The 55,376-nt window shown below is 61.2% G+C and carries 55 protein-coding genes (1 of these 55 cut by a window edge); 34 read left to right on the forward strand and 21 right to left on the reverse strand.

Annotation, left to right across the window (positions count from 1 at the left end):
- Positions 1 to 13: 13 nt before the first annotated feature.
- Positions 14 to 2,065, forward strand: a complete 2,052-nt coding sequence (locus BLO97_RS20625) for a M3 family metallopeptidase (protein WP_092347715.1) — start codon at positions 14 to 16, stop codon at positions 2,063 to 2,065.
- On the opposite strand, the gene BLO97_RS20630 is transcribed toward BLO97_RS20625, so the two are convergent.
- The gene (locus tag BLO97_RS20630; protein ID WP_092347718.1) at positions 2,007 to 2,687 is read right to left on the reverse strand and encodes a phosphatase domain-containing protein; all 681 of its coding nucleotides are present in this window, start codon (positions 2,685 to 2,687) and stop codon (positions 2,007 to 2,009) included. The two genes, BLO97_RS20625 and BLO97_RS20630, sit on opposite strands and share 59 nt — an antisense overlap.
- A 186-nt stretch (positions 2,688 to 2,873) precedes the next feature.
- On the opposite strand from BLO97_RS20630, the gene BLO97_RS20635 reads away from it, so the two are divergent.
- The 3 genes from BLO97_RS20635 to BLO97_RS20645 all read left to right on the forward strand — a co-directional run bounded on the left by BLO97_RS20635 (position 2,874) and on the right by BLO97_RS20645 (position 6,472).
- Positions 2,874 to 3,932 (forward strand): PA0069 family radical SAM protein, encoded by a 1,059-nt coding sequence (locus tag BLO97_RS20635; protein ID WP_063323563.1) that lies wholly within the window; start codon positions 2,874 to 2,876, stop codon positions 3,930 to 3,932.
- 193 nt (positions 3,933 to 4,125) lie between these two features.
- Positions 4,126 to 4,857: a carbonic anhydrase gene (locus BLO97_RS20640; RefSeq protein ID WP_063323564.1), complete on the forward strand. Its 732-nt coding sequence runs from the start codon at positions 4,126 to 4,128 to the stop codon at positions 4,855 to 4,857.
- Between the two features lie 88 nt (positions 4,858 to 4,945).
- Positions 4,946 to 6,472, forward strand: coding sequence for a SulP family inorganic anion transporter (locus BLO97_RS20645; protein WP_063323565.1), 1,527 nt, complete (start codon positions 4,946 to 4,948; stop codon positions 6,470 to 6,472).
- A 162-nt stretch (positions 6,473 to 6,634) separates the two neighbouring features.
- On the opposite strand, the gene BLO97_RS20650 is transcribed toward BLO97_RS20645, so the two are convergent.
- Entirely contained in the window at positions 6,635 to 7,285 is a 651-nt protein-coding gene (locus BLO97_RS20650; RefSeq protein ID WP_063323566.1) for a hypothetical protein, read from the reverse strand.
- 372 nt (positions 7,286 to 7,657) lie between these two features.
- Here BLO97_RS20650 and coxB point away from each other — a divergent pair, with 372 nt between their 5' ends.
- From coxB to BLO97_RS20670, 4 genes are all read left to right on the forward strand, one after another.
- Entirely contained in the window at positions 7,658 to 8,785 is a 1,128-nt protein-coding gene (coxB, locus tag BLO97_RS20655; RefSeq protein WP_053126998.1) for a cytochrome c oxidase subunit II, read from the forward strand.
- Positions 8,786 to 8,867: 82 nt separating this feature from the next.
- A complete protein-coding gene (gene ctaD, locus BLO97_RS20660; RefSeq protein WP_063323567.1) occupies positions 8,868 to 10,460 on the forward strand; it encodes a cytochrome c oxidase subunit I in 1,593 nt (530 codons plus the stop codon).
- 122 nt (positions 10,461 to 10,582) lie between these two features.
- Positions 10,583 to 11,134, forward strand: coding sequence for a cytochrome c oxidase assembly protein (locus BLO97_RS20665; RefSeq protein ID WP_092220964.1), 552 nt, complete (start codon positions 10,583 to 10,585; stop codon positions 11,132 to 11,134).
- Positions 11,135 to 11,158: 24 nt separating this feature from the next.
- Positions 11,159 to 12,046 carry a cytochrome c oxidase subunit 3 gene (locus tag BLO97_RS20670; RefSeq protein ID WP_063323569.1) on the forward strand — a complete coding sequence of 296 codons (888 nt, stop codon included), beginning with the start codon at positions 11,159 to 11,161 and terminating at the stop codon, positions 12,044 to 12,046.
- Positions 12,047 to 12,054: 8 nt separating this feature from the next.
- Here BLO97_RS20670 and BLO97_RS20675 read toward each other — a convergent pair whose 3' ends face one another.
- Complete coding sequence (locus BLO97_RS20675) at positions 12,055 to 12,258, reverse strand: twin transmembrane helix small protein (protein WP_014335867.1); 204 nt, start codon at positions 12,256 to 12,258, stop codon at positions 12,055 to 12,057.
- Between the two features lie 70 nt (positions 12,259 to 12,328).
- Here BLO97_RS20675 and BLO97_RS20680 point away from each other — a divergent pair, with 70 nt between their 5' ends.
- From BLO97_RS20680 to BLO97_RS20710, 7 genes are all read left to right on the forward strand, one after another.
- The gene (locus BLO97_RS20680; RefSeq protein ID WP_092148777.1) at positions 12,329 to 13,066 is read left to right on the forward strand and encodes an SURF1 family protein; all 738 of its coding nucleotides are present in this window, start codon (positions 12,329 to 12,331) and stop codon (positions 13,064 to 13,066) included.
- Positions 13,032 to 13,625, forward strand: a complete 594-nt coding sequence (locus BLO97_RS20685; protein ID WP_063325192.1) for a hypothetical protein — start codon at positions 13,032 to 13,034, stop codon at positions 13,623 to 13,625. Before BLO97_RS20680 ends, BLO97_RS20685 begins: the two co-directional genes overlap by 35 nt.
- A gap of 10 nt (positions 13,626 to 13,635) precedes the next feature.
- Positions 13,636 to 14,715: a COX15/CtaA family protein gene (locus tag BLO97_RS20690; protein WP_092347721.1), complete on the forward strand. Its 1,080-nt coding sequence runs from the start codon at positions 13,636 to 13,638 to the stop codon at positions 14,713 to 14,715.
- On the forward strand, positions 14,703 to 15,602 hold the full coding sequence (gene cyoE, locus BLO97_RS20695; RefSeq protein WP_063323572.1) for a heme o synthase: 900 nt from the start codon (positions 14,703 to 14,705) through the stop codon (positions 15,600 to 15,602). The genes BLO97_RS20690 and cyoE overlap by 13 nt, the downstream gene beginning before the upstream one ends.
- Positions 15,599 to 16,234: an SCO family protein gene (locus BLO97_RS20700; protein ID WP_063323573.1), complete on the forward strand. Its 636-nt coding sequence runs from the start codon at positions 15,599 to 15,601 to the stop codon at positions 16,232 to 16,234. The genes cyoE and BLO97_RS20700 overlap by 4 nt, the downstream gene beginning before the upstream one ends.
- 625 nt (positions 16,235 to 16,859) lie before the next feature.
- The gene (locus BLO97_RS20705; protein ID WP_092347724.1) at positions 16,860 to 17,222 is read left to right on the forward strand and encodes a DUF6124 family protein; all 363 of its coding nucleotides are present in this window, start codon (positions 16,860 to 16,862) and stop codon (positions 17,220 to 17,222) included.
- A 187-nt stretch (positions 17,223 to 17,409) separates the two neighbouring features.
- Positions 17,410 to 17,958, forward strand: coding sequence for a GNAT family N-acetyltransferase (locus tag BLO97_RS20710; protein ID WP_256572157.1), 549 nt, complete (start codon positions 17,410 to 17,412; stop codon positions 17,956 to 17,958).
- A gap of 141 nt (positions 17,959 to 18,099) precedes the next feature.
- Here BLO97_RS20710 and BLO97_RS20715 read toward each other — a convergent pair whose 3' ends face one another.
- The 3 genes from BLO97_RS20715 to BLO97_RS20725 form a co-directional block, all read right to left on the reverse strand.
- Positions 18,100 to 18,750: a DUF2459 domain-containing protein gene (locus tag BLO97_RS20715; RefSeq protein WP_092347727.1), complete on the reverse strand. Its 651-nt coding sequence runs from the start codon at positions 18,748 to 18,750 to the stop codon at positions 18,100 to 18,102.
- A 152-nt stretch (positions 18,751 to 18,902) separates the two neighbouring features.
- Complete coding sequence (locus tag BLO97_RS20720) at positions 18,903 to 19,475, reverse strand: hypothetical protein (protein WP_092347730.1); 573 nt, start codon at positions 19,473 to 19,475, stop codon at positions 18,903 to 18,905.
- Positions 19,476 to 19,837: 362 nt separating this feature from the next.
- The gene (locus BLO97_RS20725; RefSeq protein WP_092347733.1) at positions 19,838 to 20,677 is read right to left on the reverse strand and encodes an SDR family oxidoreductase; all 840 of its coding nucleotides are present in this window, start codon (positions 20,675 to 20,677) and stop codon (positions 19,838 to 19,840) included.
- An 86-nt stretch (positions 20,678 to 20,763) separates the two neighbouring features.
- Here BLO97_RS20725 and BLO97_RS20730 point away from each other — a divergent pair, with 86 nt between their 5' ends.
- The 3 genes from BLO97_RS20730 to BLO97_RS20740 all read left to right on the forward strand — a co-directional run bounded on the left by BLO97_RS20730 (position 20,764) and on the right by BLO97_RS20740 (position 23,148).
- On the forward strand, positions 20,764 to 21,174 hold the full coding sequence (locus tag BLO97_RS20730; RefSeq protein WP_256572158.1) for a winged helix-turn-helix transcriptional regulator: 411 nt from the start codon (positions 20,764 to 20,766) through the stop codon (positions 21,172 to 21,174).
- Positions 21,175 to 21,533: 359 nt separating this feature from the next.
- Positions 21,534 to 22,682: a helix-turn-helix domain-containing protein gene (locus BLO97_RS20735; protein WP_092148807.1), complete on the forward strand. Its 1,149-nt coding sequence runs from the start codon at positions 21,534 to 21,536 to the stop codon at positions 22,680 to 22,682.
- Positions 22,669 to 23,148 (forward strand): DUF4411 family protein, encoded by a 480-nt coding sequence (locus tag BLO97_RS20740; protein ID WP_092347735.1) that lies wholly within the window; start codon positions 22,669 to 22,671, stop codon positions 23,146 to 23,148. The genes BLO97_RS20735 and BLO97_RS20740 overlap by 14 nt, the downstream gene beginning before the upstream one ends.
- Positions 23,149 to 23,362: 214 nt before the next feature.
- Here BLO97_RS20740 and BLO97_RS20745 read toward each other — a convergent pair whose 3' ends face one another.
- Positions 23,363 to 24,163, reverse strand: a complete 801-nt coding sequence (locus BLO97_RS20745) for an alpha/beta fold hydrolase (protein WP_092347796.1) — start codon at positions 24,161 to 24,163, stop codon at positions 23,363 to 23,365.
- 148 nt (positions 24,164 to 24,311) lie between these two features.
- Positions 24,312 to 24,959 (reverse strand): ferric reductase-like transmembrane domain-containing protein, encoded by a 648-nt coding sequence (locus BLO97_RS20750; protein WP_092347738.1) that lies wholly within the window; start codon positions 24,957 to 24,959, stop codon positions 24,312 to 24,314.
- 424 nt (positions 24,960 to 25,383) lie between these two features.
- Between BLO97_RS20750 and BLO97_RS20755 the strand changes: the two genes are divergently transcribed.
- Complete coding sequence (locus BLO97_RS20755; protein WP_092221005.1) at positions 25,384 to 26,079, forward strand: DUF1963 domain-containing protein; 696 nt, start codon at positions 25,384 to 25,386, stop codon at positions 26,077 to 26,079.
- Positions 26,080 to 26,134: 55 nt separating this feature from the next.
- Here BLO97_RS20755 and BLO97_RS20760 read toward each other — a convergent pair whose 3' ends face one another.
- The 8 genes from BLO97_RS20760 to def form a co-directional block, all read right to left on the reverse strand.
- A complete protein-coding gene (locus BLO97_RS20760) occupies positions 26,135 to 26,428 on the reverse strand; it encodes an antibiotic biosynthesis monooxygenase family protein (protein ID WP_092148825.1) in 294 nt (97 codons plus the stop codon).
- Positions 26,429 to 26,459: 31 nt separating this feature from the next.
- Positions 26,460 to 27,434, reverse strand: a complete 975-nt coding sequence (locus BLO97_RS20765) for a zinc-dependent alcohol dehydrogenase family protein (RefSeq protein WP_092347741.1) — start codon at positions 27,432 to 27,434, stop codon at positions 26,460 to 26,462.
- A gap of 64 nt (positions 27,435 to 27,498) precedes the next feature.
- Complete coding sequence (locus BLO97_RS20770; protein WP_003177098.1) at positions 27,499 to 27,801, reverse strand: ArsR/SmtB family transcription factor; 303 nt, start codon at positions 27,799 to 27,801, stop codon at positions 27,499 to 27,501.
- Between the two features lie 216 nt (positions 27,802 to 28,017).
- Positions 28,018 to 28,329, reverse strand: a complete 312-nt coding sequence (locus BLO97_RS20775) for a tetratricopeptide repeat protein (protein ID WP_092148831.1) — start codon at positions 28,327 to 28,329, stop codon at positions 28,018 to 28,020.
- Between the two features lie 127 nt (positions 28,330 to 28,456).
- Positions 28,457 to 29,830 (reverse strand): Trk system potassium transporter TrkA, encoded by a 1,374-nt coding sequence (gene trkA, locus BLO97_RS20780; protein WP_063323586.1) that lies wholly within the window; start codon positions 29,828 to 29,830, stop codon positions 28,457 to 28,459.
- 24 nt (positions 29,831 to 29,854) lie between these two features.
- Positions 29,855 to 31,165 carry a 16S rRNA (cytosine(967)-C(5))-methyltransferase RsmB gene (gene rsmB, locus BLO97_RS20785; protein WP_092347744.1) on the reverse strand — a complete coding sequence of 437 codons (1,311 nt, stop codon included), beginning with the start codon at positions 31,163 to 31,165 and terminating at the stop codon, positions 29,855 to 29,857.
- Positions 31,162 to 32,121, reverse strand: a complete 960-nt coding sequence (fmt, locus tag BLO97_RS20790; protein WP_092347747.1) for a methionyl-tRNA formyltransferase — start codon at positions 32,119 to 32,121, stop codon at positions 31,162 to 31,164. Before fmt ends, rsmB begins: the two co-directional genes overlap by 4 nt.
- 70 nt (positions 32,122 to 32,191) lie before the next feature.
- Positions 32,192 to 32,698, reverse strand: coding sequence for a peptide deformylase (def, locus tag BLO97_RS20795; protein ID WP_003196300.1), 507 nt, complete (start codon positions 32,696 to 32,698; stop codon positions 32,192 to 32,194).
- Positions 32,699 to 32,867: 169 nt separating this feature from the next.
- Here def and BLO97_RS20800 point away from each other — a divergent pair, with 169 nt between their 5' ends.
- The 3 genes from BLO97_RS20800 (at position 32,868) to BLO97_RS20810 (ending at position 35,687) form a co-directional block, all read left to right on the forward strand.
- The gene (locus BLO97_RS20800; protein WP_092347750.1) at positions 32,868 to 33,893 is read left to right on the forward strand and encodes a LysM peptidoglycan-binding domain-containing protein; all 1,026 of its coding nucleotides are present in this window, start codon (positions 32,868 to 32,870) and stop codon (positions 33,891 to 33,893) included.
- Between the two features lie 80 nt (positions 33,894 to 33,973).
- Positions 33,974 to 35,068, forward strand: a complete 1,095-nt coding sequence (dprA, locus tag BLO97_RS20805; RefSeq protein ID WP_092347753.1) for a DNA-processing protein DprA — start codon at positions 33,974 to 33,976, stop codon at positions 35,066 to 35,068.
- 61 nt (positions 35,069 to 35,129) lie between these two features.
- A complete protein-coding gene (locus tag BLO97_RS20810; RefSeq protein WP_014335849.1) occupies positions 35,130 to 35,687 on the forward strand; it encodes an L-threonylcarbamoyladenylate synthase type 1 TsaC in 558 nt (185 codons plus the stop codon).
- Positions 35,688 to 35,876: 189 nt separating this feature from the next.
- On the opposite strand, the gene BLO97_RS20815 is transcribed toward BLO97_RS20810, so the two are convergent.
- Positions 35,877 to 36,854: an NADPH:quinone reductase gene (locus BLO97_RS20815; RefSeq protein ID WP_063323591.1), complete on the reverse strand. Its 978-nt coding sequence runs from the start codon at positions 36,852 to 36,854 to the stop codon at positions 35,877 to 35,879.
- Between the two features lie 329 nt (positions 36,855 to 37,183).
- Between BLO97_RS20815 and hemF the strand changes: the two genes are divergently transcribed.
- Both hemF and aroE read left to right on the forward strand, forming a co-directional pair.
- A complete protein-coding gene (hemF, locus tag BLO97_RS20820; protein ID WP_063323592.1) occupies positions 37,184 to 38,098 on the forward strand; it encodes an oxygen-dependent coproporphyrinogen oxidase in 915 nt (304 codons plus the stop codon).
- A gap of 13 nt (positions 38,099 to 38,111) precedes the next feature.
- A complete protein-coding gene (gene aroE, locus BLO97_RS20825) occupies positions 38,112 to 38,933 on the forward strand; it encodes a shikimate dehydrogenase (protein WP_092148848.1) in 822 nt (273 codons plus the stop codon).
- Between the two features lie 115 nt (positions 38,934 to 39,048).
- Here the strand turns inward: aroE and BLO97_RS20830 are convergent, their stop codons facing one another.
- From BLO97_RS20830 to betC, 3 genes are all read right to left on the reverse strand, one after another.
- Entirely contained in the window at positions 39,049 to 40,617 is a 1,569-nt protein-coding gene (locus BLO97_RS20830; RefSeq protein ID WP_092221019.1) for a SulP family inorganic anion transporter, read from the reverse strand.
- 307 nt (positions 40,618 to 40,924) lie between these two features.
- Entirely contained in the window at positions 40,925 to 41,845 is a 921-nt protein-coding gene (choX, locus tag BLO97_RS20835; RefSeq protein ID WP_092347755.1) for a choline ABC transporter substrate-binding protein, read from the reverse strand.
- 15 nt (positions 41,846 to 41,860) lie between these two features.
- The gene (gene betC, locus BLO97_RS20840) at positions 41,861 to 43,375 is read right to left on the reverse strand and encodes a choline-sulfatase (protein ID WP_092221022.1); all 1,515 of its coding nucleotides are present in this window, start codon (positions 43,373 to 43,375) and stop codon (positions 41,861 to 41,863) included.
- Positions 43,376 to 43,489: 114 nt separating this feature from the next.
- Here betC and BLO97_RS20845 point away from each other — a divergent pair, with 114 nt between their 5' ends.
- Positions 43,490 to 44,440, forward strand: coding sequence for a choline sulfate utilization transcriptional regulator (locus tag BLO97_RS20845; RefSeq protein ID WP_092148862.1), 951 nt, complete (start codon positions 43,490 to 43,492; stop codon positions 44,438 to 44,440).
- Between the two features lie 84 nt (positions 44,441 to 44,524).
- Here the strand turns inward: BLO97_RS20845 and BLO97_RS20850 are convergent, their stop codons facing one another.
- The gene (locus BLO97_RS20850; protein WP_063323598.1) at positions 44,525 to 45,184 is read right to left on the reverse strand and encodes an NAD(P)-dependent oxidoreductase; all 660 of its coding nucleotides are present in this window, start codon (positions 45,182 to 45,184) and stop codon (positions 44,525 to 44,527) included.
- Positions 45,185 to 45,269: 85 nt separating this feature from the next.
- Between BLO97_RS20850 and BLO97_RS20855 the strand changes: the two genes are divergently transcribed.
- The 9 genes from BLO97_RS20855 to BLO97_RS20895 all read left to right on the forward strand — a co-directional run.
- The gene (locus BLO97_RS20855) at positions 45,270 to 45,608 is read left to right on the forward strand and encodes a DOPA 4,5-dioxygenase family protein (RefSeq protein WP_092221028.1); all 339 of its coding nucleotides are present in this window, start codon (positions 45,270 to 45,272) and stop codon (positions 45,606 to 45,608) included.
- Positions 45,609 to 46,057: 449 nt separating this feature from the next.
- Complete coding sequence (locus BLO97_RS20860) at positions 46,058 to 47,365, forward strand: CitMHS family transporter (protein ID WP_092148871.1); 1,308 nt, start codon at positions 46,058 to 46,060, stop codon at positions 47,363 to 47,365.
- A 59-nt stretch (positions 47,366 to 47,424) separates the two neighbouring features.
- Positions 47,425 to 48,192 (forward strand): TerC family protein, encoded by a 768-nt coding sequence (locus BLO97_RS20865; protein ID WP_092221031.1) that lies wholly within the window; start codon positions 47,425 to 47,427, stop codon positions 48,190 to 48,192.
- A gap of 268 nt (positions 48,193 to 48,460) precedes the next feature.
- Positions 48,461 to 50,119 (forward strand): Na/Pi cotransporter family protein, encoded by a 1,659-nt coding sequence (locus BLO97_RS20870; RefSeq protein WP_092347758.1) that lies wholly within the window; start codon positions 48,461 to 48,463, stop codon positions 50,117 to 50,119.
- Between the two features lie 186 nt (positions 50,120 to 50,305).
- Positions 50,306 to 51,697: a M16 family metallopeptidase gene (locus BLO97_RS20875; RefSeq protein WP_092148880.1), complete on the forward strand. Its 1,392-nt coding sequence runs from the start codon at positions 50,306 to 50,308 to the stop codon at positions 51,695 to 51,697.
- A 272-nt stretch (positions 51,698 to 51,969) separates the two neighbouring features.
- Positions 51,970 to 52,995 (forward strand): DUF5924 family protein, encoded by a 1,026-nt coding sequence (locus BLO97_RS20880; RefSeq protein WP_092347761.1) that lies wholly within the window; start codon positions 51,970 to 51,972, stop codon positions 52,993 to 52,995.
- 52 nt (positions 52,996 to 53,047) lie between these two features.
- Positions 53,048 to 54,196 (forward strand): ABC transporter permease, encoded by a 1,149-nt coding sequence (locus tag BLO97_RS20885; protein ID WP_092347764.1) that lies wholly within the window; start codon positions 53,048 to 53,050, stop codon positions 54,194 to 54,196.
- Positions 54,193 to 54,996: an ABC transporter ATP-binding protein gene (locus BLO97_RS20890; protein ID WP_092148889.1), complete on the forward strand. Its 804-nt coding sequence runs from the start codon at positions 54,193 to 54,195 to the stop codon at positions 54,994 to 54,996. The genes BLO97_RS20885 and BLO97_RS20890 overlap by 4 nt, the downstream gene beginning before the upstream one ends.
- A 1-nt stretch (position 54,997) precedes the next feature.
- Positions 54,998 to 55,376 carry the 5' portion of an MlaD family protein gene (locus tag BLO97_RS20895; protein WP_092347767.1) on the forward strand. The gene runs 560 nt beyond the window's last position, so the window shows 379 of its 939 coding nt (coding positions 1-379); it begins with the start codon at positions 54,998 to 55,000; its stop codon lies off the right edge, out of view.

A 55,376-nucleotide genomic window follows, 5' to 3' on the forward strand; every position in this document is an offset into this window, starting at 1 on the left:
CAGGAAGGCTTCCATGCCCCACGCTGACAACCCGCTGTTGCAGGCCTACGACCTGCCCCCTTTCGACCGAATCAAAGCCAGGCATTTCTCACCGGTCCTTGACCGGATCCTGGCCGAGAGCCGTGCCCAGGTCGCCCATATCATCAAGACCCAGGCAGCGTTTCCCACCTGGGATGACCTGGTGCTGGCCATGGATGAAATCCACACGCGATTGGAAGGTTTCGACGCCTTGCTGGACCTGCTGGCCTCGGCCCGGAGCGGGGACGCGTGGGCGCAGGCTTCACTGGACTGCACGGAGCGGCTGCATGATTTCCAGCGCTGGCTGAGGCAGCATCCAGAACTGTTCCAACTTTATCAGCGCCTGGCAGACAGCCAGATCGCCCAGCATTTCGAACCGGCGCGCACACGCGTCTTGGAAAAAATCCTCCGACAATTTCGCCAGAACGGTCTGGCGCGCACGTCGCGACCCGACCTGGACGCCTTGAAGCGCCGCATCAAAGGGGCTCAACAACTGTTTCTGGAGAACCTGCACAAGGCCAATAACGCCTGGAGCAAAACCTTCGACGATGAAAGCGAGTTGAGCGGCCTGCCGTCGGCCTTCAAGCAGCAGATGGCCCGCCAGGCACGCGAGGCCGGGCACACCGGATGGCGGCTGGCCCTCAGCGATGAGTCATTTGGCATCGTCACGAGCTACGCCGACAATCGCCTTTTGCGCCAAGCACTGTACGTGGCCTACAGCACCCGCGCATCGGACCAGGGGCCCCACGCCGGCCAGTTCGATAACGGCAAGGTTCTCCAGCAATTGCTCGATGATCGACACCAGTACGCGACAGCACTCGGCTACGCGAATTTCGCCCAAATGGCGCTCGAGCCAGAACAAGCCGAATCGGCCGAGCAGGTCACGACATTCTTGCGCGGGCAACTCGCCCTGCACCAAAGCGCTTTTGCCAAAGACACCGAACAGCTCAAGGCCTTTGCCCGCCTGCAGGGTTTCAGCGAGCTGCAACCTTGGGACTATCCGTACCTGACGGAAAAGCTTCGCCAGCAGGCGGCGGGAACCTCCCGACATGCGCTCAGTGCCTGGTTTCCCTTGGCGTCGACATTTGCACAACTGCTGCTGATCGCAACGGAGCTGTTCGGGGTGGATTTCATCGAACGTCAGGACGTTGCCACCTGGCATCCGGAGGTGCGGCTTTTCGAAGTTCGCGAGTGGGATCAGCTCATCGGCTACCTGTATTTCGATCCGTTCGACGACGCGAACCGCAACGGCTACCCCAATACCACCACCCTGCGAAACCGCTCCATCACCGCCGAAGGCCGGCCTCGGCACCCTGTCGCAATCCTGCATGGCTGGCTGCCGCGCGGCTCGGGTGCCCAGCCAGCCGTGCTCGACCACCTGCAGTTGCGCATTCTGTTTCATGAGTTCGGCCATTGCCTGCATCATCTGCTGACCCGGGCCGAGTACCGCGAGATTTCGGGCATCAGCGATCTATCCCGCGATACGTCCGAGTTTGCCGGCATGCTGTTGGAACAATGGTGCTTCTCCAAGCCATGCCTGGTCCGCGTGTCGAAGCACTACCAAACCGGTGCGGCGATGCCGGAGAAGGTCGCCGATCAACTGCTGACCTTCGCCAATACTCAGGCCAGTTGGGAAACTGCCTTGCTGTTGCGCAATGCGTTATTCGATATGGAGCTGCATCGGACCCACGGCGACGGGCGTAGCGTCCAGCAGGTGTTCGACCAGGTCAACGCGCACACGGGGCATTTGCCCTCGTTCGCGAACGAACGCTGGCCCAATGGCCTGGACTATATGGTGACCGGTTATGCGGCGAGGATTTACGCCTATGCCTGGTCGAAGGAATGGGCCCTCAGCGTGTTCGAGCGGTTCAAGCGCGAAGGCCTGTTCAACCCGGCGACAGGCCGGGCGCTGCGCGAAACCGTGTTTGGTCCGGGCGACTCGCGGCCACTGTCCGAATCCATCGCCGCCTTTATCGGCCCATCGCCGATCAATGCTCCGGCTGCAAAACCTGAGGATCGAGGTGTCGCGCCGTCGTCGTTGAATTGACCCAGCTTTCCAGGGAGCACAGGGCAAACACGCTGGTGCTGCAGTCGCCGTTCGCCAATGCCGTGCGAAGTTTTTCCACATCGGCCTGCATCATGTAGCGAACGCCATCCTTGAAGTGATGGCTGTCACCGAAGCCGCCCTCCGTCATTTCGTTCAGGGCATCTTCCTTGCTCCAGCCCTGAACGACCACCCGGTACATGGCGGCCACCAGCCCGGTGCGATCCGAGCCGTGCTTGCAGTGCATCAGCACCGGCCCCTTGGCCTCGGCAGCCTGGACGGCGCGCAGGGCCCGGAGAATGTCACTGTCGTCGACATGGTTGGTGCGATAGGGCAACTGCACTTGCTCGATGCCGGGGGTGGACAGCCAGCGCTTATCCGACTCCGGCAGGAAGGTAATGACCGTGCCGATCCTGAGTTTGCCCAGCAGGGGCAAAGCCCCGCCGTCCGGCAAGGAACTGCGGTAGAGCGTAGGGGACATCTGGTAAAGATTGTAGTCCTTTTCCACTGGCCGGGCCCATTCAGCAGGCCTCGTCCCGGCGGCATCATCCGCCTGGACCGGGGATTCGGCGAGTCCGACGAGCAAGGCCAGGCAGAGCAGTGAACGGGTACATAACTTGAACATGCAGGAGCGACCAGGAGCGAAAAAGTACGAGACGGCCAGTTTCGGCTCGCTCCGGTTAAAACCCCGTAAGGAGGATGTCAAAGTGTTGTGAATTGCGCACCGGGTGCCCATCGGGCTGCTGAATGGCACTGGCCTAAATGGAAGGCAGCGAATACTGTATGCGCATACAGCTATAGGAGTATCGCCATGTCAGCCTCTCTGCCGCCGCGCGGTCGCGGCACCGCTGCCAACCCGCACAATCGCTTTGCCCCGAGCCGCTCGGTGACCGAGGACGACGGCTGGTATCAGGAAGTCCCGCCGACCCAGGGCACCGAAGTGCGCATCGAAATGGCCAAGACCATCATTACCCGCAATACCTCGTCCGATATCCCCTTCGACCGCTCGATCAACCCGTACCGAGGCTGCGAACACGGCTGCATCTACTGCTATGCGCGGCCCAGCCATGCCTATTGGGACATGTCGCCGGGGCTGGATTTCGAAACGAAGCTGATCGCCAAGAGCAATGCCGCCGATGTGCTTGAAGAGCAATTGTCCCGGCGCGGCTATCAATGCGCACCGATCGCGCTGGGATCCAACACCGATCCCTATCAGCCTATCGAGCGTGAACAACGGATCACCCGCCGGATTCTCGAGGTGCTGCTGCGCTATCGGCATCCGGTGACCATCGTCACCAAGGGTTCGCTGATCCTGCGCGACCTGGACCTGCTGACCGAGCTGGCGCAACAACGCCTGGTGCACGTGATGATCAGCCTCACCACCCTGGACGATGAGCTCAAGCGTATTCTCGAACCCCGCGCGGCAGCGCCCAAGGCGCGGCTGCGTGCGATCAAGGTCATGCGCGAGGCGGGCATTGCCGTGGGGGTGCTGTGTGCACCGATGATCCCGATGATCAATGACAGCGAGATCGAGAGCCTGCTGACCGAAGCCCACGCCGCCGGCGCGCAGAATGCCGCCTACGTCATGCTGCGCCTGCCGCTGGAAGTCGCGCCGCTGTTCGAGGATTGGTTGCAGGCGCACTACCCGCAGCGCGCCGCCCATGTGTTGAGCCTGGTCCGCCAGAGCCGCGGCGGCGAGTTGTATGACAGCCGCTTCGGTGCGCGGATGCGCGGTGAAGGCCCGTTCGCCGACCTGCTGGCCCAGCGTTTCGTCAAGGCACTCAAGCGCTTGGGGCTGGAGCGCCGTGACGGATACAATCTGGATTGCGATGCCTTCTGTCCGCCGGGCCGACAGATGTCTTTGATTTGATTAAAGTTGACCTTGGAACGGCTGCTGGACATGAACTGCGCCAGTGTTTCGCCACCCCTGTAATCGTTGTCCTAGAGCCTTCGATTTCAGTTTGAGTTAAGTTTCGGCCGCTACCTTGTTCTTCGAGTGACTGACGGGTCGAACATGTCGACCTGGATGTTTTAGCCACTGGTTCCGTCAAAGAGGATGAATCATGAGTGACAAGGATAAACAGCCGTTGGCTGCGTCGGCTTCAGCCCAACCCGAGGCGGAAACCGCCGATGCAGCGCTGCAGCATATTGTTGACGGCTTTTTGCATTTCCATCACGAGATCTTTCCGCAACAGGAAGAGCTCTTCAAGAAACTCGCCACCGCCCAGAAACCCCGGGCAATGTTCATCACCTGCGCCGACTCGCGCATCGTGCCCGAGTTGATCACCCATAGCTCCCCCGGCGACCTGTTCGTGACCCGTAACGTCGGCAACGTCGTTCCACCTTATGGGCAAATGAACGGCGGCGTCTCCACCGCCATCGAATACGCCGTACTGGCCCTCGGCGTGCAGCACATCATTGTCTGCGGCCATTCCGATTGCGGCGCCATGCGTGCCGTGCTCAACCCGGACACCCTGGAAAAAATGCCCACGGTCAAGGCCTGGCTGCGCCACGCCGAAGTGGCCAAGACCATGGTCCACGACAACTGTCCGTGTGGCGACGAAAAACAGACCATGCCGATCCTCACCGAAGAGAACGTGATCGCACAGTTGCAGCATTTGCGAACGCATCCCTCGGTCGCATCGCGCATGGCCAATGGTCAGCTGTTCATCCATGGCTGGGTGTACAACATCGAGACCAGCGAGATCAAAGCCTATGACGCGGACCAGGGACGTTTCCTGCCGCTCGATGGCAGCCATCCGATACCGGTGGCGACGCCCAAAGCGCGCTTCTAACCACTCCTAAACTTGTGTGGTTCAAGCCTTGCCGCCATTTGCGCGGTAGGGCCTTGCCATGCCTGAAGAAAACTTCGGGAGAGTCGCCATGCGTGCTCAATTAAAAGCTGTTCTGCCACGGGAGCTATTGGCTTCGGTGGTGGTGTTTCTGGTGGCGCTGCCCTTGTGCATGGGCATTGCCATCGCGTCCGGCCTGCCACCGGCCAAAGGCCTGATCACCGGCATCATCGGTGGCCTGGTGGTGGGTTTCCTGGCAGGTTCCAAGCTGCAAGTCAGTGGCCCGGCCGCCGGGTTGGCGGTGTTGGTCTTCGAATTGGTGCGCCAGCATGGCGTGGCAATGCTCGGGCCGATCCTGTTGCTGGCCGGTCTGTTGCAATTGTTGGCCGGGCGCTTTCGCCTCGGCTGCTGGTTCCGGGTCACCGCGCCTGCGGTGGTGTACGGGATGCTGGCGGGTATCGGCGTGCTGATCGTATTGTCCCAGGTCCATGTGATGCTCGACGCCGCGCCCAAGCCGTCAGGGCTGGATAACCTCGCGGCGTTCCCGGCGGCGGTGGCCCAGGCCTTGCCGTCCTTCGGCTGGCAGGCCGGCTTGCTTGGTTTGTCGACGATTGCGGTGATGTGGTTGTGGGAGAAGTTTCGCCCTCACAGCCTGCGCTTCATTCCCGGCGCCTTGCTTGGGGTGGGCCTGGCGACCATCGCCAGCCTGCTGCTAGCCTTGCAGGTCAAACGGGTGGAAGTCCCGGAGAACCTCGCCGAAGCCATTGATTGGCTGCGCCCGGCGGACCTGCTGAACCTGGCCGACCCGACGCTGCTGATAGCCGCCTTCGCTGTCGCCTTCATTGCCAGCGCCGAAACCCTGCTGTCGGCAGCCGCCGTGGACCGTATGCACAGCGGTGACCGTGCGGACTTCGACCGCGAACTGTCGGCCCAAGGTATCGGCAACATGCTCTGCGGCCTGCTCGGCGCCCTGCCGATGACCGGGGTTATCGTGCGCAGCTCGGCCAACGTCCAAGCTGGGGCCACCACGAGGATGTCGACGATTTTCCACGGCCTGTGGTTGCTGCTGTTCGTGTTGTTGCTATCCAGCGTGCTGCAAAGCATTCCGGTGGCGAGCCTGGCGGGCGTGCTGGTGTACACCGGTTTCAAACTGGTGGACCTCAAGGCGTTTCGCGGCCTGGGCCGTTATGGCCGGATGCCGATGTTCGTTTACGCCGCGACGGCGTTGGCGATCATCTTCACCGACCTGCTGACCGGTGTGCTGATCGGCTTCGGCCTGACCCTGGCGAAACTGGCCTGGAAAGCCTCACGGCTGAAAATCAGCCTGATCGACCTGCCCCAGGAAGGCGAAATGGAACTGCGACTGGTCGGAGCGGCGACCTTCCTCAAGGTGCCGGCGCTGACCCAGGTGCTGGGCAGCATACCGACAGGCGCGACCGTGCATGTGCCGCTCAATAACCTGAGCTACATCGATCACTCGTGCCTGGAGCTACTGGAAGAATGGGGCCGGGCGAATGCCAGCAAGGGTTCGAAGCTGCTGATCGAATCCCGCGGGCTCAAGCGCAGGTTGGAGGGGCGGTTGCGCACGACCGTGGGGGTTGGCGCGGCTTCTGCCTGACGCTCCCACAGGCAACCGCTCACTCAAGGTTTGCTTGATTCATTGTGGCGAGGGAGCTTGCTCCCGCTGGACTGCGCAGCAGGCCCATTTTCGTGAGTGCTTCGCACTCAAGCGGGAGCAAGCTCCCTCGCCACGGGGGCCGCTATTTTCTTGAGTGGCCCATCAAGCCGCCGGCTGATCCAGCTCCAGCCCAACACCCAGACGACGGGACATGCACGGCCAGCGCTTCCAGGCCGCGCCGGTTTGCGGGCTGCTGAGCTTCTCGCGGTAGGTTTCTACCGACTCCAATGCAAACGTCTCGTCGTTGAGCATCTCATCGAACGTGTGATGGACCACTTCATCGAGTTGGTTGGCAAATGCCTCACCGATCAACTGGTGAGCGATCAGATTGGCGACCGTCATGTCCAAGGGGATCAATGGCTGGCCGAAATGCTTGATGTACAGGTCGTTGACCTCTTCGACGAACCGATGTGCCAGGTAGGCTTCGTCCAGAAGGCTGTCGAGCCCGACATGCCCGGCCATGATGGTCGGCGGCTGGAGGAAGTACTGTTCGGCAATCTTCAATACCGGTTTGATCTGCGACTCGATACCCGCCTCCCTGGCGACGTCATTGGCTGCATCCAGCAGGTCGGGTACTTCCTCAATGTAAGCGGCGACAAAACGCGCCAGGACGTCGTTGGCGTCCGCGTCCGGCAATTGAATGGCTCGGTGCAGGTTCGGCAGTTGGGCCGTCAACTGACGAGTCAACTGGCCGGTTTCGGCCTCGTGTTGTTGGGCTTTTTGGATCTGCTCGCGCAATGCGGCGGTGTTCATGACAACTCCAGGAAACAAAGGCAATGAAATAGGGAAGACATAACTTAGCTGGCGCAAAAACACTCCTAAGACCTATTTTTCATAACTGTCGCTTCCTTGCTACGTCGCAGTTATATCGATTTGCCATCACTCAGGTCGCATCCTTCTCCATTCGTGGGCTCTAGCGCAAGCCCCGGCTGTTTCAAACGATTTACGCCATCGCGTTGCGAGGTTGCAGGTGCTGTCTATACTCGGTTTGGAATGGAGTTAGCTGATGACACCCGATTGCATGTGCAGCAAGGCGCGGCGAGTCAATTAAGCAGTCTGAATAGCCGATCCCTTGCCGCAGGCTTTACGCCTACGGGATAACAAGAACGATAAGGGGAACCCGCAATGACGCGACATCCACACGTATGGATGGGCCTCCTGTTGTGGTCGATTTTCAGCCAGGCGCAAGCGGCCTGGACTGTGAATATGGCGCCTGGAGCGACACAGATCAGCAACGCAGTGTTCGACCTGCACATGACCATTTTCTGGATCTGTGTGGTCATCGGCATCATCGTCTTCGGCGCCATGTTCTGGTCGATGATGATGCACCGCCGCTCAACCGGCCAAAATGCCGCGCATTTCCACGAAAACACCCGCGTCGAAATCCTCTGGACAATCGTACCCTTCGTGATCCTGGTGCTGATGGCGATTCCTGCCACCGCCACCCTGATCAAGATGTACGACTCCAGCGAGTCGGACATCGATATCCAGGTCACCGGCTATCAATGGAAATGGCACTACAAGTACCTGGGCCAGGACGTCGAGTTCTTCAGCAACCTGGCCACCCCCGCCGAACAGATCCATAACCAGAGCGCCAAGGGCGAGCACTACCTGTTGGAGGTCGACAAGCCGCTGGTGCTGCCGGTCGATGCCAAGGTGCGCTTTCTGGTGACCTCCGCCGACGTGATCCACTCCTGGTGGGTGCCGGCCTTCGCGGTCAAGCGCGATGCGATCCCCGGGTTCGTCAACGAAGCCTGGACCCGCGTCGACAAGCCCGGCCTGTACCGTGGCCAATGCGCCGAGCTGTGCGGCAAGGACCACGGCTTCATGCCGATCGTGGTGGAGGTCAAGAGCAAGCCCGACTATGAGAAATGGCTGGGTGAGCGCAAGGCCGAAGCCGCGCAGCTTAAAGAATTGACCAGTAAGGAATGGACGCGCGAAGAACTCGTTGAGCGCGGCGACAAGGTCTACCACACCACCTGCGTGGCCTGTCACCAGGCCGAAGGCCAGGGCCTGCCGCCAATGTTCCCAGCACTCAAGGGCTCGAAAATCGCCACCGGGCCGATCAAGGATCACCTGAACATTGTCTTCCACGGCAAACCCGGCACCTCCATGGCCGCGTTCGGCAAACAGTTGTCGGAAGTCGATATCGCCGCGGTCGTGACCTATGAACGCAACGCCTGGGGCAACAACAAGGGCGACATGGTGACGCCCAAAGAAGTGCTGGAACTCAAACAGGCAGAAAGCCAATGAGCCGGCCTGACGTGTGTTCCCGCAACCGGTCGGGGCTCATTGCCCCGCGCCGTCCAGCCCACTCGTTCGAAGGAGACAGGACATGAGTGCTGTGATCGATGACCACGGTCATGCCGGCGCCGACCACGCCCACGGCCCCGCCAAGGGCCTGATGCGCTGGGTGCTGACCACCAACCACAAGGATATCGGCACGCTGTACCTGTGGTTCGCCTTCTCGATGTTCCTGCTGGGCGGCTCGTTCGCCATGGTGATCCGCGCCGAGTTGTTCCAGCCCGGCCTGCAGATCGTGCAGCCGGAATTCTTCAACCAGATGACCACCATGCACGGCCTGGTGATGGTCTTCGGTGCGGTGATGCCGGCGTTCGTCGGCCTTGCCAACTGGATGATCCCGCTGATGATCGGCGCGCCGGACATGGCCCTGCCACGGATGAACAACTTCAGCTTCTGGCTGTTGCCGGCGGCGTTCCTGATGCTGGTGTCGACGCTGTTCACCCCGGGGGGCGGGCCGAACTTCGGCTGGACCTTCTATGCGCCGCTGTCCACTACCTATGCGCCGGAAAGCGTAACGTTCTTCATCTTTGCCATCCACCTGATGGGCATCAGCTCGATCATGGGCGCGATCAACGTGATCGCCACCATCCTCAACCTGCGTGCCCCCGGCATGACCCTGATGAAGATGCCGCTGTTCGTCTGGACCTGGCTGATCACCGCGTTCCTGCTGATCGCGGTGATGCCGGTGCTGGCCGGCTGCGTGACGATGATGCTGATGGACATCCACTTCGGCACCAGCTTCTTCAGTGCCGCCGGTGGCGGTGACCCGGTGCTGTTCCAGCATGTGTTCTGGTTCTTCGGCCACCCCGAGGTATACATCATGATCCTGCCGGCCTTCGGCGCCGTCAGCTCGATCATTCCGGCCTTCTCGCGCAAACCGTTGTTCGGCTACACCTCGATGGTCTATGCCACGGCCGCCATCGCGTTCCTGTCGTTCATCGTCTGGGCGCACCACATGTTCGTGGTCGGCATTCCGCTGGTGGGCGAGCTGTTCTTCATGTACGCGACCCTGCTGATCGCCGTGCCCACCGGGGTGAAGGTGTTCAATTGGGCCAGCACCATGTGGCAAGGCTCTCTGACCTTCGAGACGCCGATGCTGTTTGCCGTCGCGTTCGTGATCCTGTTCTCCATCGGTGGTTTCTCCGGGCTGATGCTGGCCATCGCCCCGGCAGACTTCCAGTACCAGGACACCTACTTCGTGGTCGCGCACTTCCACTACGTGCTGGTGCCCGGCGCCATCTTCGGGATTTTCGCCTCGGCCTACTATTGGCTACCGAAATGGACCGGCCATATGTACGACGAAACCCTCGGCAAGCTGCACTTCTGGCTGTCGTTCATCGGCATGAACCTGGCGTTCTTCCCGATGCACTTCGTCGGCCTGGCGGGCATGCCCCGGCGGATTCCTGACTACAACCTGCAGTTCGCCGACTTCAACATGGTCTCGTCCATCGGCGCCTTCATGTTCGGCACCACGCAGATCTTCTTCCTGTTCATCGTGATCAAGACCATCCGTGGCGGCGAGCCGGCACCGGCCAAGCCGTGGGATGGGGCCGAAGGGCTGGAGTGGAGCGTGCCGTCGCCGGCGCCGTATCACACCTTTACCACGCCGCCGGAAGTGAAATGAGATGACTCATGGAAGCCCTGTGGGAGCGAGCTTGCTCGCGATGGCGGTCTGCCTGGCACACCGCGTCGCCTGCATCGCGAGCAAGCTCGCTCCCACAGGAATACGGGTGAGGGTTGAGGATCATGGCTGATTCGATTTCGATGAAGAAACTGGTCACTCGTCTGTTGCTGGTGGTGGTGGCCATGTTCGTCTTCGGGTTTGCCCTGGTGCCGATCTACGACGTGATGTGCAAGGCGTTCGGCATCAACGGCAAGACCGCCGGGCAATACGAAGGCGAGCAGACCGTCGATGAGTCACGCCAGGTTCGCGTGCAGTTCCTGTCGACCAATTCGGTGGACATGCCCTGGAACTTCTACCCCAAGGGCGATCAGTTGGTGGTCCAGCCGGGGGCGGTGAACGAAATGGTGTTCGTCGCCCACAACCCCACCGACCGGCCGATGAGCGCCCAGGCGGTGCCGAGCATCGCGCCGAGCAACGCGGCGGCGTATTTCCACAAGACCGAGTGTTTTTGTTTTACCCAGCAAGTGCTGCAACCCGGCGAACGCATCGAAATGCCCATGCGCTTCATCGTCGACCGGGACATGCCCAAGGAAGTGAAGCACCTGACGCTGTCCTACACGCTGTTCGATATCACCGCTCGTCATCCACCGGTGGCTGTAAACACTGACCGATAGCGTGCCCGATAAGGAGAACAATAAATGGCAACTCACGAACACTATTACGTTCCGGCCCAGAGCAAATGGCCGATCATCGCCACGGTCGGGATGTTCGTCACGGTGTATGGCCTGGCCACCTGGTTCAACGACCTGAAGGCGGCCCGGCCGGACTCCCACGGGCCGCTGATCTTTTTCGTCGGTGGCCTGCTGCTGGCCTACATGCTGTTCGGCTGGTTCGGCGCGGTGATCAAGGAAAGCCGCGCCGGGCTCTACAGCGCGCAGCTCGACCGCTCGTTCCGCTGGGGCATGAGCTGGTTCATCTTTTCCGAAGTGATGTTCTTCATCGCGTTCTTCGGCGCCCTGTTCTATGTGCGCATGATCTCCGCGCCCGGCCTGGCGGGTGAAGGCACCAAGGGCCTGTCACACATGCTCTGGCCGAGCTTCGAGTTCGCCTGGCCGCTGCTCAACAACCCCGATCCGAAACTCTTCCCGGCGCCCAAGGACGTCATCAGCCCCTGGGGCTTGCCGCTGCTCAACACGGTGCTGCTGGTCAGCTCCAGCGTCACCGTCACCATCGCCCACCATGCCTTGAAAAAAGGCCATCGTGGCGCGCTGAAACTCTGGCTGGCGATCACCGTGCTGCTGGGTTGCGCCTTCCTGGGCTTCCAGGCCGAGGAATACATCCACGCTTATAAAGAGCTGGGCCTGACCCTGGGTTCCGGCGTCTACGGCGCGACCTTCTTCATGCTCACCGGTTTCCACGGCGCCCACGTCACCATCGGCACGATCATCCTGTTCGTCATGCTGATGCGCATCATGCGCGGGCACTTCGACAATGAGCACCAGTTCGGCTTCGAGGCGGCGAGCTGGTATTGGCACTTCGTCGATGTGGTGTGGATCGGCTTGTTCGTCTTCGTCTACGTGCTCTGAAACCAACGTTACCAGGGTGCGTGGGAGACCAACTGGCCGCTGAAAAAGCCCCAGGCGATCAAGCCGACGGTGGCGGCGGCCAGGCTGACCCGAATCGCCAGGGCGATGACCAGGCGATTGGAACTGCTGTCGTCCTTGACCAGAAAAAACAGACCACTGAACAGGCTGGCAATCGTGGCAATCAGCATCAGGACGATGGCTGCTTTTAGCATTAGGGACACTCCGGGGGGACGCGATGTACGTGAGTATAGCTATCCCGTTCGACGGCTTTCGGACGGCACCATGAAAGGCTTCCGGCCGGGCATCGTGCCGTCTTTGGTGGTGGCCGTGCTGGTGCCGGTGATGGTGTGCCTGGGGTTCTGGCAATTGAGCCGGGGCGAACAGAAGCGTGTGCTCATGGACACTTACGCCGAGCGCCGCGTGGCGCCGCCGATGGACAGCACCGAGCTGGCGCACACCACCGACCCGGCCTTTCGAGCGGTCATACTGCAGGGCCAGTTCGACGCCGAGCACAGCATCCTGCTGGATAACCGCCAACACGACGGCAAGGTCGGCGTGGAGTTGCTGCAACCGTTCCTCGACCACCGGACCGGGCTCTGGCTGCTGGTCAATCGCGGTTGGCTGCCCTGGCCGGACCGGCGTACCCCGCCGGTCTTCGACACGCCAGAACAATCCGTCAGCCTCCAGGCCTGGGTCTATGTCGCACCGGGCGCGACGTTCCAGCTTCACCCCGACCCGACGGGCGCCCCCTGGCCGCGCCTGGTCACCGCCATCGAGCCGGACAAGCTCTGGGCCGACCTGGGCCGCAACGGCTTCGCCTATGAAATGCGCCAACAAAACGGCCCCGGCGCCTACCGGACCGATTGGCCGGTGGTGGCCATGGGCCCGGAAAAACACCTCGGTTATGCCGTGCAGTGGTTCGCCATGGCGGCGGCGCTGTTCGGCCTTTTTCTTTATCTCGGATGGCACAACGCAGGGAGACACCATGGGAAGCACCATGAATCCAACCAACACGTCTGAGGCGCCCGCGGCACACAACCGTCGCAAGGGCCGCGTGCAATTGCTGCTGATCGTGCTCGGGGTGATCGGCCCGATGATCCTGGCCACCGGCATGTACAAGTTCCAGTTCTGGGTGCCCGACAGCCGCAGCTACCACGGCGAACTGATCGGCACCGGCCAGACCCGCGCCGAGATCGGGGTACAGGCCGATGAGCAACGCTGGCAGATTTTGGTCACGGCGCCACAGGAATGCTCGGTGGATTGCCGGCAACTGGTGTACCTGGCCCGACAAGTCCAGATCGGCCTGGGTCGCGAAGCCTCTCGCGCCAGCCATGCCCTGGCGGTGGCGCAACCGTTGGACGCCGAGTACGACGCCCAACTGCAGCGCGAGTACCCGCAATTGCAACGCTACCCACTGGACCTGCCGGCCTATCAGAAAGGCGCCCAGGGCTCCGGTGGCGCCCAACTGTGGATCATCGACCCCCACAGCAACCTGGTGCTGCGCTACGACGCCCGGGTCAAGGGCAAGGACCTGCTCAACGACCTGCGCCATTTGCTGAAACTGTCGAACATCGGATGAGGGCATCGACATGGCCAAACCTGGATTTCGCCTCGCGCTGTTTGCCACGCTGCTGGCATTGATCGTCGTCCTGCTGGGCGCCTACACCCGGCTGACCCACGCCGGCCTCGGTTGCCCCGACTGGCCCGGTTGCTACGGGTTCATCAGCGTGCCCAAGAGCGAAGCCCAACTGGCCCATGCCGAGTTGCACTTTCCCGACACCCCGGTGGAAGCCCACAAGGGTTGGAACGAGATGGTCCATCGCTACTTCGCCGGGGGCCTGGGCTTGATGATCGTAGCGTTGGCGGCACGGTCCTGGATGAACCGCCACCGTCCGGGCCAGCCATTGAAGTTGCCACTGTTCCTGCTGGCCGTGGTCTTTGCGCAAGCGGCGTTCGGCATGTGGACCGTGACCCTGAAACTCTGGCCACAAGTGGTCACCGGGCATTTGCTGGGCGGCTTCGCGACGTTGAGCCTGCTGTTTCTGCTGACCTTGAGATTGTCCGGCGTGCTGCCGGCGCTGACCGTGCCCAAACGCCTGCAACACTGGGCCACCGCCGGGCTGCTGCTGGTGATCGGCCAGATCGCCCTCGGCGGCTGGGTCAGCTCCAACTACGCCGCCGTGGCCTGCATCGATTTCCCCACCTGCCACGGCCAATGGCTGCCACCGGCCGATTTTGCCAACGGCTTTCACCTGACCCAGCACATCGGCCCGAACTACCTGGGCGGGCAACTGGACAGCGACGCCCGCACCGCCATCCACCTGACCCACCGCATCGGCGCCTTGCTGGTGACCGTGGTGCTGCTGGGGCTGGCCTGGCAATTGAAAACCGTCGGCATGACCCGACTGGCCGGCCTGGTGTTGATCGCACTGGCGGCGCAAATCACCCTGGGCATCAGCAACGTGCTGTTCCATCTGCCGCTGCCGGTGGCCGTGGCCCACAACGCCGGGGGCGCCGCGCTGCTGCTGACCCTGGTGCTGGTCAATTATCACGCCCGCACCAGCCTGGTCCGGGTCAAGCATCAAGTCCCGCTGCGCTGGCGGTTCAACCCGCATAAACACGGCGCCAGCCCCATAACTATAAAAGGAGAGATGCCATGGCAACCTTGACCGGTGAACGCCACAGCCAAGCGATCTGGCGCGATTACCTGGAGCTGACCAAGCCCAAAGTGGTGGTGCTGATGCTGATCACCTCGCTGGTGGGCATGTTCCTCGCCACCCGCGCCGGCGTGCCGTGGACGGTGCTGGTATTCGGCAACCTGGGCATCGCCCTGTGTGCCGGCGGCGCGGCGGCGGTCAACCATGTAGTGGACCGGCGCATCGACGCGGTGATGGCCCGCACCCATAAACGCCCCTTGGCCGAAGGGCGGATTTCCCCAGCCGCCGCCCTGACCTTCGCCCTGGCCCTGGCCGTGATCGGCCAGGCCTTGCTGCTGGCCTTCACCAACCCGCTGACCGCCTGGCTGACCCTCGCCTCACTGCTCGGTTATGCGGTGGTCTACACCGGCTTCCTCAAACGCGCAACGCCGCAGAACATCGTCATCGGCGGCCTCGCCGGCGCAGCGCCACCGCTGCTGGGTTGGGTGGCGGCCACCGGGCATGTCAGCGCCGAACCGCTGCTGCTGGTGCTGATCATCTTCGCCTGGACCCCACCGCACTTCTGGGCCCTGGCGATCCACCGCAAAGAGGAATACGCCAAGGCCGACATCCCCATGCTGCCAGTGACCCACGGCGAGCACTACACCAAGGTCCATATCCTGCTGTACACCCTGGTGCTGCTGGCGGTGAGCCTGATGCCGTTCGTGATCCAGATGAGCGGCATGCTCTACCTGATTTGCGCGCTGGTGCTCGGCGCCCGGTTCCTGCAATGGGCCGTGGTGTTGTACCGTGGCAGTCGGCCGCACGCGGCGATCAATACGTTCAAGTACTCTATTTATTACTTGTTCCTGCTGTTCATCGCCCTGCTTGTAGATCATTACTTACTGTTGAGCCTATGACTCGAACCCAGAAAACCGTCTTCATCCTCGTGGCCGTGATCGCACTGATCCTCGGCCTGACCATCAATAAGGTGCTGTCGGGCAAAGGCCAGGGCGACCCGACCGCGCTGATCGACGCTGGCATCATCCTGCTGCCCCAGAGCCGCAACCTGCCGGACGTGAAAATGACCGACCAGGACGGCCAGCCCGTGGCGATGGACGGGTTGAAAGACAAATGGAGCCTGCTGTTCTTCGGCTACACCTTCTGCCCGGACATCTGCCCCACCACCCTCGCCCAACTGCGCCAGATCAAAAGCGAGTTGCCGAAAGAGGCTGTGGATAAGTTGCAGATCGTACTGGTCAGCGTCGACCCGAACCGCGACACGCCCAAGCAACTGAAGCAGTACCTGGGGTACTTTGATCCGCAGTTCATTGGGCTGACGGCTTCGTCTGTCGAGGATCTGCAGAAACTGGCGAATGCGGTGAGTATTCCGTTTATTCCGGCGGATACCAGTAAGCCTAACTACACGGTTGATCACAGCGGCAACCTTGCGGTGATTGGGCCGGACGGTACTCAGCGTGGGTTTATTCGTGCGCCGTTGAATAATCAGAAGCTGGTGGCGCAGTTGCCGGAGATGCTGAAGCGCAAATAACGCCTCCAGAAGCATGCCGCTCAACTAAGCCGTGCCGATTCCTTGTGGCGAGGGAGCTTGCTCCCGCTCGGCTGCGCAGCAGTCGCAAAACCGGGCGACGCGGTTTGCCTGAAGAAATGCAGGGGGCCTGCTGCGCAGGCCAGCGGGAGCCAGCTCCCTCGCCACAGGGGTTTGTGTCGAACCAAATATCCAGCCAACGCCGCCCCCTGTGGGAGCGAGCTTGTTCTCGCGATGAAAACGACGCGGTTCCAGAACAGAAAACCCCACCCGAATCGCTAAAAAACCTCCCTCCTACAGCCCTCACCTACACCCCTCTATCAAGCTACGCATCCTTGCGCCTTTGCCTACAACTACGCCAGAATCCGCCCGCTTGTGCGCCTTGTCCCTGGGTTCTATTGTTTTCCTGCCACTGCCCATCAGTGGTCGGGTTTAGTAGCCCAGATGACATATCGGCAGCATGAGTCTCATCAGTCAGGCGTTCGCCTGCACTCGATGGTGGCTGTGCGCATGGCGCCCTCGGGCGCGCCGGTTTTAGGTATGTCACCGGTCTACTAACCTGCGCACAGCCGCCTCCCTACCGTTTAGTAGCGGGATGGTCGCGGCCCCATTGAGGAATGACATACCTATGTTCAAAGTAACTCCGAACCAACCAGAAACAGATTCCACCGCACAATCCGCAAAATCCAAAGCCAAGCAGCAAGACGAAACCACCAAACGCGTGCTCGATCACTACCTGCTGCCGAAATCTGAAAAATCTAAAGATGAACCAAAACCGGGCCAGCTATTCACCGTCGTGAAAGGCCTCGATAACGAATGCCTACTCGCCAACCTCAGCGAAACCCTGGCTTCGGCTGATGCGATGGTGAGTGATCTGGCGTTCGACCTGAAAGGCTCGCGGCGTCATTTGGCGCTGGGGATTCAGCAGTTGATTGAGCTGAGCTCGTTGTTGGCGAATCAGGTATTGGATAATGTGGAGCCGGGGCGGTAGGTAGGCTGTTCCCAACGGAAAAACCCGGCGTTCTGCGTCGGGTTTTGGTGCGTTCATCCATAGACGTGGACGAGTTCTCTCCAAACAAGAACTCTTCCAACAACAACCGCTCCTCACCTCCCACACAGCCCTTTTAGCGAAAGGCTGAAAACGGCCAGAAGGCATCCTTCGCACGTGTCTATGGAACTTGGGGCAGTTTATTTCTGATTTTGCAGTGGGTATGACAGACACCGATTTTTTTGGACACCTTTCGAGAAACAATGTGGCGATTCGACGGTTCAGAATCGGAGATGAGATTGCGTTGTTCCGCGTCTTTTACTCTGCCATTCACGATATTGCGTCAAGAGATTACACCCACGATCAAATCGAAGCCTGGGCTCCTGCTGATCTTGATTCGAAGCTCTGGGCGAATCATCTTCGAGATCTCCGTCCGTTCGTGGCTGAGATCGCCGGCGAAATAGTAGGCTACGCCGACATTCAACCGAACGGTTACATCGACCATTTTTTTGTGTCGGGTAATCATCCCCGGCGGGGGATAGGTTCTTTATTAATGAATCGTATTCATGAAGAAGCCAAGTTGCTTGGAATCAGCGAACTTACTTCTCATGTCAGCAAAACGGCTGAACCATTCTTTGTATTGCACGGTTTTTATGTCGTAGAGCGAGGATTTCCGATCCGTCGGGGCGTAACGCTTCAGAATGCGTTGATGCAGAAAAGCCTGAAATGCGGCATATGAATATTCGGTAGAGGGGCAAGTGGCCGCTTTATTTCTGATACACGTGGGATGCAATTTCGCAAACAGGACTTTGGGTGAGTCACATTCACTGGAAACTGGATGTCAGCATCACTGGAATACACACCCGCCGTCAGGCACAGGTTAGCGGATAGCCAGGCAGGATGCACCGACCACTGTCGCTCGGCGTAACTGCGACATGACGTTCCCCGCCGTAATCACCGCCGTAGGCAACATTGGGCAACTGCTCGCGGCCAGCGCCTCTGCGACCCAGGTATTGCAGGTATAAAACAGCGAATAGCTACCCTCGGCCTGGTAGAACCGGCTCTCTCCATACAGCCCAGGCCCGAGCACCACCAAGGTGCCCGTCGCTGAGTGGGTGAAGGTCCCGGCCACGAACGCGAGCAGTCGTTGGTAGCCGTCCTCCATCACCCGCACTTCGATGACCTCGCTTGCGGCGAAACGCCGCCTGGGGTCCCCGTCAATTTTGACCGCATGCAGCACGGTTGCCGTCGACCCGAACAAGGCTCGCAGGGCGAGGCTCGAGGTGGCCTGTGGGGCTCGGTAAAAATCCTCGTCCCCCCAACCGAACTCAACGAAGTCGCCGTCGCTGAACTCTTCGGCCAGTGCGGGAAGCACCTGAAGTAGATCGGGGCGCGCAATGACTAACCCGGTATGCAGGCCATGATTCACTACATAGAAGGACCGCCAATGGCCACCCTCGCCCCTCGGCGGGTCCGACGCGGCAGCGCAGCCGAACAGCGTGAGGACCAGGGTCAGCACTACAATGCGCATACACAAGGGCTTGGAGGCTCGCTAACGAAACGTAGGAAAACCCAGCGGGGTTGGCGCTGTATCTCGGCCAGAAGCAACTATGGCGCTTAGACATTCAAAGCAGCAGACAGATAAGGGGACGGATTTATTTTAAAATCACACAGTCTGCTCCCTTATCCACCAACCGGACGACAGTCAGAGGATGGCAGGCAGTAGAGCAACTCCCCCGTCATGTAATCAAACCAATAGACGGATCTATAGAAATCGACTGCTTCGATATAGTCGGACAATAATCTAAAACCCTCGGAAAATATCTCCGCGCCAGACACTTGCCAGATTATGTCGCCATCAATGGAGAGGCGAGTAATCTCCAGCTCACCGTGTGAGAGGAGAACTCGATGCTGATTTTCCCAGTAGATACCAAAGCAAGTCGCAGTATCGACCTTAGCGGTCCACAGAATCTGATCGGGATGCTCTAGCGACAAGCAGGCTACTCGGTCGCCGACTGCTATATAGAGCTTGTCATCGACCGCTGTCGCCGAATGCTCATGGATTGCGGTGCAGCCGCCTCCGGCACCTATCACTAGGATATTTTCACCATTCTGTTTCACCCCATGGACTGACGTAATCGACCCGTCCGTAAGGAGCAACTGGTGCACATAGGCGTGCGTGTTGTCCGTGGATTTAAACGAGTACGTCGGCTCGTCAATGATCGTGATGAGCCCATATGGGGTTTGGATGTCCATCGGATTGCTGTTTTCTGACCCGTTTGCGATCAGAGTATGCCTCAGGTTTCACCTCGGGACAGAACACCTGCTTCGAGCGCCGCCGTCCTGGTTGGGAGATTAGGGGGCATGAGGCATCGCACCGCTGGCCTAAGGACATCCCTGAATCCTGATTATCTCAAGTGTGTCGACTGCTTGGCGTTCGGGGCTGTGGACCTTTTATGAGCGCTTCGCACTCAAGCGGGAGCAAGCTCCCTCGCCACGGGGGTTCGAGCCGCTGTCGGGAGCCCGGGCCGCTTTTGTCCGTGGGTCTCATCACCCGCTGCGTGCCGGTTTATCCCGTCCGGCACGCGTGTCCATTTTCCTGGCCTTGGTTTGACCGCTTAACTCAAAGACTCCGCAACCGACGCAGTCCCCCGCCCAATCAACCGCCCCAGCCCCCCACTCTCATCAAACAACGCCCCTTTCGCCGCCGCCGCATCAGAATCCGCCAGCAACGCCGCCAACCCCGCCGGCAACCCGACACTGATCAACACCGCCTCAAACTCAGCCTGCGGCAGGTTCTGATAAACCACCGGCTTACCGGTTTTCTCACTGATCAACGCAGCCAGCTCAGTCAAGGTGTAGCTGCTATCCCCCGCCAGTTCATAGACTTTGCCTGCCTGCCCTTCAGTGGTCAGCACCACCGCTGCGGCTTGGGCGTAGTCGGCACGGGGGGCGGAGCTGATGCGGCCCTCGCCGGCGCTGCCGAGCAGGACGCCATGTTCCACGGCGCTCGGTACGTTCGCCAGGTAGTTTTCGGTGTACCAGCCGTTGCGCAGCAATACGTGGGGCACGCCCGACGCTTTCAAGGCGGTTTCGGTATCGCGATGTTCAGCGGCCAAGCCCAAGGTGGAGGTGTCGGCGTGCAGGACGCTGGTGTAGGCCAGGAGCGTGACACCTGCGGCCTTGGCGGCATCGATCACGGCGCGGTGTTGGGCGGCGCGGTTGCCCAGTTCATTGGAGGAGATCAACAGCAGTTTATCGACGCCTTTGAGCGCGGCAGTCAATGTGGCCGGTTGGTTGTAGTCGGCGGTGCGTACCACCACACCCTGTGCGGCCAGGTCCTGGACTTTGCCGGGGTCTCTGACCAGGGCGATGATTTGCTCGGCTGGCACGCGTTCAAGCAGGGATTGGATAACGAGACGGCCCAGTTGGCCGGAGGCTCCGGTGATGGCGATCATGACAAATACCTTGATGGGAAAAGGAGGTGAAGTCATCCTAGGGCCCTAAGTAACTTTTTGTAAGTACGTACATAAAGGTAAGTATCGTGGACATCACCACCGAAATCTCCGAGCCGTTTAGCGCCGCTGTTCGACGCGGCGATGTACTGAGCGCCGATTGCCCTTCTCGGGAGATCCTCAAGCACATGACCAGTCGCTGGGGCGTGCTGGTGCTGGTCATTTTGCTGGGCGGGATGCACCGCTTCAGCGAGCTGCGCCGCAAGATCGGCGGGGTCAGCGAGAAGATGCTTTCGCAGACGTTGCAGGAGCTTGAGGCGGATGGGTTGGTCAACCGCAAATCGCTGCCGGTGGTGCCGCCGCATGTGGAGTACCGCTTGACGCCGTTGGGTCGGGAGGCGGCTGAGCATCTTGAGGTGATGGTGAATTGGATTGAGGAGAAGATCCCGCAGATTATGGCGGTGCGGCGGGGTCGGTTGGGGGGTGAGGCGCAGGAGTAATTGGGGCTGCTCGGCGACAAGAGACAGGTCTATATTCAAGGGGGCTCCCCCTTCAAATAACATTCGCGTGGATGCTTGCTCCTGCTTCTCCACCTTCTGAAAGTCAAGCCAGGGCCTGACCACCGCATCTCCAAGCCACATATCCTTGCGCCTTTGCCTACAACCGCACCAGAATCCGCCGGCTTTTCAGCCTTGCCCTCGGGCTCTATCGTTTCCTTAACACTGGCCGAGCCGGCATCGATGACACTCAGGCATGCTAGCTCCCCTCGGGAAAGTCATAGGCCCGGCCGCATCAAACTTTCGGCAGCTAGCTTTGGTGGCTCATGTTCACCGGTACACACCGCCTATATACTCAAATCATGGAACGTATCCAATCAATCAATCTCGCGCGGATAGACTGGTGTTGTACCGATCACGGTATGACGCGGGACGAGCTCGCCCGTGAGATCGGTATAGCACCTGCCAGCTTTGAAAAAGTGATGGCCGGCGAGACAGGGCTGACCTTCAACCAGCTGCGTAAGCTGGCGGCCGTTTTCGGGCGAGGTACCTTGTTTTTCATGGAGCCAGGGCCGGTCAACGAGGCAAAGGTGCACTCGCCGCAGTTCCGCACCTTGAGCAATCAGAAACCGGAACTTTCGCACCGCCTGAAGCTGCTGGTTGAGCGAGTGGAGCGTCAGCGCGCAGTGTTCCTTGCACTGCGTGAGGAGCTTGAACCGACGGAGGTCGTGCGCTTCTCGCCGCCCGACCTCGCAGGCCTGAGCATCCCCGATGCGGCCAGCCGTGTGCGTGAATGGCTGGGGCTGGCGAACCGTAACAATTTCGACAGTTATCGTAAGGCCATCGAAGCGCGCGGCCTGTTGGTCTTCCGCAGCAATGGCTACAACGGTAAATGGCAGATTGCGAAGGAAAGCCCGATCCTCGGTTTTTCACTCTACGACCCTGAATGCCCGGTAATCGTCATCAAGAAGCAGGATGCAGATACCCGCCAAAGCTTCACGTTGATGCATGAGTTAGGGCACCTACTTATTCATCGGGCAAGCTCAATTGACGATGAAGAGGATTTGTATTCGGCGGACGATGAAGAGCAAGAGGCGAATGCCTTTGCCGGCCATCTGTTGGTCCCCGATCAGTTTCTATTAAGCATTCATGACAATGAGCGCCCTGTTGAGGCGGCCGAATTTGATGGCTGGCTGGAACCACAACGCAGGGCGTGGGGTGTGAGCGGCGAGATGATCCTACGGCGTCTGATGGATGCCGGACGTTTGCCAAGCGAAGCCTATGCCGCATACCGACGGTGGAACAAGCAACGAGTGATGCCTGAAAAAGAGGGTGGCAGCCGAGAGCACCGCAATCGCGAACCCCGGCACATTTTTGGCGATGGTTACGTGCGTACAGTGCTGGAAGCCATGAACGCTCGTCGTATCACTCTCGCCAAGGCAAGCAGCTATCTCGACAACCTTAAGATCTCGGACCTGCACAAGCTGGAACGCTTCTATGCAGGTGTTTGATGCCTCATCCATGCTCTACGCATGGGATAACTACCCTATCGCGCAGTTTCCGGGTCTTTGGGCATGGATGACGGATCGAGTGGCGCAAGGGGTGATTCGGATGTCCGAGGTTGCCGCCGAAGAAGTTGGACACAAAGCACCGGAGTGCGTGACCTGGCTGAAGGAGGCAGGTCTGCAAACGATGCCCGTGACAGAGGCGATCCTGTTGGAAGCCTTTCGTATCAAGGGATTGCTTGAGATCGAAGAAGACAAATACGGTGCTGGGGTTGATGAAAATGATCTATATATCATTGCAGCCGCGAAGCTACATGGCTGCGAGTTGGTCACGGATGAGGCGTTTCAGCCTTCTGCGAACAAGCACAAACGCAATTGGAGGATTCCTGCTGTTTGCAATATGGAAAGTGTGCAGACCCCCTGGATCAACTTCCTCGACTACATCAAGCGATCCCAAGCGGTTTTTGGGTGATGACTTCAAGTCATTTGAGTAAAAAATCGGGCAGATTTAGCGTTCTGTCTGTTGCCAGAGATGTCGACTGATACGGCCCCATCGCGAGCAAGCTCGCTCCCACAGGAGATGGTGCATGGGCGTTAATAGAGTGGCGCTTTTTGGGGGGCTTCGCATAAAAAACCCGGCGTCCTGCGCCGGGCTCTGGATCAGTAGACCCGTGTTAGTGTGATCATCATTTGGAACTGACCTGCGCCGCTTCAACGATCAGCTCTGCCACTTTATCCGGGTTGGACGTCATCACCACGTGGGACGCGCCCTGGACAGTGACGGTCTTCTTCGAACCTGCACGGTCGGCCATGAACTTCAGGGCAGCCTCGGGAATGTTCTTGTCCGCCGAGCCGTAGATGAACCAGGACGGCGTTTTTTTCCAGGCCGGTTCGCCAGACGCTTCCTTCAAGGCCGCCTCGCTGATGGGCCGTTGAGTGGCAGCCATCAATGCGGACTCGGTCGCCGGCACGTCGGCGGCAAACTGTTGGCCGAACTTGTCCTGCTGGATGTAAAGGTCCTTATTGCCGTCGTCCAACTGCACCGGCGCGGCCAGGGTCGGCCCAAGGGTGCCGCCAGGGTAGCGCCCGGACAGTTCGATGGCGGTTTCGCCTTTGTCCGGCGCGAACGCCGCCACGTAGACCAGCGCCTTGACACGGGGGTTGTCGTGCACCGCGTTGGTGATCACGGCTCCGCCGTAGGAGTGCCCCACCAGGATCACCGGGCCGGCGGTGTGCTCGACGATGTCAGCGACATAATCGGCGTCCTGCTTCACGCCGCGCAGCGGGTTAGCCGCTGCCACCACCGGGTAACCCTGGTTCAGCAACCGGGTGGCCACGCCATTCCAACTGGACGATTCGGCGAATGCGCCATGCACCAGCACGACGGTGGGCTTGGCGGCGTCGGGTTGCGCGGCGGCGCTATGGAGTGATGTCAGGGCCAGTGCAGCGGTGAGGGTGAGGGCCAAGAGCGATTTGATAGTGCGCATGATCATTCCTTTTCTTTTATGGGTATGCCGTGCCCATGTGCCGTCCTGGCCGACACATGAGCGGGTGCGATGGGCTTACTTGCTCAGGAAGTGGTTGAGGCGGTCCTTGTGGGTGTCGGTATGCCGTGCGGCGCGCCTGGATAGACGATCAAGAGGCGACCGCTGCCCGGCGCATCGACGCTTGCCTGGCTTGGCTGCGTTTGTTGGCCATGGCCAGCTTGCCGACCAGTCGGATCGCCACGGCGGCGCAGATGAGGCCGAAAGGCAGCACGTACCAGTCGCTCATCGGGATACGTTTGAAGTTGGAGAGGGCAAATACAGCGGCGATGACCCACATGCCGGTGACATGCAATGCCTTCCAAGCCTTGGGGCCCAGCAGTCGGGCGGGCCCTTTGAATGACGTGAGGGCCATCAGCAGGATGAAGGCGTAGGCGGTCCCGCCCGGGATGTTGTTGGCAACGGTGCGGGCCGGCCAGAACTCGATGTTGAGCTGCCCATAGGCGTAGATCAGCACGGCATGCACCAGGTGGGAGAAGGCAAAGGCGAGGCCGATGAAGCGTCTCTCGCGGACCAATGCCTTGGCGAACGGTGAAGGCACCAGCACGGCAAAGGCCGACGCGGTGAACGCGATCAGAAACAGGGCGAAGGAGGAGCGGGCGGTGGCGCGGATGGCGCTGCGCAGGCCCTCGACAAGGTCGGGTTGTACCGCGACAGCCGCGATGCTCATCGCCACCACCAGGACGGCGATCAGGCTGAACAGCTGCCAGCCCTGAGGGCGGTAGGGTTGGGTATTCATCGCAAGATCTCCTGTAATAAGGGCTCGCCATTCGGGGATCCGATGGCGAGTCGATGGGGAGAATTCTTGCAAGGGGATGTATACCGGCTATGTTCGAGAACCGGCGTTTATGCGTCGTTTTGAGTCTGCGAAGGCGCTGGATACAGTGGCTTACACATGCAGGCCATGAATCCGAACGGTAGCGGCTGCACTTGGCGTGCAACCAGCGCGAAAAATGGGGACAGCTTTATTTTCAGTCAGTAAATTCCTCCCCTTTTTCCATCCTTGCGCCTTGGCCTACAACTAAACCCGAATCCGCCGGCTTGTCCGCCTTGCCTTCGAATTATATCGTCTGCTTATCAACGGCCGAGCCGGTATCGATGACACTCGGATACTGAAAGTCTGCGGCCCTTACATCTGTAGCAAAAGGAAGATCTACATCGCCATGGACATTCAGGAAATCAAGCAACGTCTGGCCCGCCCCGCCGTGAAACTTGTTGCCGGCGGTTTTCGTCCTGCCGGGACCGATGAAGAGAGCTGGCTGGGCAACGTCTTCCTGTTCCGGCCTGATGAAGATGTACCCACCAACCAGGCGGGGCAACCGTTGCTCCCCTATGCGCAGTTTTACCTGCCTGCCCTACCCGTCCATAGCCCGCTGCTGGCGGGAGTTCGTGTATTGACGGTGTTCATTTCAAACCCGCTCCCCGAGCACTTTGAGCCGATGGGGAATAATTGGGTCATCCGCGAATATGGGCCGGATGACGTGTTGGTGCGCAAGTCTTTGCCGGTGGCAGGGACATTCCTCAAACCCTTCCCGCTGACAGCGCAAGCGGTGCCGGAGGACTTTCCACTGTGGGATGGCGGTGGTGTCCCGGAGGACCTTGAGCAAGCAATCCTCACGCTGGAACGCGCGGGCAAGATACAGAGCTATTACGACTTGGTTACCCACACCTACGAACACAAGTTCGGCGGTTACCCTTCGTTTTGCCAGTCGGGTGTTGATCCGGGTGAAGGCTTCGAGTTTGTGTTCCAGATCTCATCGGACGCGAAGATCAATCTGAATGTGGTCGACAGTGGGAGCCTGATGTTCTGGAAGCACAACGAAACTGGGGAGTGGGCGCTTTATTACGATTTTTACTAAAAAATAGGGGGACAAATAGGGGGACGGATTTATTTTCTGCCCCCCTTCGTCAGCCCTAAAAGCTGCCCCCTTCAACATGGTAAACCCTCGGCTCCTCCGAAAAATATTCCTCCAACCCCATCATGAACAGTCGATGGTCTTCACTCGCTTCGAAGCCCGGAGAGTGGTCTTCCAGCGATTGCCACCGCACGATCAGGTTGAACTGCTCGGGGGTTTCGATCCCTTGCGCCAGCATGTGGCCGCCGTAACCCTTGGCCCGTGTGAGCAATGGAGCGACCTCGGCAAATGCACGTCGAAACGTTTCGATGCGTTCTTTGTAAACAGGAAGCACAGCGATTTCGTAAACCATGACGCACCTCTGAATTGGTTAAAGTCCGCACTTACGGAATGAGCGATGGCTCGACGGCAATCGCGATTTTTCCTCGAAGACCGTTGTTGGGGCTTTCCAACCGGGCATGGGCCAGGGGAATGTCGGCCAGCGAATAGACGGCGCCGACGTGGGGGCGCAGCTGACCGCGGGCTATCAATGCGCTCAGCTCATCGAGCTTGCCGCGGTTTTGCCGGGTGAACACAAAGTGATAGCTCGCGTTCTTGCCCCAGGCCTGGACGAGGTTTTGTGGCTGGGCGATGTCCACGATCGAGACGACGCGGCCCAGTTGCGCGAGGACGTCGGGGCTGCGGGACAGTGTGTTGCCGCCGATGGTGTCGAATACGACATTCACGCCGTGGCCAGCGCTTTCCCGGAGGACAGCGTCGACATAATCTTCTTTCTCGTAGTCGATGATCACGTCGGCACCCAAGTTGCGGGCGAACTCAGCGTTTGCTTCGCGCACAGTGGTGAACACCCGGGCGCCCATGGCTTTCGCCACTTGGATCGCGACATGTCCGACACCTCCAGCGCCGCCATGGACAAGAATGCTCTCCCCGACCCTGAGCGCCGCGCGCACCACCAGCGCTTCCCACACCGTCCCGCCCACCAGGGTCAGGCTTGCGGCCTCAAGATGGCTCAGCTCGGGCGGTTTCTTCCCGACAATGCTCTCGGCCGCGACGTGGTACTCGGCATAGCTGCCTGACCCTTCAAATATTTGCGGGGTGTACCAGACTTCGTCTCCAGGCGCGAAGGTGGTCACACCGGGCCCAACGGCTTCGACCACGCCGGATACGTCGTGGCCGGTGATGGCCGGCAGTGGCACCAGGTCGGGATAGTCGCCGCGTCGAACCTGGTAATCCAGCGGGTTGACGGAAGTGGCGTGTACGCGGACCAGGACTTGTCCCGCTTGCGGAACGGGTTTGGGCACGTCGCGGAGTTCGAACGATTCAGGACCGCCGAATGATTTAAGCATCATCGCTTTCATAGTAAATCCTCGTATCGACAAAAAGGGATATCGGAATATCTCGATATCTTGTGGTAAAAAAACGCTACAGGTCTTTGCCAATGATCTCGGCGAGAGCACTGATGGTGGCTTCATTGCGTTTGTAATAGGTCCACTGGCCGATGCGCCTGACTTCGACCAGGCCCACCCGTTGCAACGTGGCCAGATAACCGGACACCGTTGACTGCGACAGGCCGATCCCTTCCTGGATACTGCTGACGCAGACGCCGACCGTGTGAACGTCACCCTCATCCTGCGGGGGGAAGTTCTTTGCCGGATCCTTCAAACCTTTCAGGATTTGGAGACGTGTCGGGTTTGAGAGGGCTTTGAATATTTCGAGTAGGTCCATGTGGCGAGGATATCGAGATTTTTCGATATGTCAATACGTGAATTGGGATAGCTCATGAGCTGGGGTTTTGAGGCTGCTTCGCAGCCTGGCGGGGATGAATCCCCTCACCACAGGGAGTTGTCTGTCGCTTGCTTGGGGGGCTGGTATTGAATATGAGTGCTTCGCACTCAAGCGGGAGCAAGCTCCCTCGCCACAAAAAGCTGTTTTTGTGTGGATTCAGGGATGGCGATCCAGTTTCTTGAGGAACACAGCCATCTCTTTCTCGGCCTGTTTGTCGCCGTGGGCGCGGGCGGCTTCGAGGCCTTGTTCCCAGGCTTGGCGGGCGGCCGGTAGGTCGCCTTGGCCTTGGTGGGCCTTGCCCAGTAGTTTCCAGGCGGCGGAGTATTTGGGGTCGAGTTCGACGCAGCGTTGGAAGTGTTCGGCGGCACGGGTGAATTCGCCGAGGTCGAGGTAGCCTTTGCCTAGGCCGAAGCGCAGCAGAGAGTTATCCACACCCTTGGCGAGCATTTTTTCCAGGGAATCGAGCATTTGAAACTCCTGCGTTCTGTTCCTGTGGCGAGGGAGCTTGCTCCCGCTGGCCTGCAGAGCAGGCCCATCTTTGGCGGCTGCTTCGCACCCGAGCGGGAGCAAGCTCCCTCGCCACAGGGCCGTGTATTCAGAAGAAGCTCAACCCCACATGGAACAGCTTCTCGACGTCGCGAATGTGCTTCTTGTCCACCAGGAAGAGGATGACATGGTCGCCGGTCTGGATCGTGGTGTCGTCGTGGGCGATCAGGACTTCTTCGTCGCGGATGATCGCGCCGATGGTGGTGCCGGGCGGCAGGCCGATGTCGCGAATGGCTTTGCCGATGACTTTGCTGGATTTGGCATCGCCGTGGGCAATCGCCTCGATGGCTTCGGCCGCGCCGCGGCGCAGGGAGTGGACGCTGACGATGTCGCCGCGGCGCACGTGGGCCAGCAAGGTGCCAATGGTTGCCAGTTGCGGGCTGATGGCGATGTCGATGTCGCCGCCCTGGATCAGGTCGACGTAGGCCGGGTTGTTGATGATGGTCATCACTTTCCTGGCCCCCAGGCGCTTGGCCAATAGCGACGACATGATGTTGGCTTCGTCGTCGTTGGTCAGGGCCAGGAAGATGTCGGCGTCGGCGATGTTTTCTTCCAGCAGCAGGTCGCGGTCCGAGGCACTGCCCTGCAACACCACGGTGCTGTCGAGGGTGTCGGAGAGGTAGCGGCAGCGCGCCGGGTTCATCTCGATGATCTTGACCTGGTAGCGGCTTTCGATGGCTTCGGCCAGGCGCTCGCCGATCTGTCCGCCGCCAGCGATGACGATGCGCTTGTAGTTCTCATCGAGACGGCGCATTTCGCTCATCACGGCGCGAATATTCGCTTTGGCGGCGATGAAAAACACTTCGTCGTCGGCTTCGATCACCGTATCGCCCTGGGGCAGGATCGGCCGGTCCCGGCGGAAAATCGCCGCGACCCGCGTATCCACATTCGGCATGTGCTCGCGCAACTGGCGCAGTTGCTGGCCCACCAGCGGCCCGCCGTAGTAGGCCTTGACCGCCACCAGTTGGGCCTTGCCTTCGGCAAAGTCGATCACCTGCAGGGCGCCGGGGTGCTCGATCAAACGCTTGATATAGTTGGTCACCACCTGCTCGGGGCTGATCAGCACATCCACCGGGATCGCTTCGTTGTCGAACAGGTCGGCGCGGGTCAGGTAGGCCGCTTCGCGCACCCGGGCGATCTTGGTCGGGGTGTGGAACAGGGTGTGGGCAACCTGGCAGGCGACCATGTTGGTTTCGTCGCTGTTGGTCACGGCCACGAGCATGTCGGCATCGTCGGCGCCGGCCTGGCGCAGCACTGTCGGGAGCGACCCGCGGCCTTGCACGGTGCGGATGTCGAGTCGGTCGCCCAAGTCGCGCAGGCGTTCACCGTTGGTGTCGACCACGGTGATGTCGTTGGCCTCGCTGGCCAGATGTTCCGCCAGCGAACCGCCGACTTGTCCTGCGCCGAGGATGATGATTTTCATCCAGTCACTCCTATCGAATCGGTCTTAACCGCGCGCGGCGGCGATCTTGATCAGCTTGGCGTAGTAGAACCCGTCGTGCCCACCTTCCTGGGCCAGCAACTGGCGGCCATGGGGCTGTTTGAGGCCGGCCTGGCTGGCGATGTCCAGTTCCCGGGCACCCGGGGTGCGGGCGAGGAAGGCCTCGATCACTTCGGTGTTCTCGGTCGGCAAGGTCGAGCAAGTTGCGTAGAGCAACATGCCGCCGACTTCCAGGGTTGGCCACAGGGCATCGAGCAGTTCACCCTGCAACATGGCCAGCGCCGCAATGTCGTCCGGCTGGCGGGTGAGCTTGATGTCCGGGTGGCGACGGATCACTCCGGTGGCCGAACACGGCGCGTCCAGCAGGATGCGTTGGAACGGCTTGCCGTCCCACCAGGTCGCGGTGTCACGGCCGTCGGCGGCGATCAGCTCGGCCTCCAGGCCCAGGCGTTCGAGGTTTTCCTTCACGCGCACCAGGCGCTTGGCTTCCAGGTCCACCGCCACCACGCCGGCCAGCTTCGGCTCGGCTTCGAGGATGTGACAGGTCTTGCCACCCGGCGCGCAGCAGGCGTCCAGCACCCGTTGGCCGGGCGCCAGTTCCAGCAGGTCGGCGGCCAGTTGCGCGGCTTCGTCCTGGACGCTGATCCAGCCTTCGGCGAAGCCTGGCAGGGCACGCACATCGCCCGGGGTTTCCAGCACGATACCGTCGCGGCTGTACTGGCACGGGATGACCGGGATACCCGCCTCGCCCAGCAACGCCAGGTAGGCATCGCGGGTATGGTGGCGACGATTGACCCGCAGGATCATCGGCGGATGGGCATTGTTGGCGGCGCAAATGGCTTCCCACTGCTCGGGCCAGAAGGCCTTCAGGGATTTCTGCAACCAGCGCGGGTGGGCGGTGCGCACCACCGGGTCGTGTTCCAGCTCGGCCAGCAGGGCTTCGCTTTCCCGCTGGGCGCGGCGCAGCACGGCATTGAGCAGGGCCTTGGCCCAGGGCTTTTTCAGCTTGTCGGCGCAGCCCACGGTTTCGCCGATGGCGGCGTGAGCGGGAACGCGGGTGTAGAGCAACTGATAAAGCCCCACCAACAGCAGCGCTTCGACGTCGGCATCGGCCGCTTTGAAGGGCTTCTGCAACAGCTTGGCCGCCAGGGCCGACAACCGTGGCTGCCAACGGGCGGTGCCGAACGCCAGGTCTTGGGTGAAACCGCGATCACGGTCTTCCACCTTGTCCAGTTGGGTCGGCAGGGAACTGTTGAGGGAGGCTTTGCCGCTGAGGACGGCGGCAAGTGCCTTGGCGGCGGCCAGACGCGGGTTCATGAGGCGTCCGTCGCTTGGCCGAGCACAGTGCCGACGGCAAATTTCTCACGGCGACTGTTGAACAGGTCGCTGAAGTTCAGCGCCTTGCCACCGGGCAGTTGCAGACGCGTCAGGCACAGCGCTTGTTCACCGCAGGCGACGACGAGGCCGTCCTTGCTGGCACCGAGGATTTCACCGGGTGTGCCCTGCCCTTCGGCGTAACTGGCCGCCAGCACTTTCAGGGCTTCGCCGTTCAAGGTGCTGTGGCAGATCGGCCAAGGGTTGAAAGCCCGCACCAGGCGCTCCAGCTCAACAGCTGGGCGGCTCCAGTCGATGCGAGCTTCGTCCTTGTTCAGTTTGTGCGCGTAGGTGGCGAGGCTGTCGTTCTGCACTTCACCTTCCAACGTGCCGGCAGCCAGGCCGGCGATGGCCTCGACCACCGCCGGCGGGCCAATGAGCGCGAGGCGGTCGTGCAGGCTGCCGCCGGTGTCTTCGGCGTTGATGGGGGTACTGACCTTGAGCAGCATCGGCCCGGTGTCCAGGCCGGCTTCCATGCGCATCACAGTCACGCCGCTCTCGGCATCGCCCGCTTCCACGGCGCGCTGGATCGGCGCGGCACCGCGCCAGCGCGGCAGCAGCGAGGCGTGGCTGTTGATGCAACCCAGGCGCGGGATATCCAGCACCACTTGGGGCAGGATCAGGCCGTAGGCGACCACCACCATCAAGTCCGGCTTCAGTGCCGCCAGCTCGGCCTGGGCATGCGCATCGCGCAGGGTCGGCGGCTGCAACACCTGGAGGCCGTTTTCCAACGCAAGTTGCTTGACCGGGCTGGGCATCAGTTTTTGTCCGCGACCGGCCGGCCGGTCCGGCTGGGTGTAGACCGCGACGATTTCGTGGGGGCTGGTCAGCAGGGCCTTGAGGTGTTCGGCGGCAAATTCGGGAGTGCCGGCAAAGACGATGCGCAGTGGCTCAGTCATGGGTAGCTCTCAATTACAAAGCAGTCGCAAAAAGAAAAAGGCTTGCCGCGGCAAGCCTTTGAAGGGGGCATCAAGCATTCTGGCGATGAAGTTTTTCCAGTTTTTTCTTGATCCGGTCACGCTTGAGGGTAGACAGGTAATCGACGAACAACTTGCCGTTGAGGTGGTCACACTCGTGCTGGATGCACACGGCCAACAAGCCTTCGGCGATCAGTTCGTAAGGCTGGCCGTCACGGTCCAGGGCCTTGATCTTGACCTTCTGTGGGCGGTCGACGTTTTCGTAGAAGCCCGGCACCGAGAGGCAGCCTTCCTGGTACTGGTCCATCTCGTCGGTCAGGGTTTCGAACTCGGGGTTGATGAACACCCGCGGCTCGCTGCGGTCTTCGGAGAGGTCCATCACGACGATACGCTTGTGCACGTTGACCTGGGTCGCGGCGAGGCCGATGCCTGGCGCTTCATACATTGTTTCAAACATGTCATCGACCAACTGACGCACTTCGTCGTCCACTACGGCCACGGGTTTGGCGATAGTGCGCAGGCGCGGGTCCGGAAATTCGAGAATGTTCAAAATGGCCATAAGCTTGATAAATGCACGTGTGAGGTAAAGTCGGGTGGCTGGCCTGGCGTGTCTTGGGATGCAGGCTACCGTTGTAAAACGTTGCTCTTGTGGAGAATAGCTCCTTAAGCAGCGAGCCACGGGGGCTCCGGCGTTTTACGCGAACGCACATAATAAAGGGATTCACCGCATGAGGAAATCACTACTCGCCCTGCTGCTCCTGGCCTCGACCGGTATCGCGCACGGGCAAGTGCAACTTCGGGAAGGTTTTCCCCAGCAATACACGGTGGTGACGGGGGACACACTGTGGGACATTTCCGGCAAGTACCTGCGCGAGCCGTGGAAATGGCCGGAGCTCTGGCAGGCCAACCCGCAGATCGAAAACCCCAACCTGATTTATCCGGGCGACACCCTGTCGCTGGTCTACGTCAACGGCCAGCCGCGCCTGACCCTCAATCGCGGCACCTCGCGCGGCACCATCAAGCTGTCGCCGCGCATTCGCAGTTCGCCAGTGGCCGACGCCATCCCGAGCATTCCACTGCAAGCCATCAACAGTTTCCTGCTGAGCAACCGCATCGTCGACACGCCTGAGGATTTCAACAAGGCCCCCTATATCGTCGCCGGCAATGCCGAACGGGTGCTCAGTGGCATGGGGGATAGGGTCTTCGCCCGTGGCTCGTTCGATGCGAACCAGACGGCGTACGGCATCTTTCGCCAGGGCAAGGTCTACACCGATCCCGAGACCAAGGAGTTCCTGGGGATCAACGCCGACGACATCGGCGGCGGCGAAGTGGTGGCCAGCGAAGGCGATGTCACCACCCTGGCCCTGCAACGCACCACCCAGGAAGTGCGCCTGGGTGATCGTCTGTTCAGCGGCGAAGAGCGCTCGATCAATTCGACCTTCATGCCCAGCGCGCCGACATCGGACATCCACGGGTTGATCCTGGACGTGCCGCGAGGCGTGACCCAGATCGGCGCGCTGGACGTGGTCACCCTGAACAAGGGCCGGCGCGACGGGCTGACCGAAGGCAATGTGCTGGCGGTGATGAAGACGGGTGAAACCGTACGCGACCGCATCACGGGCGAACGGGTGAAGATCCCCGATGAGCGGGCCGGCCTGCTAATGGTTTTCCGCACCTACGACAAGCTCAGCTATGGCCTGGTGCTGTACGCATCGCGCTCGTTGGCGGTGCTCGACAAGGTCCGTAATCCGTAACGGGTCTCACAAGTTACCAACAGAGTTATCCACAGCTTGTTCCGGTTTGTACGGGACTTATAACGGTCAAGGATGATCGCATGTCATTACCTGAATCTACGCCGGTTTCCCCTGCGGAACTGGAGGCCCGGCTACGCCTTCACCGCTTGCCGGAGCTGGGACCCAAACGTTTCATGACGCTGATGGAGGCCTTCGGCTCGGCCTCCAAGGCCATCAGTGCGCCAGCCAGCGCCTGGCGCGCGCTGGGCTTGCCGCTGGCCTGTGTCGAGGCGCGGCGCAACCCGGATGTGCGTGACGGCGCCGCCCATGCACTGGCCTGGCTGGAGCGTGCGGGCCAGCATTTACTGATGTGGGACCAACCCAACTACCCGGCGCTGTTGGCGCAGATCAGCGACGCGCCGCCGCTGCTGTTCGTCGCGGGCGACACCTCGATCCTGGAAAAACCCCAACTGGGGATGGTCGGCAGTCGGCGGGCATCACGCCCCGGCATGGACACCGCGGCGGCGTTTTCCCGAAGCCTGGCCGGGGCCGGTTTTGTCATCACCAGCGGCCTGGCCCTGGGCATCGATGCGGCGGCCCATCAGGCGGCGTTGGATGTTGGCGGGCGCACCGTCGGCGTGTTGGGCACCGGTCTGGAAAATTTTTATCCACAGCGCAATCGTCGGCTGGCGGACGCGATGATTGCCCAGGGCAGCGCGGTGTTGTCGGAGTTCCCGTTGGACGCACCGCCCCACGCCAGCAACTTTCCGCGCCGTAACCGGATCATCAGCGGCTTGTCCCTGGGCGTGCTGGTGGTGGAGGCCAGTGTCGCCAGCGGTTCACTGATCACCGCGCGACTGGCGGCGGAACAGGGCCGCGAGGTGTACGCCATTCCTGGATCGATCCATCACCCCGGGGCCCGGGGCTGCCATCAACTGATCCGCGACGGTGCGGCGCTGGTGGAAACCGTCGAGCACATCCTCGAAGCGCTGCGCGGTTGGCAGCGGTTGCCGCCGGCCTCGGAGCCCGTGCCCGTGACCCATCCGCTGCTGCGCCTGCTGCATGCCGCGCCGCTGAGCAGTGAGGCGCTGGCCGAGGCCAGTGGCTGGGGCTTGCCCAAAGTGCTGGCGGCGTTGACCGAACTGGAGATGGACGGACGCGCCATCTGTGACAACGGCCGCTGGTTTGCGCGCTAGGTTTTATGGGGAAGATCGGTAAACTGCCCACAGCCTTATTTGCGTTGCGGGAGAATCTTTCATGGTCAACAGTTGGCGTGTGCAACAAGCCGCGCGAGAAATTCGCGCCGGGGCGGTGATTGCCTATCCAACCGAAGCGGTCTGGGGCCTGGGTTGTGACCCATGGAACGAAGAGGCGGTGGAACGCCTGCTGGCGATTAAGTCGCGGCTGCCCGACAAAGGCCTGATCCTGGTGGCTGACAACATCCACCAGTTCGACTTCCTGTTCGAAGACTTCCCCGAAACCTGGATGGACCGCATGGCCAGCACCTGGCCGGGGCCCAATACCTGGCTGGTGCCGCACCAGAACCTGCTGCCGGAATGGATCACGGGGGTACATGACACCGTCGCCCTGCGGGTCAGCGACCATCCCACCGTGCGCGACTTGTGCTCGTTGGTCGGCCCGCTAGTGTCCACCTCGGCCAACCCCCAGGGTCGCCCGGCGGCGCGTACGCGGATTCGGGTCGAGCAGTACTTTCGTGGGCAGATCGACCTGGTGCTCGGCGGCAACCTCGGTGGACGCAAGAACCCCAGCGTGATTCGCGACCTGGCGACCGGTAAGGTCGTGCGCCCGGACTAGGTCTTTGTGGTGAGCTGAGGGAGCCCCCTGTGGCGAGGGGATTTATCCCCGCTGGGCTGCGAAGCAGCCCTAAAGCAGCAAACTCAATCCTCCTGACACATTGAGTTGTCTGTTTTGGGGGCTGCTGCGCAGCCCAACGGGGATAAATCCCCTCGCCACAGGGCACTTCCTCACCCTAGCGCTGTTTGCTTATGGCAAGAGAATGGTCGACCCGGTCGTGCGCCGCGCCGACAACTCGGCCTGGGCCTTGGCCGCTTCCGCCAGGGGATAACGCTGGTTGATGTCCACCTTGATCTTGCCGCTGCTGATCATCCCGAACAACTCGTCGGCCATGCGCTGCAAGTTTTCGGCGTTGTTGGCGTAAGTCGCCAGGGTCGGGCGGGTGACGTACAGCGAGCCCTTGGCCGCGAGAATTCCCAGGTTCACCCCTTCCACCGCACCCGAGGCATTGCCGAAGCTCACCACCAGGCCACGGGGGGCGACGCTATCCAGCGACGTCAACCAAGTATCCTTGCCAACCCCGTCGTACACCACGGGCACCTTCTTGCCGCCGGTCAATTCAAGCACTCGCTGTGCGACGTTTTCCTTGCTGTAGTCGATGGTTTCCCAAGCGCCGTGGGATTTGGCGATGGCGGCCTTTTCCGGCGAGCTGACGGTGCCGATCAGCTTCACGCCCAAGGCCTTGGCCCACTGGCAGGCCAGGGAACCCACGCCACCGGCGGCAGCGTGGAACAGGATGGTTTCACCACCCTTGAGTTCATAGGTCTGGCGCAGCAGATACTGCACGGTCAGGCCCTTGAGCATCACGCCGGCCGCCTGTTCGAAACTGATGGATTCGGGCAGATGAACCAGGTTGGCCTCGGGTAACACATGCACATCGCTGTAGGCCCCCAGTGGGCCGCTGCCGTACGCCACCCGGTCGCCGACCTTGAACCGCGTGACGTCCGAGCCGACCGCCTCGACCACGCCCGCGCCTTCGGCACCCAGGCCCGATGGCAACGCCGGTGGCGGATAAAGGCCGCTGCGGTAGTAGGTGTCGATGAAATTCAGGCCGATCGCCTTGTTGCTGACGCGCACCTGCTGCGGGCCGGGCTCGGCAGGCGAGTAATCGACGTACTCGAGCACTTCGGGACCGCCATGGGAACTGAACTGGATACGTTTGGCCATCTTCACTTTCTCCTTGTCGCAGTGATGCTATTGACTTAAGGCCACCGACAAACCCATGGCGAGGGAGCTTGCTCCCGCTCGGCTGCGAAGCAATCGTGATTCGTCGGCGCGGTGTGCCTGATGCGGCGCATTCGGCAAGTTTTGGGGCCGCTTCGCGACCCAGCGGGAGCAAGCTCCCTCGCCACAAGACTTTTTACCAAGCCTGCTATCGGACTCCTAAGCTTGACCGTCGTCAACTGTGGCGTGGGCAAGTGCGGTGGTATCCTGTGCGCCCATTTGCCACCGGCCCGCCATACGCCGCGTAGCGTAGCCCTGATCAAGGTGATGTCATGTCCACTCGCACCGAGGCCGTGAAAGCCTACCTGCTCGACCTGCAAGACCGTATCTGCACCGCCCTGGAAACCGAAGACGGCGGCACTCGCTTCGTCGAAGATGCCTGGACCCGGCCGGCCGGTGGTGGCGGTCGCACGAGGGTGATCGAGAACGGCACGGTGATCGAAAAGGGCGGCGTCAACTTTTCCCACGTCTTCGGCAGCGGCCTGCCACCCTCCGCCAGCGCCCATCGGCCAGAACTGGCCGGGCGCGGCTTCGAAGCCTTGGGCGTGTCGCTGGTCATTCACCCGCACAACCCGCACGTGCCGACCTCCCACGCCAACGTGCGCTTCTTTATCGCCGAAAAGGAAGGCGAAGAGCCGGTCTGGTGGTTTGGCGGCGGCTTCGACCTGACGCCTTACTACGGCGTCGAGGAAGACTGCGTCCATTGGCACCGTGTCGCCGAGCAGGCCTGCGCGCCGTTCGGCCCCGAGGTGTACCCGCGCTACAAAGCCTGGTGTGACAGCTATTTCCACCTCAAGCATCGCAACGAGCCCCGGGGCATTGGCGGCCTGTTTTTCGACGACCTGAACACGTGGGATTTCGACACCTGCTTCGCCTTCATCCGCGCCATCGGTGACGCCTACATCGATGCCTACCTGCCGATCGTACGCCGCCGCAAGCACGATGCGTTCACCGCCAAACAGCGGGAATTCCAGGAGTTTCGCCGTGGGCGCTACGTGGAATTCAACCTGGTCTACGACCGCGGCACCCTGTTCGGGCTGCAATCGGGCGGGCGTACCGAATCGATCCTGATGTCCCTGCCACCGCAAGTGCGCTGGGGCTACGACTGGAAAGCCGAGCCGGGCAGCGAAGAAGCGCGGCTGACGGAGTACTTCCTGCAGGATCGCGATTGGCTGGCGACGGCCTGAACGAGGATTGTCCATGGACCGCTACGTTGTAATGGGTAACCCGATCGGCCACAGCAAGTCGCCGTTGATCCATCGCTTGTTTGCCGAGCAGACCGGGCAAACCCTGGACTACAGCACGCTGCTGGCGCCCTTGGAGGATTTCGCCGGTTGCGCCCGAGAATTTTTCCACGAGGGACGTGGGGCAAACGTCACGGTGCCGTTCAAGGAAGACGCCTTCCGCCTGGCCGACACCCTGACCGAGCGGGCCCAGCGGGCCGGGGCGGTCAATACGTTGAGCAAACTGGCCGACGGTCGCCTGTTGGGTGACAACACCGACGGCGCCGGACTGGTCCGGGACCTGACCGTCAATGCCGGCTTCAGTCTCAAGGGCAAGCGCATCCTGTTGCTCGGGGCCGGCGGCGCGGTGCGCGGTGCCCTGGAACCGCTGCTGGCCGAAGCGCCGGCCTCGGTGATCATCGCCAATCGCACGGTGGAAAAGGCCGAATTGCTGGCCGAGTTGTTCGCCGACCTGGGCCCGGTCTCCGCCAGTGGGTTCGACTGGCTGCAAGAGCCGGTGGACCTGATCATCAACGCCACCTCCGCGAGCCTGTCGGGGGATGTGCCACCGATTGCCGCCAGCCTGATCGAGCCCGGCAAGACGGTTTGCTACGACATGATGTATGGCAAGGAACCGACCTCGTTCTGCCGCTGGGCCAGTGAGCATGGGGCGGCGGTGTCGATGGATGGCCTGGGCATGTTGGCCGAGCAGGCGGGCGAAGCCTTCTTCTTGTGGCGTGGAGTTCGTCCGGACACCGCGCCAGTGCTGGCGGAGTTGCGCCGCCAGTTGGCGCTCTGACCCCCTGTGGCGAGGGAGCTTGCTCCCGCTGGGCTGCGAAGCAGCCCTAAAATACTCGACATGACAGGTTTGCGGGCGCTTCGCACCCGAGCGGGAGCAAGCTCCCTCGCCACGGTTAATCCTCGAAGAGAATCGGGCAATTCTGCGCCCCTTCCAGCTTCTTCAACTCCTCCACCACATGCGGCCTGGCCTTGCGCAACGTCAGGCTACGCCCCTGGCCGCGCAGGCGCCGGGCTTCCTGGTGGAGCATTTCCACCCCGGAATAATCGATGAAGTTGATCTGCTGGGCATCAATCACCACCCGCGGCGCTTGCAGCCGTTGCAACCGGACTTGCAAGTAATGGCTGGCACCAAAAAAGATCGAGCCACCCACCCGTAGGATGTCTGCCCCCCCTTCGTGGGAATGGTGCACCCGCGGCTGTGAAGTGCGCTTGAGGTAAAAGAACAACGAAGCCAGCACACCGGCATAGATGGCGGTTTGCAGCTCCAGCAACAGTGTGGCCAGGCAGGTCAAGCCCATTACCACGAATTCGGCGCGGCTCACGCGGTACAACGCACGGATGCCGCGATGGTCCACCAGCCCCCAAGCGATCAGCAGAATGCTGCCGGCCATGGCCGGGATCGGGATGTGCGCGATCAATTTCGCGCCAGCCACCGCGAACAACGCCACCCACAAGGCCGAGAACACCCCGGCCAGGGGCGAACAGGCCCCGGCTTCATAGCTGAGGCCGGAGCGGGTGAAGGAACCGGCCGACAACGACCCAGAGAAAAATCCTCCAACAATGTTGGAAAGCCCCTGCGCCCTCACCTCCTGATTCGCGTCGAGCAATTGCCCGGAACGCACCGACAACGAACGGGCGATGGACAGGCTGGTGACCAGCCCGAGCATGCCCACCGCGACGGCACCGGGCAGCAGGCGCAGGATCAACTCCAGGTCCAGCGGCAGCGGCGTGAACGGCGGCAGGCGCCCGGCGAAAGCGCTGACCAGCGCCACATGCCCGAACATCGCCGGCCACAACCAGACCACCAGGCTGCTGATGACCAAAGTTATCAACAGGCTCGGCCAACGCGGCAGCAAGCGCTTGAGCACCACGCCCAGGACCAGGGTCCCCAAGCCCAGCAGCAGCGATGGCTTATCCACAGCCCCGATGTGGCTGACCAGCATCAGCAGCCCCCTCAACGCCGTGGCTTCGTTCGGCAGGTCGAGGCCCAGCAGGTTCGGCAACTGCCCCAGGGCGATGACCACCGCCGCGCCCAGGGTGAAACCCAGCACCACCGAGTGCGAGACGAAATTCACCAGTGCACCGAAACGCAGCAGCCCCAGCAACCATTGGAAAATACCCGCCAACACCGTCAACAGCAGGATCAAGGTGATGTAGTCCTGGCTGGCGGGGACGGCCAGCGGACTGACGGTGGCGTACAAGACGATGGAAATCGCCGCCGTGGGCCCGCAGATCAGGTGCCACGACGAGCCCCACAGGCAGGCGATCAGTACCGGCACGATCGCCGCATACAAGCCGTATTCCGGTGGCAAACCGGCAATCAGGGCGTAGGCAATGGACTGCGGCAACGCGAGAATCGCACCGCTCAGGCCGACAACAAGATCGCGGCCGACACTGGCGCGGGTCTGCCGGGGCAGCCAGCTCAGGAACGGAAAGAGTGAATGGCGAGTGGGGATTGCCATGGGGCCTCAAAGACTGGGTTTGGCGCAAGAGTATCAGGACAGGGCACCGCTCTCCCTGTGCCAGGGGATTTATCTGTGGCCAGGCCTGTATCTGTGGTCATGGAGATTATCTGTGGCGAGGGGATTTATCCCCGCTGGGGTGCGAAGCGCCCCCAAAACGACTGAACACAATTGACCTGACATACCGAGTCGACGCAATTTGGGGCCGCTGCGCGGCCTAACGGGGATAAATCCCCTCGCCACAGATAAATCCCCTCGCCACAGTGCTCCGCGTCACTCAGGGAGAGCACGCGGAGCAGCATGTTGGTCAGAGCTTGGCCTTCACCGCCGCCAGCGCATCCTTGCCATCCAGGGTCTTCACACCGTCCAGCCATTTGTCCAGGACCGCCGGGTTGGCCTTGATCCAGGCCTTGGCCGCGTCGGCGTTGCTGACCTTGTTGTTCACCACCTCGGCCATGATGCTGTTTTCCATTTCCTGGGTGAAGCTCAGGTTGGTCAGCAGCTTGCCCACATTCGGGCAGGCCTGTGCATAACCTTTGCGGGTCAGGGTGTAGACACTGCCCGTGTCGCCGAAGTATTTCTCGCCGCCTTTGAGGTAGTGCATTTTCAATTGCACGTTCATCGGGTGCGGGGTCCAGCCGAGGAAGGTCACGAACTTCTGTTTCTTCACCGCCCGGGAGACTTCCGCCAGCATCGCCTGCTCACTGGATTCCACCAGTTTCCACTCGCCCATGCCGAAGTCATTGGTCTTGATGATTTCTTTCAGGGAGAGGTTGGCCGGGGCGCCGGAGCCGATGCCGTAGATCTTCTTGTCGAACTTGTCGGCGAATTTGTTCAGGTCGGCAAAGTTATGCACGCCAGCGTCCCAGACGTAGTCCGGGACCGCCAGGGTGAACTCGGTGCCGTCCAGGTTCTTGGCCAACTGCGTGACGTCGCCATTGGCCACGAACTTGTCATAAAAGCCCTGCTGCGCCGGCATCCAGTTACCCAGGAACACATCCACCTGGCCATCCTTGAGGCCACCGAAGGTGATCGGCACCGCGAGGGTGTCGACCTTGGCCTTGTAGCCCATCCCCTCCAGCAGGAAACCGGTGATGGCATTGGTGGCGGCGATATCGCTCCAGCCCGGGTCGGCCATCTTCACCGTTTCGCAGCTTTGCTCGGCCCAGGCCGAAACACTGCTCAATGCCAACAGTCCAGCGGTCAGTACTGTGGATAACTTTTGCATGGCTTGCCCCTTACGTTATTGGTTTTGGCAGGGTTGTGGATAACGGGCCTTGCGCTCCAGATCGTCGAGGTCGATGTGGTTACGCATGTACTGCTGGCTGGCGTCCACCAGCGGCTGGTGATCCCAGCTCTTGAGTTTGCCCAGGGTCAGCGCCTGGGCGACGAAACGGCGGCGGCGCTGGCTGGCGAGCACCTGTTGATGAATGGTCGAAATGTCCCACTTGGCGCGCGCTTCGGCGAGAAAATCGGCGAACAGAGCCTGATGCTCAGGGGATTGGCTGAGGTTCTCCAGTTCTTTGGGGTCGTTGCGCACGTCAAACAGCAGGCACGGGTCATCTTCGCTGTAGATGAATTTCCACGGGCCGCGACGGATCATCATCAGGGGGCTGATGGTGCCTTCGGCCATGTATTCACCGAAGACTTCATCATGCCCGCCCTGCCCTTGCAGATGGGGCACCAGCGAACGGCCATCCAGCGGCAAGCCCGGTTCCAGCGTGCCGCCGGCCAGCTCCACCAGGGTCGGTAGCAAGTCGGCGGTGGACACGGCCGCGCCCACGCGGCCGCTGGCGAACTGCCCTGGGGCACTGATCAATAGCGGTACGCGGGCGGCCATTTCGAACCAGTGCATTTTGTACCAGAGGCCCTTTTCGCCGAGCATGTCCCCGTGATCGCCAGAGAACACGATGATCGTGTCGTCCAGTAGACCGGTGTCTTCCAAGGTCTGCAGCAGCTTGCCGACATTGCTGTCAATGTAGCTGCATGCGCCGAAATAGGCGCGGCGGGCATCCCGGATCTTATCCACAGGCAGCGGCTTGTCCCACAGGTCATAGACCTTCAGCAGCCGCTGGGAATGGGGGTCGAGCGTCGTTTGCGCCGGGGTCTGCGGCAAAGGGATGTCGTTGTCGTCATACAAATCCCAGAACGCCTTGGGAATCGTGTACGGGTCGTGTGGGTGGGTCATCGATACGGTGAGGCAAAACGGCTGGTCACCGTCTTCGCGGATGTGGTCGAACAGGTACTGCTGGGCCTTGAACACCACTTCTTCATCGAAATCCAGCTGGTTGGTACGCACGCACGGCCCGGCCTGCAACACCGACGACATGTTGTGATACCAACTCGGCCGCACGTCCGGCTCGTCCCAGTTCACCGCCCAGCCGTAATCGGCGGGGTAAATGTCACTGGTCAGGCGTTCTTCGTAGCCGTGCAGTTGGTCCGGCCCGCAGAAGTGCATCTTGCCGGACAGCGCCGTGCGGTAGCCGAGGCGACGCAGGTAATGGGCATAGGTCGGCACGTCCGCCGGGAAATCCGCCGCGTTGTCGTACGCACCGATCTTGCTCGGCAACTGGCCGCTCACCAGGGTGAAACGCGACGGTGCGCACAGCGGGCTGTTGCAGTAGGCGGCATCGAACACCACGCCCTCGGCGGCCAGGCGCGAGAGGTTCGGCAGCTTGATCGGCGAAGGACCGTAGATCGGCAACATTGGCGCGGCCATTTGATCGGCCATGATGAAAAGAATGTTCTTGCGCTTCATGTATTCGCGGCATTCCATAGTAGGCAGTTATGCGACATTGCTGCGATTGAGCATGTAGCCCCCGGGTTTTGGGGTAAAGCCCATGCAGGATAATGACTAGGATAAGCACAGCTTATGTATGACGCCCTGGGTAACCTGTCCCTGGAACTGTTCCGTGCCTTTGAAGCCGCAGCACGCCAACAAAGCTTTACCGCGGCGGCGATCGAGCTGGGCACCACGCAACCGGCCATCAGCCAGCAGATCAAGCGCCTGGAAGAGCAACTGGGTACGCGGTTGTTCGACCGCATCTATCGCGGGATCGAACTGACCGAGGCCGGGACCATCCTGTTCGAGCAGGTCCAGGCCGGCTTGCAGAGCATCGATGCCGGGCTGAGTGCAATCACCGCCCAGCATCAGCATGAGGTGCTGCAAGTCGCCACGGACTTCGCATTCGCCGCCTATTGGCTGATGCCGCGCCTGCATCGCTTTCACGCCGCCAACCCCCAGGTGGATGTGAGCCTGGTGACCAGCGAGCGCAACCACAACATGTTGCGCACCGATATCGACGTTGCCGTGCTGTTCGGCGACGGTCGCTTCAAACAAGGTGAAAGTCGTTGGCTATTCAGCGAAGAAGTCTTTCCGGTGTGCAGCCCGCTGTTGCTCAAGGATCGTCCCCTGCCCTTGTCCGCGCTGGCCTTGGCGGAGTTTCCATTGCTGCACCTGCGCGCGGGCAACAGCAACAGCTGGTTCGACTGGAGTGGGGTATTCCGCGAGCTGGGCATCACGTCACCACCGGCGCCCGGGCAACTGCGCTTCGACAACTACACACTACTCATCCAGGCAGCGATTGGCGGTCAAGGCGTCGCCATCGGCTGGCGGCACCTTGTGGATAACTTATTGGCCCAGGGGCTGCTGTGTCGTCCGATCGCTGAAACGGTGCTGTCGCGGCTGGGGTATTACGTGGTCTTGCCTCAGCGTAAACGGCGCGGTGTGTTGATCAGACAATTCGTCGATTGGCTGATGGAAGAACAGGCCAACAGTGCTGAATCGCTCACGGGGTTGCCGTTGCCTTCGATTGCGGTTTGAGGCCGTGGCGAAAGCCATGTTTTTGGGGCTGCTTCGCAGCCCAGCGGGAGCAAGCTCCCTCGCCACGGATGTGGATGTCGACAGCTAGTGGGCGGCCACAAAGCTGACATGCTCGCCCACATGCAGGTTCAGGCGCAGCTCATCGGCGATGCCGACCGCCACCCGGTTGAGCCGCTCCAGGGATTCGGCCATGCCGGGTTCTAGGCTGGTACTGACCTGGCTGAAATGCTCGATGCCCAAGCCTGGCGCGGCATAGGGGGCGTTGATCAAGGTCCACTGCAAGGTGCTGTTCTTCAGGGCATCGAGCACTTCTTCGGCGGCGTGGCGCTGCAAATCGTCGTCCGTCGGCTCCTCGTCGAGCATCGCAAAGTCGCCCACCAGGAACAGCCGGGGAATATTCACCGCCTGCATGCCAGCAATCAGTGCATCGACGGCCAATACTTGCTCCACCGGGCCGGGAATCAGTGTGCGCTCCACTTGTTCGCTGTTCATCGGCAACCCCGGCGCGTTCAGCAAACACACCACGGCGCTGGCACCGGCAACACTTTGCTTGACCCGCTCGGGATCGAAAAGATCACCGGTCTTGGTCCGCAGGCCCGGGCGTGGAGCCAGGGCAGTAAGATCGTCGAGAATGGCGATGACTTCGTGCTGGCGCCGCAGCATTTCAGCCATCAACGCACTGCCGAGGCTGCTCATGGCACCATAGAGCACCACTTTGATGACCGGGGTTTCGGCGTTTTTCATGGCTGTTTTCCTCTTTAATCCCGCCTGTAAAGGCTCTGACCCGCGGTAAACGGCGAGGGTTCGGCCTCTTTTCAAGGAGTGACAGATGCAGCGGATCAAGGGCTACCACGCCCACGTGTATTTCGATGCCAACACCCTCGACCAGGCGCGGGCCCTGTGCGAGGAAGCGGCGCAACTGTTTGCGCTGAAAATGGGCCGCGTCCATCAACGCCCGGTCGGACCGCATCCGGACTGGAGCTGTCAGCTGGCGTTCGACCCGCAGTACATTGGCGTGGTCTTGCCGTGGCTGGCGCTCAATCGCAAAGGGCTGGTGATTTTCATGCACCCGGAGACCGGCGATGAGCTGATCGACCACACCGAGCATGCAATCTGGATGGGGGCGGTGCGGCCGTTGGATCTTTCGGTGTTTAAGGCAAGCACCTGATTGCTTTGTTTAGACCAGAGACATGGTTCTGTGGCGAGGGGATTTATCCCCGCTGGACTGCGCAGCAGGCCCAAAGGGACAGAATGCACTCTCCAGATATTGCAGAATGACGGGTTTCAGGGCCGCTTCGCGCCCCAGCGGGGATAAATCCCCTCGCCACAGGAATGCTGCTTAATAGGTCATCATCTGCGGCTCGTCACCCATTTACCCTGCGAAAGCTTGCTGAAAGCTAGCGCGATTAGGATCACCGCACTTCCGGCAAAAGACCGGTCGGCCAAAAGCGAGTCTTCAAGGCTCATTTGGCCCTTTTAACAACAACAATGGTGATTCTGATGTCCGCTGCTACCCGTCCCGCTGCACCCACTCCATCCGCCCGTCCCGAGCTTCGCATCCTGCGCTGACCTGTCCAGTTCGCCTTTGCCCGCCGCGCCACGCCTGGAGTATTTCCCATGCTGACTTTCCTTGGCTTCGCCATGGTCATCACGTTCATGTTCCTGATCATGACCAAGCGCCTCTCCGCGCTGATCGCCTTGATCATCATCCCGATCCTGTTCGCCCTGTTCGGTGGTTTTGCACCGAAAATCGGTCCGATGATGCTCGAAGGCATCACCAAGCTCGCCCCGACCGGGGTGATGCTGATGTTCGCGATTCTGTATTTTGCCCTGATGATCGACTCCGGCCTGTTCGACCCGGCCGTGCGCAAGATCCTCAAGCTGGTCAAGGGCGACCCGTTGAAAGTTTCGGTCGGTACCGCCGTTCTGGCGCTCGTCGTTTCCCTTGATGGTGACGGCGCGACCACTTACATGATCTGCGTGGCGGCGATGCTGCCGCTCTACAGCCGTATCGGCATGAGCCCACGCATCATGGCTGGCCTGATCATCCTCGCCGGCGGCGTGATGAACATGACCCCGTGGGGCGGTCCTACTGCCCGGGCGGCCAGTGCGTTGCATGTCGATCCGTCCGACATCTTCGTGCCGATGATTCCGGCGATGCTGGCCGGTGTGGTGGCGATCCTGGCGATTGCCTACATGTACGGTAAACGCGAACGCGCTCGCCTGGGTGAATTGCATCTGGTGGGTGATGAAATCGACCACAGCGAAATCAGCGTTTCCCAGTTCCCGGACGCCCGTCGTCCGAAGCTGATCTGGTTCAACGGCGCGTTGACCCTGGGCCTGATGTGCACCCTGATCGCCGGCCTGTTGCCGCTGCCGGTGCTGTTCATGGTGGCCTTCAGTATCGCGATGATCGTCAACTACCCGTGCCTGCAACAGCAGAAGGATCGCGTTGCGGCCCACGCCGGCAGTGTACTGGCGGTGGTCGGGCTGATTTTCGCGGCCGGTATCTTCACCGGCATCCTGTCCGGCACCGGCATGGTCGACGCCATGTCCAAGAGCCTGCTGGCGGTCATCCCGGAATTCCTGGGTCCTTACCTTGCGGTCATCACTGCACTGGTAAGCATGCCGTTCACTTTCTTCATGTCTAACGACGCATTTTATTACGGGGTGTTACCGGTTCTCGCCGAAGCCGCCAGCCACTACGGCATCACGGCTGTCGAAATGGCCCGTGCCTCGATCGTCGGCCAGCCCGTCCACCTGTTAAGCCCGCTGGTTCCGTCGACTTACCTGCTGGTGGCGCTGGCCGGGATCGAGTTCGGCGATCACCAACGCTTCACCCTGAAGTGGGCAGTATTGGTTTGCCTGTGCATAATGTTCGCCGCGTTGCTGATGGGGATTTTTCCGCTGTTCAGCACTCTATAAAAGCAATGCCTGCTGCGTCGCTCGTCGGCGCGGCTTAACACTCGCTCAAAGGAACTCACATGGAATGGCTGACCAACCCGGAAATCTGGGTTGCCTTCTTCACCTTGACCGCCCTGGAAATTGTCCTGGGCATCGACAACATCATCATGATTTCGATCCTGGTCAGCCGCATGCCCAAGCACATGCAGGCGCGCACCCGGATTTTCGGCCTGGCCCTGGCCATGATCACGCGGATCCTGTTGCTGTTGTCCATCACCTGGGTCATGCGCCTGACCGCCGATCTGTTCGAAGTGTTCGGCCAGGGCATCTCCGGACGTGACCTGATCCTGTTCTTCGGCGGCCTGTTCCTGCTGTGGAAAAGCTCCCAGGAGATGTACCACGCGCTGGAAGGCGAAGATGAAACCAACGAGGCGCCTTCGGGCAAGGGCGGCAATTTCATCTACACCATCATCCAGATCGCGATCATCGACATCGTGTTCTCCCTGGACTCGGTCATCACCGCCGTCGGCATGGTTTCCCATGTGCCGGTGATGGTGGCGGCGATCATCGTCGCCGTGCTGGTGATGATGCTGGCCTCGGCGACCATCAGTGAGTTCATCGACAAGCACCCGTCGCTGAAGATGCTGGCGCTGTCGTTCCTGCTGGTGGTCGGTACCGTGCTGATCGCCGAGTCGTTCGACGTGCATGTGCCAAAAGGCTACGTCTACTTCGCCATGGCGTTCTCCCTGGCGGTGGAAGCCATCAACATCAAGATGCGCACTGCGATTGCACGCAAGCGCAAGCAGCAGGACCCGGTGAAACTGCGCAAGGATATGCCGGGTCAGTAATGGCGTGGGGCATTTGAATGAAGGGGCTCTTTGGAGCCCCTTTTTCATGCCGGTATGAAAGTGGCCCGCTCCCACAGGCCCGCGCTCGCCTGATCGATATAGGAGGCTTCAAGATCGTCGGCGTATTTCTATGACAGTTTTGTTTCAAACGATTCTTTAGCTGTGCAATGCTGGCGCCCGAACCGTTCGCCAACTACAGCTTAAGTACAAGAAAGAAGAATGTGGCATCGTCAATTTGTCCCTTTGGGACGCTAACAGGGGGCTCCTCATGCTGACCCTGCTGAATTTGCTCTCCGCCGTCGCCCTGCTGATCTGGGGCACGCATATCGTGCGTACCGGCATCTTGCGGGTCTATGGCTCGAACCTGCGCCATGTCATCGGCCAGAACATGTCCCGGCGCTGGCTGGCCTTTGTCGCGGGGATCATGGTCACGGCCATGGTCCAGAGCAGCAACGCCACGGCCATGCTCGTCACCTCGTTCGTCGGCCAGGGCCTGATGGCGCTGACCCCGGCCCTGGCGACCATGCTCGGCGCCGATGTCGGCACCGCGCTGATGGCACGGGTGCTGACCCTCGACCTGTCGTGGCTGTCGCCGCTGCTGATTTTCCTCGGGGTGATTTTTTTCCTGTCGCGCAAACAGACCCGCGTCGGGCAAATGGGTCGGGTCGGCATCGGCCTGGGCCTGATCATCCTGGCCCTGCAATTGATCGTCGAAGCCGCGACGCCCATCACCCATGCCCAGGGCGTGAAAGTGATCTTCGCCTCGCTGACGGGCGACATCCTGCTCGATGCGTTGGTCGGCGCGATGTTCGCGATGATCTCCTACTCCAGCCTGGCGGCCGTGCTGCTGACCGCCACACTGGCCGGCGCTGCGGTGATCAGCCTGCCGGTGGCCATCGGCCTGGTGATTGGCGCCAACATTGGTAGCGGCGTCCTGGCCTTTCTCAGCACCAGCATGCAGAACGCCGCCGGGCGCCAGGTGGCGTTGGGCAGCCTGTTGTACAAGCTGATCGGCCTGTTGCTGATCATTCCGGTACTCGATCCGCTGGTGGGCTGGCTGGACAGCCTGGATTTCAGCCCCCAGGAAACCGTCATTGGTTTCCATCTGCTCTATAACACCGTGCGTTGCCTGGTGCTGCTGCCCAGCGTCGGCCCCATGGCGCGGCTCTGTGCCTGGTTGCTGCCGGAACGTCCGGACACCAACGGCACGGCCAAGCCGCGACATCTGGACCCTACCGCCCTCGCCACTCCGAGCCTGGCGCTGGCGAACGCGGCCCGGGAAACCCTGCGTATCGGCGACCTGATCGAAAACATGCTCGAAGCCATGCTGGACGTGCTGCGCGGCCAGCAGACCGCGGTGACCCAGGACGTGCGGCGCATGAGCGATGACGTCGAGGCGCTGTGCAGTGCAATCAAGTTGTACATGGCGCAAATGCCCCGTGAAGACCTCAGCGAACAGGACAGCCGCCGCTGGGCGGAGATCATCGAACTGGCGATCAACCTCAAATTCGCCAGCGACCTGATCGAGCGCATGTTGCGCAAGGTCCAGCAACAGAAGACCTCGCAACGTCGCTCCTTTTCCGACGTGGGCCTGGAGGAGTTGGCGGGGCTGCACAGTCACTTGATCGCCAACTTGCGGCTGGGGCTGTCGGTATTCCTCAGTGCCGACCGGGAAAGCGCCCGCCAGTTGCTGCGTGAGAAACGTCGCTTTCGGGCGCAGGAACGGCGCATGGCCCATGCCCACGTCAGCCGCTTGCAGCGCAAGGTCGTGCAAAGCCTGGAGACCAGCTCCCTTCACTTGGAGCTGATTGCCGACATGAGGCGCCTCAATTCGCTGTTTTGCGGCAGTGCCTATGTGGTCCTGGAGACCGCCGAGATAGGCGCACTGGCGGCGGATGAAATTAGCGACATTACCCATTCGCCGTGAACGACTGGCGCATTGGTCAGTCAGTAACATTGGCTCGGGCCTGAAACCGTTCACCGGCCCGCCTGCTCCCGTTGTCATGAATACCGCATAGATTCGATAGGGGGAGCGAGCCGACTCCGGGCGACGATCCGCCGATGACGGCCTGCCCGGCACCATGGACCTCCACTCAGCCGCCAGGAAGCCCTTATGCGTTGTCTGTTGTTCGCCTTTCTTTTACTCGGCTCACTGCCCGTGGTCGCCCTGGACCGGTTCCAGGTCGAAGGCTATACGTTGCCCAACGGCATGCAGCTGATGCTCAAGCCGGGCAGCGAGCGCGGGCATGTGGCGATCCGCCTGGTGGTCGGCGTGGGCCTGGACGACTTCAGTTGCGCCGACAAGGAACTGCCGCATCTGCTCGAACACCTGCTGTTCAGCGGCGTCGATGAGAGTGGTGAAGGCGGCCTGGAAGAGCGCATGCAGGCCTTGGGTGGCGAGTGGAATGCCTTCACGAGCAACGCCGACACCACGTTCGTGATCGAGGCGCCGGCACGCAATCAACGCAAGATCCTGGACCTGCTGCTGGCGCTGTTGACCCGCACCCGCATCGATGAAAAAGCCCTGGAGGCGGCCAAGCGGGTGGTTGAACGCGAGGACGGCGGCCACTACACCCACCTGCAACGCTGGCTCGATCACCAGGACCTGGGCCACAAGGCCAGCAACCAGTTGGCGGTTGAGCTGGGCCTGCGCTGCGCGGAACGGGCCGAGGTCGGGCGCCATACCCTCGCCCGACTCGAACAAGTGCGCAAGGCCTGGTATGCACCGAACAACATGACCCTGATCGTGGTCGGCGACCTCGACCGACTGTTGCCGGCCTACCTGGAGCGCGCCTTTGGCGAACTCGAGCCGGTGGAGCCCAGCCCACACGAGGCGCTGCCACAGATCCGCTACAAGGCGGTCACCAAGCGCAACCTGATCCATGGCCTGGTCGGCAATAGCGCCAAGCTTCATTGGCTGTTCCCGGAGCCGGTGCTGGATGAGCAGCATGACGAAACCTTCGACCTGCTCAAGGATTACCTGGACTGGGCGCTCTATCGCCAATTGCGCCTGGCCCGTGGCTTGTCCTACGGGCCGTGGACCGAACGCGAGGTGTTCGGCGGCGTCGGCTTCTTCAGCCTGAACGCGGACCTGTCCCGCGAAGACTTGCCCGAAGCCGAACAGGCGCTGGAAGAACTGCGCAAGAGATTGCTCAAGGATGGCCTGGACCCCGCCGATTTCGTGCGCATCAAACGTGCAGCCATTGCCCATCAGTCCTGGGCGGTTCAAGGCAACAGCGCACTGGCCGATTACTACTGGGGCGCCCTGGGCGATTATGAAGACGGCCGTTTCGCCAACCCGGCCCTGCGCCTGCAGGAGGTGAGCCTGGAACAGGCCAACGTGGCCCTGCGCGAGCTGCTCAAGGACCCGGGTTACCTGCGCATCGAAAAGCCGTTGCTCAGTGACGATGAGCTCGTCTGGGGGCTGGGCGGTCTGCTGGGGGTGCTGTTGCTTGGGTTGGTGGTGTGGCAAGTGCGTCGGCGGGCCCGACCAGAATCTGGTTGATCCGCCCTGGGGGAGCTTGCTCGCGATGACTCCAGCCCAGGGCAACTCAAATCCCGTGGCGAGGGAGCTTGCTCCCGCTCGGCTGCGCAGCAGGCGCAAACCGGGCGATGCGATTTACCTGGATAAATGCTGGGGCCTGCTTCGCAGGCCAGCGGGAGCAAGCTCCCTCGCCACAAAAGAGCATCACGGCACGCGTCGCGATCCTCGCCATGTCACCGCCCTGACGATACTCTGTCAGGGATATTTCCTACGACTTACTGCGAAACTACCGAATGCAAAACCTGACGGTCTATATCCAGCGCCTCCTTGAATTGATGAAGCGCTATCCAGGGGTCATTGCGCTCGGTGGCTTCATTTCCGGGGTCGGCAGCTTCATGCTGGTGGATCGCCAGCAGGGCCTGGCGACCTGGATCGCCATCATGATGCTGGTGAGCTGGCTCTGGCTGATGGTCGAGAACAGCATGACCCGGCTGTTCGCGCGGATTTTCAAACGGGAAATCCCCCAGCCGCTGTTGCGCTACGCCACGCAGATGATTCACCAGGAAAGCCTGTTTTTCGTCCTGCCGTTTTTCTTCATCACCACCACCTGGAACAGCAGCCAACTGCTTTTCACCGGCCTGCTGACGATCGCGGCGCTGATCTCGATCACCGACCCGCTGTACTACAAATGGCTGGCGCCTCGGCGCTGGGCGTTCCTGGCCTTGCACACGCTGACGCTATTCGCCGCCCTGCTCACCGCGCTGCCGGTGATCCTGCACCTGACCACCGACCAAAGCTTCAAGCTGGCGCTGGGCATTGCGATGCTGCTGTCGTTTCCCAGCCTGGCCTCGATCTTCCCGATCCGCACCGTGCGCAACGCCCTCGCCATTTTGTGTATCACCGTCGGGATTGGCGCCGCCGGCTGGGTGCTGCGCTCCTGGGTGCCACCGGCCACGCTGTGGATGACCGAAGTGGCGATCAGCACCCAACTGGAAGATCGCACGCCGGGCGCCAGCCTCAAGGAAGTCAGCGCGGCCCAGATTCGCGGCAACGGCCTGTACGCCTACACCGCGATCAACGCGCCACGTGGGCTCGACGAGCGGATCTATCACGTCTGGCAGTTCAACGGTAAAGAAGTCGACCGCATCGCCCTGGACATCCACGGCGGGCGCAAGGAAGGCTATCGCGCCTGGACCCACAAGCAGAACTTCCCGCAAGACCCGACGGGCAAATGGCAGGTGCGGGTGCTGACGGAAAATGGTCAGATGATCGGCGTGTTGCGTTTCAACGTGGGCGCTGACGCACCCGAGGCAAAATAACGGCGGTCGTGCTATTAGGTAGCGCTGTTCAAGTCGAACGAGCATGGAGCTTATGACCCTCGGATCCCACACTGGCACAGCCCGGCTGGACACGTCTCGCTCTCCGGCCCGACTCTGGGTCGGCGGCGACTGGACGCTGGCCCATTACGCGCAGCTCAAGCGCTTGAGCGAATCCTTGAGCGGCCACTACGACGAGCACACCCTGATCGATCTCAACGGCCTCGGCGCCCTCGACACTGCCGGGGCTTCGTTGCTGGTGGAACTGCTGGGCTCCGAACGGCTGGGCAAGACCACCGAGCACCCCGATTGCAGCTTGCCGGCCGCCGAGCGGGCGCTGTTGCAGACGGTCTATTGCTCGCTGACGGACTTCTGTGTGCCGGTGAAAGAGCCGCAGGTCAGCGTGCTGACACAACTGCTGACCCGTATCGGCCGCGCCGTGGAAAAAGTCTGGCAAGACACCCTGCAACTGCTGGGTTTTGTCGGCCTGATTCTGGAAACCCTGGCCCGCAACCTGTTTCACCCCAGGCGCTGGCGCATGACAGCGATGGTCGTTCACATCGAACAGACCGGCCTGGACGCAGCCCCCATCGTCGCCCTGCTGACGTTCCTGGTGGGCGCAGTGGTGGCCTTTCTCGGCGCAACGGTGCTGGCCGATTTCGGCGCCAGCATCTTTACCGTGGACCTGGTGGCGTTCTCGTTCCTGCGTGAATTCGGCGTGTTGCTGACGGCGATCCTCATGGCGGGCCGCACCGCCAGCGCGTTCACCGCGCAGATTGGCTCGATGAAGGCCAACGAAGAAATCGACGCGATCCGCACCCTGGGCCTCGATCCGGTCGAGTTGCTGGTGATTCCACGGGTACTGGCGCTGTTGGTGGCGCTGCCGATGCTGACCTTCCTGGCCATGCTCTCGGGCATTATCGGTGGCGGCGTGGTTTGCGCTTTGTCGCTGGGTATTTCACCGGCCATGTTCCTCACGCTGTTGCAGTCGGACATTGGCGTGCAGCATTTCCTGGTGGGGATGGTCAAGGCGCCGATCTTTGCCTTCCTGATCGCTGCCGTGGGTTGCCTGGAAGGTTTCAAGGTCAGTGGCAGTGCCGAATCGGTCGGGGCTCACACCACGTCCAGCGTGGTGCAGTCGATTTTCGTGGTGATTGTGCTCGATGCCGTGGCCGCGCTGTTTTTCATGGAGATGAATTGGTGAGCCAACCCTTGCGACCGCCCACCGAGACGGTGATTCAAGTGCGCGGCCTGTGCAATCGCTTTGGCCGCCAGAGCGTGCATGAAAACCTCGACCTGGACGTGTACAAGGGCGAGATCCTTGCCGTGGTCGGCGGCTCCGGCAGCGGCAAATCGGTGCTGCTGCGCAGCATCGTCGGCCTGAACCGGCCCAGCGAAGGTTCCGTGCGGGTGTTCGGCGAGGACTTGCCGAGCCTGCCCCCGGAACAACGTTCGCGGGTGGAACGGCGCTTTGGCGTGTTGTTCCAGAAAGGCGCGCTGTTCTCATCATTGACCGTGACAGAAAACGTCGCCCTGCCGCTGATCGAACACGCCGGGCTCAGCCGGGCCGACGCCGAGCACCTGGCGGCGGTGAAGCTGGCCTTGGCCGGGCTGCCACTCTCGGCCGCAGACAAGTACCCCGCCTCGCTGTCCGGTGGCATGATCAAGCGCGCCGCCCTGGCCCGTGCGCTGGCCCTGGACCCGGACATTCTGTTTCTCGACGAACCCACCGCCGGCCTCGATCCGATCGGTGCGGCGGCGTTCGACCAATTGATCCTGACACTGCGCGATGCCCTGGGCCTGAGCGTGTTCCTGGTCACCCACGACCTGGACACCCTCTACACCATCACCGACCGGGTGGCGGTACTGGCGCAGAAAAAAGTCCTGGTGGCCGATGTCATCGACAAGGTGTCGGAAACCGACGACGCCTGGATTCACGAATACTTCCATGGCCCTCGCGGCCGCGCGGCGTTATCGGCCGCTACACAATCGAACGAGGTTTGACATGGAAACCCGAGCCCATCATGTGCTGATCGGCCTGTTCACCGTCATTGTGGTGGCTGGCGCCCTGTTGTTTGGCCTGTGGCTGGCCAAGTCCAACGTGGACAGCGAATTCAAGTACTACGAAGTGGTGTTCAACGAGGCGGTCAGCGGGTTGTCCCGGGGCAGCTCGGTGGAATACAGCGGGATCAAGGTCGGCGACGTCGTCAACCTGCGCCTGGACCCGAACGACCCGCGCCGGGTTCTGGCGCAGGTGCGCTTGAGTGGGGAAACGCCAATCAAGCAAGACACCCAGGCCAAGCTGGCACTGACCGGCATTACCGGCACCTCGATTATCCAGCTCAGTGGCGGTACGCCCCAGAGCCCGGCATTGACCGGGCACG

It is taken from the genome of Pseudomonas sp. NFACC05-1, from assembly GCF_900100135.1.
GTDB classification, from domain to species: Bacteria; Pseudomonadota; Gammaproteobacteria; order Pseudomonadales; family Pseudomonadaceae; genus Aquipseudomonas; species Aquipseudomonas fluorescens_Q.

Bases quoted from the DNA above. Each gene is read 5' to 3' on its own strand.
- BLO97_RS20625 (WP_092347715.1), top strand. From the start codon at position 14: ATGCCCCACGCTGACAACCCGCTGTTGCAGGCCTACGACCTGCCCCCT.
- BLO97_RS20630 (WP_092347718.1), bottom strand. From the start codon at position 2,687: ATGTTCAAGTTATGTACCCGTTCACTGCTCTGCCTGGCCTTGCTCGTC.
- BLO97_RS20635 (WP_063323563.1), top strand. From the start codon at position 2,874: ATGTCAGCCTCTCTGCCGCCGCGCGGTCGCGGCACCGCTGCCAACCCG.
- BLO97_RS20640 (WP_063323564.1), top strand. From the start codon at position 4,126: ATGAGTGACAAGGATAAACAGCCGTTGGCTGCGTCGGCTTCAGCCCAA.
- BLO97_RS20645 (WP_063323565.1), top strand. From the start codon at position 4,946: ATGCGTGCTCAATTAAAAGCTGTTCTGCCACGGGAGCTATTGGCTTCG.
- BLO97_RS20650 (WP_063323566.1), bottom strand. From the start codon at position 7,285: ATGAACACCGCCGCATTGCGCGAGCAGATCCAAAAAGCCCAACAACAC.
- coxB (WP_053126998.1), top strand. From the start codon at position 7,658: ATGACGCGACATCCACACGTATGGATGGGCCTCCTGTTGTGGTCGATT.
- ctaD (WP_063323567.1), top strand. From the start codon at position 8,868: ATGAGTGCTGTGATCGATGACCACGGTCATGCCGGCGCCGACCACGCC.
- BLO97_RS20665 (WP_092220964.1), top strand. From the start codon at position 10,583: ATGGCTGATTCGATTTCGATGAAGAAACTGGTCACTCGTCTGTTGCTG.
- BLO97_RS20670 (WP_063323569.1), top strand. From the start codon at position 11,159: ATGGCAACTCACGAACACTATTACGTTCCGGCCCAGAGCAAATGGCCG.
- BLO97_RS20675 (WP_014335867.1), bottom strand. From the start codon at position 12,258: ATGCTAAAAGCAGCCATCGTCCTGATGCTGATTGCCACGATTGCCAGC.
- BLO97_RS20680 (WP_092148777.1), top strand. From the start codon at position 12,329: ATGAAAGGCTTCCGGCCGGGCATCGTGCCGTCTTTGGTGGTGGCCGTG.
- BLO97_RS20685 (WP_063325192.1), top strand. From the start codon at position 13,032: ATGGGAAGCACCATGAATCCAACCAACACGTCTGAGGCGCCCGCGGCA.
- BLO97_RS20690 (WP_092347721.1), top strand. From the start codon at position 13,636: ATGGCCAAACCTGGATTTCGCCTCGCGCTGTTTGCCACGCTGCTGGCA.
- cyoE (WP_063323572.1), top strand. From the start codon at position 14,703: ATGGCAACCTTGACCGGTGAACGCCACAGCCAAGCGATCTGGCGCGAT.
- BLO97_RS20700 (WP_063323573.1), top strand. From the start codon at position 15,599: ATGACTCGAACCCAGAAAACCGTCTTCATCCTCGTGGCCGTGATCGCA.
- BLO97_RS20705 (WP_092347724.1), top strand. From the start codon at position 16,860: ATGTTCAAAGTAACTCCGAACCAACCAGAAACAGATTCCACCGCACAA.
- BLO97_RS20715 (WP_092347727.1), bottom strand. From the start codon at position 18,750: ATGCGCATTGTAGTGCTGACCCTGGTCCTCACGCTGTTCGGCTGCGCT.
- BLO97_RS20720 (WP_092347730.1), bottom strand. From the start codon at position 19,475: ATGGACATCCAAACCCCATATGGGCTCATCACGATCATTGACGAGCCG.
- BLO97_RS20725 (WP_092347733.1), bottom strand. From the start codon at position 20,677: ATGATCGCCATCACCGGAGCCTCCGGCCAACTGGGCCGTCTCGTTATC.
- BLO97_RS20735 (WP_092148807.1), top strand. From the start codon at position 21,534: ATGGAACGTATCCAATCAATCAATCTCGCGCGGATAGACTGGTGTTGT.
- BLO97_RS20740 (WP_092347735.1), top strand. From the start codon at position 22,669: ATGCAGGTGTTTGATGCCTCATCCATGCTCTACGCATGGGATAACTAC.
- BLO97_RS20745 (WP_092347796.1), bottom strand. From the start codon at position 24,163: ATGCGCACTATCAAATCGCTCTTGGCCCTCACCCTCACCGCTGCACTG.
- BLO97_RS20750 (WP_092347738.1), bottom strand. From the start codon at position 24,959: ATGAATACCCAACCCTACCGCCCTCAGGGCTGGCAGCTGTTCAGCCTG.
- BLO97_RS20755 (WP_092221005.1), top strand. From the start codon at position 25,384: ATGGACATTCAGGAAATCAAGCAACGTCTGGCCCGCCCCGCCGTGAAA.
- BLO97_RS20760 (WP_092148825.1), bottom strand. From the start codon at position 26,428: ATGGTTTACGAAATCGCTGTGCTTCCTGTTTACAAAGAACGCATCGAA.
- BLO97_RS20765 (WP_092347741.1), bottom strand. From the start codon at position 27,434: ATGAAAGCGATGATGCTTAAATCATTCGGCGGTCCTGAATCGTTCGAA.
- BLO97_RS20770 (WP_003177098.1), bottom strand. From the start codon at position 27,801: ATGGACCTACTCGAAATATTCAAAGCCCTCTCAAACCCGACACGTCTC.
- BLO97_RS20775 (WP_092148831.1), bottom strand. From the start codon at position 28,329: ATGCTCGATTCCCTGGAAAAAATGCTCGCCAAGGGTGTGGATAACTCT.
- trkA (WP_063323586.1), bottom strand. From the start codon at position 29,830: ATGAAAATCATCATCCTCGGCGCAGGACAAGTCGGCGGTTCGCTGGCG.
- rsmB (WP_092347744.1), bottom strand. From the start codon at position 31,165: ATGAACCCGCGTCTGGCCGCCGCCAAGGCACTTGCCGCCGTCCTCAGC.
- fmt (WP_092347747.1), bottom strand. From the start codon at position 32,121: ATGACTGAGCCACTGCGCATCGTCTTTGCCGGCACTCCCGAATTTGCC.
- def (WP_003196300.1), bottom strand. From the start codon at position 32,698: ATGGCCATTTTGAACATTCTCGAATTTCCGGACCCGCGCCTGCGCACT.
- BLO97_RS20800 (WP_092347750.1), top strand. From the start codon at position 32,868: ATGAGGAAATCACTACTCGCCCTGCTGCTCCTGGCCTCGACCGGTATC.
- dprA (WP_092347753.1), top strand. From the start codon at position 33,974: ATGTCATTACCTGAATCTACGCCGGTTTCCCCTGCGGAACTGGAGGCC.
- BLO97_RS20810 (WP_014335849.1), top strand. From the start codon at position 35,130: ATGGTCAACAGTTGGCGTGTGCAACAAGCCGCGCGAGAAATTCGCGCC.
- BLO97_RS20815 (WP_063323591.1), bottom strand. From the start codon at position 36,854: ATGGCCAAACGTATCCAGTTCAGTTCCCATGGCGGTCCCGAAGTGCTC.
- hemF (WP_063323592.1), top strand. From the start codon at position 37,184: ATGTCCACTCGCACCGAGGCCGTGAAAGCCTACCTGCTCGACCTGCAA.
- aroE (WP_092148848.1), top strand. From the start codon at position 38,112: ATGGACCGCTACGTTGTAATGGGTAACCCGATCGGCCACAGCAAGTCG.
- BLO97_RS20830 (WP_092221019.1), bottom strand. From the start codon at position 40,617: ATGGCAATCCCCACTCGCCATTCACTCTTTCCGTTCCTGAGCTGGCTG.
- choX (WP_092347755.1), bottom strand. From the start codon at position 41,845: ATGCAAAAGTTATCCACAGTACTGACCGCTGGACTGTTGGCATTGAGC.
- betC (WP_092221022.1), bottom strand. From the start codon at position 43,375: ATGAAGCGCAAGAACATTCTTTTCATCATGGCCGATCAAATGGCCGCG.
- BLO97_RS20845 (WP_092148862.1), top strand. From the start codon at position 43,490: ATGTATGACGCCCTGGGTAACCTGTCCCTGGAACTGTTCCGTGCCTTT.
- BLO97_RS20850 (WP_063323598.1), bottom strand. From the start codon at position 45,184: ATGAAAAACGCCGAAACCCCGGTCATCAAAGTGGTGCTCTATGGTGCC.
- BLO97_RS20855 (WP_092221028.1), top strand. From the start codon at position 45,270: ATGCAGCGGATCAAGGGCTACCACGCCCACGTGTATTTCGATGCCAAC.
- BLO97_RS20860 (WP_092148871.1), top strand. From the start codon at position 46,058: ATGCTGACTTTCCTTGGCTTCGCCATGGTCATCACGTTCATGTTCCTG.
- BLO97_RS20865 (WP_092221031.1), top strand. From the start codon at position 47,425: ATGGAATGGCTGACCAACCCGGAAATCTGGGTTGCCTTCTTCACCTTG.
- BLO97_RS20870 (WP_092347758.1), top strand. From the start codon at position 48,461: ATGCTGACCCTGCTGAATTTGCTCTCCGCCGTCGCCCTGCTGATCTGG.
- BLO97_RS20875 (WP_092148880.1), top strand. From the start codon at position 50,306: ATGCGTTGTCTGTTGTTCGCCTTTCTTTTACTCGGCTCACTGCCCGTG.
- BLO97_RS20880 (WP_092347761.1), top strand. From the start codon at position 51,970: ATGCAAAACCTGACGGTCTATATCCAGCGCCTCCTTGAATTGATGAAG.
- BLO97_RS20885 (WP_092347764.1), top strand. From the start codon at position 53,048: ATGACCCTCGGATCCCACACTGGCACAGCCCGGCTGGACACGTCTCGC.